At 60.1% G+C, this 55,721-nt stretch carries 55 protein-coding genes and 1 tRNA gene (1 of these 56 running past the window's edge); 15 read left to right on the forward strand and 41 right to left on the reverse strand.

Features of this window, described 5'->3' with window-relative positions; genetic code table 11:
- Positions 1-115: 115 nt before the first annotated feature.
- The 11 genes from C9383_RS04975 to C9383_RS05025 all read right to left on the reverse strand — a co-directional run bounded on the left by C9383_RS04975 (position 116) and on the right by C9383_RS05025 (position 9,435).
- Complete coding sequence (locus tag C9383_RS04975) at positions 116-970, reverse strand: transporter substrate-binding domain-containing protein (RefSeq protein WP_060755565.1); 855 nt, start codon at positions 968-970, stop codon at positions 116-118.
- A complete protein-coding gene (locus C9383_RS04980) occupies positions 967-1,743 on the reverse strand; it encodes an amino acid ABC transporter ATP-binding protein (RefSeq protein WP_060755564.1) in 777 nt (258 codons plus the stop codon). Before C9383_RS04980 ends, C9383_RS04975 begins: the two co-directional genes overlap by 4 nt.
- Positions 1,740-2,399, reverse strand: a complete 660-nt coding sequence (locus tag C9383_RS04985; RefSeq protein ID WP_090367549.1) for an amino acid ABC transporter permease — start codon at positions 2,397-2,399, stop codon at positions 1,740-1,742. Before C9383_RS04985 ends, C9383_RS04980 begins: the two co-directional genes overlap by 4 nt.
- Positions 2,380-3,045, reverse strand: coding sequence for an amino acid ABC transporter permease (locus C9383_RS04990; protein WP_090367551.1), 666 nt, complete (start codon positions 3,043-3,045; stop codon positions 2,380-2,382). The genes C9383_RS04985 and C9383_RS04990 overlap by 20 nt, the downstream gene beginning before the upstream one ends.
- A gap of 519 nt (positions 3,046-3,564) precedes the next feature.
- On the reverse strand, positions 3,565-4,347 hold the full coding sequence (locus C9383_RS04995; RefSeq protein WP_060755561.1) for a MetQ/NlpA family ABC transporter substrate-binding protein: 783 nt from the start codon (positions 4,345-4,347) through the stop codon (positions 3,565-3,567).
- Positions 4,348-4,473: 126 nt separating this feature from the next.
- Positions 4,474-5,397: a sigma 54-interacting transcriptional regulator gene (locus C9383_RS05000; RefSeq protein WP_090367553.1), complete on the reverse strand. Its 924-nt coding sequence runs from the start codon at positions 5,395-5,397 to the stop codon at positions 4,474-4,476.
- Positions 5,398-5,447: 50 nt separating this feature from the next.
- A complete protein-coding gene (locus C9383_RS05005; RefSeq protein ID WP_060755559.1) occupies positions 5,448-6,029 on the reverse strand; it encodes an alpha/beta hydrolase in 582 nt (193 codons plus the stop codon).
- A gap of 314 nt (positions 6,030-6,343) precedes the next feature.
- Positions 6,344-6,745, reverse strand: a complete 402-nt coding sequence (locus C9383_RS05010) for an ExbD/TolR family protein (RefSeq protein ID WP_060755558.1) — start codon at positions 6,743-6,745, stop codon at positions 6,344-6,346.
- Between the two features lies 1 nt (position 6,746).
- Positions 6,747-7,469, reverse strand: coding sequence for a MotA/TolQ/ExbB proton channel family protein (locus C9383_RS05015; protein ID WP_090372279.1), 723 nt, complete (start codon positions 7,467-7,469; stop codon positions 6,747-6,749).
- A 51-nt stretch (positions 7,470-7,520) separates the two neighbouring features.
- Positions 7,521-8,342, reverse strand: a complete 822-nt coding sequence (locus C9383_RS05020) for an energy transducer TonB (protein WP_060755556.1) — start codon at positions 8,340-8,342, stop codon at positions 7,521-7,523.
- A gap of 241 nt (positions 8,343-8,583) precedes the next feature.
- Entirely contained in the window at positions 8,584-9,435 is an 852-nt protein-coding gene (locus C9383_RS05025; protein ID WP_090367555.1) for a LysR family transcriptional regulator, read from the reverse strand.
- 108 nt (positions 9,436-9,543) lie between these two features.
- Here C9383_RS05025 and C9383_RS05030 point away from each other — a divergent pair, with 108 nt between their 5' ends.
- A complete protein-coding gene (locus C9383_RS05030; RefSeq protein ID WP_090367557.1) occupies positions 9,544-10,731 on the forward strand; it encodes a CynX/NimT family MFS transporter in 1,188 nt (395 codons plus the stop codon).
- Here C9383_RS05030 and C9383_RS05035 read toward each other — a convergent pair.
- Positions 10,702-13,017: a TonB-dependent receptor gene (locus C9383_RS05035; protein WP_090367559.1), complete on the reverse strand. Its 2,316-nt coding sequence runs from the start codon at positions 13,015-13,017 to the stop codon at positions 10,702-10,704. The two genes, C9383_RS05030 and C9383_RS05035, sit on opposite strands and share 30 nt — an antisense overlap.
- Positions 13,018-13,171: 154 nt before the next feature.
- On the opposite strand from C9383_RS05035, the gene C9383_RS05040 reads away from it, so the two are divergent.
- From C9383_RS05040 to C9383_RS05050, 3 genes are all read left to right on the forward strand, one after another.
- Positions 13,172-14,116 carry a LysR family transcriptional regulator gene (locus C9383_RS05040; RefSeq protein WP_060755552.1) on the forward strand — a complete coding sequence of 315 codons (945 nt, stop codon included), beginning with the start codon at positions 13,172-13,174 and terminating at the stop codon, positions 14,114-14,116.
- Positions 14,117-14,248: 132 nt separating this feature from the next.
- Complete coding sequence (locus C9383_RS05045; RefSeq protein ID WP_090367561.1) at positions 14,249-14,710, forward strand: HIT family protein; 462 nt, start codon at positions 14,249-14,251, stop codon at positions 14,708-14,710.
- Positions 14,711-14,813: 103 nt separating this feature from the next.
- Positions 14,814-16,421 (forward strand): alkaline phosphatase family protein, encoded by a 1,608-nt coding sequence (locus C9383_RS05050; RefSeq protein WP_090367563.1) that lies wholly within the window; start codon positions 14,814-14,816, stop codon positions 16,419-16,421.
- A 70-nt stretch (positions 16,422-16,491) separates the two neighbouring features.
- Here C9383_RS05050 and C9383_RS05055 read toward each other — a convergent pair whose 3' ends face one another.
- A complete protein-coding gene (locus C9383_RS05055; protein WP_090367565.1) occupies positions 16,492-17,397 on the reverse strand; it encodes a TauD/TfdA dioxygenase family protein in 906 nt (301 codons plus the stop codon).
- Positions 17,398-17,549: 152 nt separating this feature from the next.
- Between C9383_RS05055 and C9383_RS05060 the strand changes: the two genes are divergently transcribed.
- A complete protein-coding gene (locus tag C9383_RS05060; RefSeq protein ID WP_090367567.1) occupies positions 17,550-18,470 on the forward strand; it encodes a LysR family transcriptional regulator in 921 nt (306 codons plus the stop codon).
- Positions 18,471-18,573: 103 nt separating this feature from the next.
- On the opposite strand, the gene C9383_RS05065 is transcribed toward C9383_RS05060, so the two are convergent.
- Complete coding sequence (locus C9383_RS05065; RefSeq protein ID WP_060755547.1) at positions 18,574-19,575, reverse strand: ABC transporter substrate-binding protein; 1,002 nt, start codon at positions 19,573-19,575, stop codon at positions 18,574-18,576.
- A gap of 287 nt (positions 19,576-19,862) precedes the next feature.
- Between C9383_RS05065 and C9383_RS05070 the strand changes: the two genes are divergently transcribed.
- The gene (locus C9383_RS05070; protein WP_060755546.1) at positions 19,863-21,473 is read left to right on the forward strand and encodes an ABC transporter permease; all 1,611 of its coding nucleotides are present in this window, start codon (positions 19,863-19,865) and stop codon (positions 21,471-21,473) included.
- A complete protein-coding gene (locus C9383_RS05075; RefSeq protein ID WP_090367569.1) occupies positions 21,470-22,285 on the forward strand; it encodes an ABC transporter ATP-binding protein in 816 nt (271 codons plus the stop codon). The genes C9383_RS05070 and C9383_RS05075 overlap by 4 nt, the downstream gene beginning before the upstream one ends.
- Here the strand turns inward: C9383_RS05075 and C9383_RS05080 are convergent.
- Positions 22,272-23,342, reverse strand: coding sequence for a fatty acid desaturase (locus C9383_RS05080; protein ID WP_090367571.1), 1,071 nt, complete (start codon positions 23,340-23,342; stop codon positions 22,272-22,274). The genes C9383_RS05075 and C9383_RS05080 overlap by 14 nt on opposite strands.
- A 101-nt stretch (positions 23,343-23,443) precedes the next feature.
- Here C9383_RS05080 and C9383_RS05085 point away from each other — a divergent pair, with 101 nt between their 5' ends.
- From C9383_RS05085 to uraH, 3 genes are all read left to right on the forward strand, one after another.
- Positions 23,444-24,448, forward strand: a complete 1,005-nt coding sequence (locus tag C9383_RS05085) for an AraC family transcriptional regulator (RefSeq protein WP_090367573.1) — start codon at positions 23,444-23,446, stop codon at positions 24,446-24,448.
- A 112-nt stretch (positions 24,449-24,560) separates the two neighbouring features.
- On the forward strand, positions 24,561-25,034 hold the full coding sequence (locus tag C9383_RS05090) for a GlcG/HbpS family heme-binding protein (RefSeq protein ID WP_090367575.1): 474 nt from the start codon (positions 24,561-24,563) through the stop codon (positions 25,032-25,034).
- 25 nt (positions 25,035-25,059) lie between these two features.
- Positions 25,060-25,470, forward strand: a complete 411-nt coding sequence (gene uraH / locus C9383_RS05095; protein WP_090367577.1) for a hydroxyisourate hydrolase — start codon at positions 25,060-25,062, stop codon at positions 25,468-25,470.
- A gap of 8 nt (positions 25,471-25,478) precedes the next feature.
- On the opposite strand, the gene C9383_RS05100 is transcribed toward uraH, so the two are convergent.
- Positions 25,479-26,165 carry a Crp/Fnr family transcriptional regulator gene (locus C9383_RS05100; protein WP_090367579.1) on the reverse strand — a complete coding sequence of 229 codons (687 nt, stop codon included), beginning with the start codon at positions 26,163-26,165 and terminating at the stop codon, positions 25,479-25,481.
- Positions 26,166-26,248: 83 nt separating this feature from the next.
- Between C9383_RS05100 and C9383_RS05105 the strand changes: the two genes are divergently transcribed.
- Positions 26,249-26,776 (forward strand): Mpo1 family 2-hydroxy fatty acid dioxygenase, encoded by a 528-nt coding sequence (locus tag C9383_RS05105; protein WP_090367581.1) that lies wholly within the window; start codon positions 26,249-26,251, stop codon positions 26,774-26,776.
- 154 nt (positions 26,777-26,930) lie between these two features.
- Here C9383_RS05105 and C9383_RS05110 read toward each other — a convergent pair whose 3' ends face one another.
- From C9383_RS05110 to dibA, 6 genes are all read right to left on the reverse strand, one after another.
- A complete protein-coding gene (locus tag C9383_RS05110) occupies positions 26,931-27,911 on the reverse strand; it encodes a sulfate/molybdate ABC transporter ATP-binding protein (protein WP_090367583.1) in 981 nt (326 codons plus the stop codon).
- 3 nt (positions 27,912-27,914) lie between these two features.
- Entirely contained in the window at positions 27,915-28,787 is an 873-nt protein-coding gene (gene cysW, locus C9383_RS05115; protein WP_090367585.1) for a sulfate ABC transporter permease subunit CysW, read from the reverse strand.
- A gap of 13 nt (positions 28,788-28,800) precedes the next feature.
- Positions 28,801-29,619: a sulfate ABC transporter permease subunit CysT gene (gene cysT / locus C9383_RS05120; protein ID WP_090367587.1), complete on the reverse strand. Its 819-nt coding sequence runs from the start codon at positions 29,617-29,619 to the stop codon at positions 28,801-28,803.
- Between the two features lie 188 nt (positions 29,620-29,807).
- Positions 29,808-30,818, reverse strand: a complete 1,011-nt coding sequence (locus C9383_RS05125) for a sulfate ABC transporter substrate-binding protein (protein WP_060755535.1) — start codon at positions 30,816-30,818, stop codon at positions 29,808-29,810.
- Between the two features lie 66 nt (positions 30,819-30,884).
- Positions 30,885-31,067: a sulfur starvation response protein OscA gene (gene oscA, locus C9383_RS05130; RefSeq protein WP_060755534.1), complete on the reverse strand. Its 183-nt coding sequence runs from the start codon at positions 31,065-31,067 to the stop codon at positions 30,885-30,887.
- 299 nt (positions 31,068-31,366) lie between these two features.
- Entirely contained in the window at positions 31,367-33,280 is a 1,914-nt protein-coding gene (dibA, locus tag C9383_RS05135; protein WP_090367589.1) for a phosphodiesterase DibA, read from the reverse strand.
- 166 nt (positions 33,281-33,446) lie between these two features.
- Between dibA and desA the strand changes: the two genes are divergently transcribed.
- Entirely contained in the window at positions 33,447-34,631 is a 1,185-nt protein-coding gene (gene desA / locus C9383_RS05140) for a delta-9 fatty acid desaturase DesA (RefSeq protein WP_060755532.1), read from the forward strand.
- 313 nt (positions 34,632-34,944) lie between these two features.
- On the forward strand, positions 34,945-35,946 hold the full coding sequence (locus C9383_RS05145) for a sensor domain-containing diguanylate cyclase (protein WP_090367590.1): 1,002 nt from the start codon (positions 34,945-34,947) through the stop codon (positions 35,944-35,946).
- 331 nt (positions 35,947-36,277) lie between these two features.
- Here the strand turns inward: C9383_RS05145 and gabT are convergent, their stop codons facing one another.
- The 10 genes from gabT to C9383_RS05195 form a co-directional block, all read right to left on the reverse strand.
- Positions 36,278-37,555 (reverse strand): 4-aminobutyrate--2-oxoglutarate transaminase, encoded by a 1,278-nt coding sequence (gene gabT, locus C9383_RS05150; protein ID WP_090367592.1) that lies wholly within the window; start codon positions 37,553-37,555, stop codon positions 36,278-36,280.
- 179 nt (positions 37,556-37,734) lie between these two features.
- Entirely contained in the window at positions 37,735-39,177 is a 1,443-nt protein-coding gene (gabD, locus tag C9383_RS05155; protein ID WP_090367594.1) for an NADP-dependent succinate-semialdehyde dehydrogenase, read from the reverse strand.
- Positions 39,178-39,473: 296 nt separating this feature from the next.
- Positions 39,474-39,788, reverse strand: coding sequence for a RebB family R body protein (locus C9383_RS05160; RefSeq protein ID WP_090367596.1), 315 nt, complete (start codon positions 39,786-39,788; stop codon positions 39,474-39,476).
- 50 nt (positions 39,789-39,838) lie between these two features.
- On the reverse strand, positions 39,839-40,153 hold the full coding sequence (locus C9383_RS05165; protein ID WP_060755527.1) for a RebB family R body protein: 315 nt from the start codon (positions 40,151-40,153) through the stop codon (positions 39,839-39,841).
- A gap of 82 nt (positions 40,154-40,235) precedes the next feature.
- On the reverse strand, positions 40,236-40,568 hold the full coding sequence (locus C9383_RS05170; RefSeq protein WP_090367598.1) for a hypothetical protein: 333 nt from the start codon (positions 40,566-40,568) through the stop codon (positions 40,236-40,238).
- Positions 40,569-40,608: 40 nt separating this feature from the next.
- Positions 40,609-41,235, reverse strand: a complete 627-nt coding sequence (locus tag C9383_RS05175; RefSeq protein ID WP_090367600.1) for a hypothetical protein — start codon at positions 41,233-41,235, stop codon at positions 40,609-40,611.
- An 81-nt stretch (positions 41,236-41,316) separates the two neighbouring features.
- A complete protein-coding gene (locus C9383_RS05180) occupies positions 41,317-41,889 on the reverse strand; it encodes a hypothetical protein (protein ID WP_090367602.1) in 573 nt (190 codons plus the stop codon).
- A gap of 18 nt (positions 41,890-41,907) precedes the next feature.
- A complete protein-coding gene (locus C9383_RS05185; RefSeq protein ID WP_003187543.1) occupies positions 41,908-42,135 on the reverse strand; it encodes a RebB family R body protein in 228 nt (75 codons plus the stop codon).
- A gap of 94 nt (positions 42,136-42,229) precedes the next feature.
- Positions 42,230-42,772: an RNA polymerase sigma factor gene (locus C9383_RS05190; RefSeq protein ID WP_060755523.1), complete on the reverse strand. Its 543-nt coding sequence runs from the start codon at positions 42,770-42,772 to the stop codon at positions 42,230-42,232.
- Positions 42,773-42,859: 87 nt separating this feature from the next.
- On the reverse strand, positions 42,860-43,576 hold the full coding sequence (locus tag C9383_RS05195; protein WP_090367604.1) for a Crp/Fnr family transcriptional regulator: 717 nt from the start codon (positions 43,574-43,576) through the stop codon (positions 42,860-42,862).
- A gap of 208 nt (positions 43,577-43,784) precedes the next feature.
- On the opposite strand from C9383_RS05195, the gene C9383_RS05200 reads away from it, so the two are divergent.
- Positions 43,785-43,861 (forward strand) — tRNA-Arg (locus tag C9383_RS05200).
- 128 nt (positions 43,862-43,989) lie between these two features.
- On the opposite strand, the gene C9383_RS05205 is transcribed toward C9383_RS05200, so the two are convergent.
- The 7 genes from C9383_RS05205 to C9383_RS05235 all read right to left on the reverse strand — a co-directional run bounded on the left by C9383_RS05205 (position 43,990) and on the right by C9383_RS05235 (position 49,517).
- Positions 43,990-44,613, reverse strand: coding sequence for a LysE family translocator (locus C9383_RS05205; protein WP_090367607.1), 624 nt, complete (start codon positions 44,611-44,613; stop codon positions 43,990-43,992).
- A gap of 137 nt (positions 44,614-44,750) precedes the next feature.
- Positions 44,751-44,951, reverse strand: coding sequence for a SidA/IucD/PvdA family monooxygenase (locus C9383_RS05210; protein ID WP_107338854.1), 201 nt, complete (start codon positions 44,949-44,951; stop codon positions 44,751-44,753).
- A 152-nt stretch (positions 44,952-45,103) separates the two neighbouring features.
- Positions 45,104-45,670 carry a hypothetical protein gene (locus C9383_RS05215; RefSeq protein ID WP_090367609.1) on the reverse strand — a complete coding sequence of 189 codons (567 nt, stop codon included), beginning with the start codon at positions 45,668-45,670 and terminating at the stop codon, positions 45,104-45,106.
- A complete protein-coding gene (locus tag C9383_RS05220) occupies positions 45,667-46,239 on the reverse strand; it encodes an RNA polymerase sigma factor (protein WP_090367611.1) in 573 nt (190 codons plus the stop codon). Before C9383_RS05220 ends, C9383_RS05215 begins: the two co-directional genes overlap by 4 nt.
- Positions 46,240-46,480: 241 nt before the next feature.
- A complete protein-coding gene (locus C9383_RS05225; protein ID WP_090367613.1) occupies positions 46,481-48,121 on the reverse strand; it encodes a vWA domain-containing protein in 1,641 nt (546 codons plus the stop codon).
- Between the two features lie 108 nt (positions 48,122-48,229).
- Positions 48,230-48,922, reverse strand: coding sequence for a hypothetical protein (locus tag C9383_RS05230; protein WP_090367615.1), 693 nt, complete (start codon positions 48,920-48,922; stop codon positions 48,230-48,232).
- A 43-nt stretch (positions 48,923-48,965) separates the two neighbouring features.
- Positions 48,966-49,517, reverse strand: coding sequence for a hypothetical protein (locus C9383_RS05235; RefSeq protein ID WP_090367617.1), 552 nt, complete (start codon positions 49,515-49,517; stop codon positions 48,966-48,968).
- A gap of 499 nt (positions 49,518-50,016) precedes the next feature.
- Here C9383_RS05235 and C9383_RS05240 point away from each other — a divergent pair, with 499 nt between their 5' ends.
- Positions 50,017-50,274 carry a hypothetical protein gene (locus C9383_RS05240; RefSeq protein WP_090367620.1) on the forward strand — a complete coding sequence of 86 codons (258 nt, stop codon included), beginning with the start codon at positions 50,017-50,019 and terminating at the stop codon, positions 50,272-50,274.
- Positions 50,275-51,155: 881 nt separating this feature from the next.
- Here C9383_RS05240 and C9383_RS05250 read toward each other — a convergent pair.
- On the reverse strand, positions 51,156-51,614 hold the full coding sequence (locus C9383_RS05250; RefSeq protein WP_090367621.1) for a DUF6392 family protein: 459 nt from the start codon (positions 51,612-51,614) through the stop codon (positions 51,156-51,158).
- Positions 51,614-55,721, reverse strand: partial view of a two-partner secretion domain-containing protein gene (locus C9383_RS05260; RefSeq protein WP_090367623.1) — the end only. Its footprint extends 5,114 nt past the window's final position; 4,108 of the gene's 9,222 nt are visible here — the last part of the coding sequence; the start codon falls outside the window, past its right edge; it ends in the stop codon at positions 51,614-51,616. Before C9383_RS05260 ends, C9383_RS05250 begins: the two co-directional genes overlap by 1 nt.

A 55,721-nucleotide genomic window follows, 5' to 3' on the forward strand; every position in this document is an offset into this window, starting at 1 on the left:
ACCGTGCGATCGATATGTGTCAGATACACTTCGTCAACCGGTCTGGGAGTGCTTCGCACTCCAGCGGGAGCAAGCTCCCTCGCCACACAAGCTCGCTCCTACAGGGGTAAGGCTATCAGCCCTGCCACTTCCCGCCTTCGACAATCACGCTCTCAGGCGAGGTGTCATCGCTCAGTTCCTTACGCACATACTGGTCATACAGCTTGAGCAAAAACTTCTCTTCGCCCAGCTTTGCCAACTCGGCATTCACCCAATCGCGCAGTTCGGTATTGCCCTTCTTCACCGCCGGTGCAATCGGCGCTTCGTCACCGAGTTTTTCTTGCAGCACACGATAGCCAGGGTTCTGCTTGGCCCAGCTGAACAACACCAGATTGTCCTGGGCATACGCATCGCCCCGGCCGGCCGACAGCGCTTGCAGCGACTCGGAGTTTTTCTCGAACTTGAGCAGTTTCCAATCCGGATGGTTCTTGGTCAGCCAGATATCGGCGGTCGTGCCGGTGGTCACGATGGTGGTGCGGGTCGCCAGGTCATCCAGGCTCTTCACCGCGCTGTCGTTGGGCACCAGGGCCTGTACCGCGACTTTGAGGTTGGGGTTGGTGAAATCCACGGCTTCCTTGCGTTCCGGGGTGACGGTCATGTTGGCGAGGATCAGGTCGACCTTGTCGCTTTGCAGGAACGGAATACGGCTGGCCGGCTCGACGGCAACGAACTCGACCTTGTTCTCGTCGCCCAGCAGGTCCTTGGCAAATTGACGGCCGATGTCGGTATCGAAGCCGACGTAGCGACCCGCCTCATTCACAAAGCCGAACGGCGGCTTGTCGGTAAATACGCCAACAATCAGCTTGTCGCGCGCTTTGATTTTGTCGATGTAGCTCGCGGCGGCGGCCGCAGGTTTGGCAGGCTCTTCGGCCTTTTTATCGCAGCCGGCCAGCAACGCGACGGCAAACAGTGGCAGCAGTAACTTTTTCATATCAGCTCCAGTTCCTTGGTCTTTTTGGGCAGTGTTGAAACAAAGGAGAACTTCTCCAGGAACTGCTGCGCGCGTGCGGTTTGCGGGTTCGTAAAGAATTCTTCGGGGGTGTTGTGTTCGAGGATGCGACCGGCCTCCATGAACACCACGCGGTCGGCGACGGCGCGGGCGAAGGCCATTTCGTGGGTGACGATCAGCAAGGTCATGCCATCGCGGGCCAGGTCCTGGATCACCTCCAGCACTTCCTTGACCATTTCCGGGTCGAGGGCTGCGGTGACCTCATCAAAGAGCATGACCTGTGGGTTCATGCACAACGAACGCACGATGGCGATGCGTTGCTGCTGGCCGCCGGAGAGCTGGCGCGGGAAGGCATCCCGCTTGTCGGCAAGGCCCACGCGTTGCAGTAGTTTTTCCGCCTGCTCGCGAGCTTCACGGGGGTCGCGTTTTTGTACTTTCAATGGGCCGAGCAGGATGTTGTCGAGCACGCTCATATGCGGGAACAGGTGGTAGCTCTGGAACACCATGCCGATGTCCTGGCGTACCTGGCGCCAGTCCGTGGATTTATCCAACAGCTCCCTGCCGGCAAAACGCAGGCTGCCGCTATGCGCAACTTCCAGCCCGTTGAGGCAGCGCAGCAAGGTGCTCTTGCCGCAGCCGCTGGGGCCGAGGATCACCACCACTTCGCTGCTTTGCACACAGAGGTCGATGCCCTTGAGCACCTGCGCCTCGCCAAAGTATTTGTTGAAACCCTGGAACTCGATCAATGCACTCATGCTTGGGCCCAGCGCCGTTCCAGCACCTTGGAGGCGGCCGACAACGGGTAGCAGATAAAGAAGAAAAACAGGAACAGCACGCCGTAGATCAATACCGACTCATAGGTGCGTTCAATGATTTGCTGGCCGACCTTGATCACATCCACGACACCAATCAGCACGGCCAGGGAGCTGGTCTTGATGATCCGCGTGTAGACGTTGATGGTCGGCGGCGTCATGCGTTTGAGAGCCTGGGGCAGCAGCACGTAGCCGTACAGTTGAGGCGTGGACAGGCCAATCGACAAGCCCGCTTCGCGCTGGCCCCGGGGCAACGAATGCAACGCGCCGCGCACCACTTCGCCCACTTCACTGGCGCCCCACAGCGACAGCACCAACACCGCACACCAGAAGTTCGGAATGCTCAGGCCAAAGAAAATCGGCAGGCCGAAAAACAGCAGGTACAGCCACACCAGCACCGGAATCGCCCGGAACAGCTCCAGGTAGACCCGCAGCACCCGGTTGACCGCCCGGTTGTTCAGCATGCGCAACACGCCATACACCACGCCGCCGACGGTGCTGAAGGCGATGCTCAACAAAGATATCGACAGGGTTTGCGCAGCGCCCTTGCCCAGTTGCGGCAACGACACCCACAACAACTCAAGACCCGAACTGGCCATGCTGGAGCCTCCTTTCCAGGCGGCTGAGCAGCAACGACAGCGGCAAGAACAGCAACACACAAATCAGCGTCAGCACGGCAAGCATTTCGTAGGTCTTGTAGTAGAGCGCGATGTAGCTCTTGGTCGTGTAGAGAATCTCCGGCACCGCCACGGCGGACACCACCGTGGTCTCCTTGAGCAGGAAAATGAAATTGGCGAACAGCGCCGGCAGGCTGAGAATGCCGGCCTGAGGCAGGATCACATGGCGCAACAGTTGCCAGTCGGACAGGCCGATGGACTTGCCCGACTCGATCTGCGCCAGTGGCACCGCTTCTACACCGGCGCGCAGCACTTCAGTGAGGTAGGCTCCGCCGAGGAACGTCATGGTGATGATCGCTGCCCAGAACCCGGAGAGATTGAAACCCAGGGCCGGCAAGGCGAAGTACACGAAGAACAGCTGGATCAGCAGCGGCGTGTTACGCGCCAACTCCACATAGAGCGCCACCAGGCGCGACAAATACGGCGTGCGAAACACCAGCAGCGCTGCGTTGACCAGCGCCACCAGCAGTGAGGTGGCGATGGCGATCAGGCCCACTTGCAGCGTCACCCCCACAGCGCGGAGAAACGCCGGCAAGGTGCTGAGGATAAATGCGAAATCGAAGGTCATCGTGAGTCCGTGACGCCGCAGGGTAAGGCGGCGAGTGCAATCCATATCGACGTGGGTAACGTCGGGTAGCACAAACTTTAAAGGTATAAAAAATAAAATTTAAATACCAAAATAGCATATTGATATCACCCAAAAAGATAACCCCCGAACTCGCGGGTTTGGCCAGTGGCAACTATGGTTTTGGGGTCGAAAGATTCGAGGGATCGAACAATGAATGAAGCGAAACCGATGGATCCGCAGGAGCTGGTGAAGTGGTTGGTGGCGTTGCGCCGCGCGATCAACAGCCGCACTCTCTAAAACACTGAAGAATCACTTTGAGAAGGAAATCAAAATGTGGGAGGGGCGGTGCGACGATTCGACTTGCTCCCGATAGCGGTGAATCAGCCAATAAATCTGGTGACTGACACCCTGCTATCGGGAGCAAGCCCCCTCCCACAGTGATAGCGTTAAGCCTTAACTGACTGGCATTAAGGCTTGCCCCCTCCCACAATTCAAACCTTGAAGGGGGTCTGGCTTAGATCAGAACGCAGGCACGACCGCGCCGTTGTACTTCTTCTCGATGAAGGCTTTGACTTCAGGGCTGGTCAGGGCCTTGGACAGTTTCTGGATAGCATCGCTGTCCTTGTTGTCCGGGCGAGCCACCAGGAAGTTCACATACGGCGACTTGGCGTCTTCGATGATCAGCGCGTCCTTGGCTGGGTTCAGGCCAGCCTCCAGGGCGTAGTTGGTGTTGATCAGGTCCAGGTCGACCTGGTCCAGCACGCGTGGCAACAGGGCCGATTCCAGCTCTTTGAATTTCAGGTGCTTGGGGTTGCTGGCGATGTCTTTCGGCGTGGCCAGGGCGTTGCTTGGGTCTTTCAGGGTGATCACACCGGCCTTTTGCAGCAGCAACAGGGCACGGCCGCTGTTGGAGCCTTCGTTTGGAATGGCAACGGTGGCGCCATCTTTGAGCTCGGAAATGTTCTTGATCTTCTTCGAGTAACCGCCGAAAGGTTCAACGTGCACACCGACCACAGTGACCAGGTTGGTGCCCTTGCCCTTGTTGAAGTTTTCCAGGTACGGCAGGGTCTGGAAGTAGTTGGCGTCCAGACGCTTCTCGGCCACCTGCACGTTTGGCTGCACGTAGTCGGTGAAGACTTTGATGTCCAGGTCCACACCTTCTTTGGCCAGGGTCGGCTTGACCAGCTCAAGGATCTCGGCGTGCGGGATCGGGGTCGCGGCGACCACCAGCTTCTCGTTGGCCTGGGCCAGGCTTGCAGTCAGGGCAGCCGCCAGTGCGGTAAACAACAGAACCTTTTTCATGCAGTGTCCTTATCGAAATTCCGGGGCGTCTCTGACGACCGTTTTTAGGTGGGGTGCCAGCGAAGTGCTATCGCGGCGTGGAAGGGACAATACCTAGATTTTTTATTCCCGAACAATATCTTTTATTCACGTTGATATTCCATTTTGTTCATGTAGCCATTTGCGCAAGGTTTCCTGTTCCGCCGGCGTGGCAGTGCTGAACAGGCGCTGCACCTGTTCCAGCGGTGAGCCGGCCACCGGCAGGTTCAAATGCTCGGGCAAAATCTCATCGCCACTGCTGACCAGCAGCGCAAAATGGATCACGTTTTCCAGTTCACGGGTATTGCCCGGCCAACTGTGGCGCTCCAGCACACGCTGGGCGGCGTCGCTGATCAGCGGTACCGGCAGGTCCAGGCGCTGACTGTAGATGCCGAGGAAATATTCGGCCAGGGACAGGATATCGCCGACGCGTTCGCGCAAGGCCGGCAGCTCGAGTTGGCCCTCGCTCAGGTAATGGAACAGGCGCTCATGGAACTTGCCGGCCGCCACGGCCTGGGCCAGGTCGATGCTCGTCGCGGCCACCAGGCGCACATCCACCGGGCTTGGCTGATGGGCGCCGACACGGGTGACTTCGTGGTTCTCCAGGGCGGCGAGCAGCTTCACCTGGATCGGCAGAGGCAAGTCACCGATTTCGTCCAGGTACAAGGTGCCGCCATTGGCCGAGCCAAACCACCCGGCGCGACTACTGGCCGCGCCACTGTGGCTGCCGGCGGCGTATCCGAACAACTCGGCATCGGCATAGGTGGGGCTGATCGCACCGCAATTGACTGACACGAACAGCCCGGTGCGATCACTGCCACGGTGGATCTGCCGCGCCAGCAGCTCTTTACCCGTACCGGTCTCGCCGCGAATCAACACGGGCAGGGCCAGCGGCGCGAGGTTTTCCAGGTCTTCGCGCAGTTGCCGCGAACGCGGGTCGACAAACATCAACGCCTTGGCACGGATGCTCAGCGGGCTTTTTTCAGAATCGGGGAAGGTCAGCAGTGGCTGGCCGTAGGTTTCATGGCTCATGGCAGGCTCCCGCCCCAAATCCGCTCAAGGGACGGGGCGTTGAAAGAATCTCAGGCAGTGCGCCGGGCGTGATGTTCGAGACGGCTTTGCAGGCGATAAAGGTAGGCGAAGCCTTGCTCCCATCGCTGGTGGCCGGACTTCACATTGATATGACCGGCCCCGGACAAAATGCCGGCTTCGGCGCCCCAATGGCGTGCAAGCTCCAAGGCTCTCGCAGCGCTGACGGCACTGTCGTTGTCGGAGCTGACCACTTGGCTGGGAAACGGCAGCAAGTCGGTGGGGATGGGTGCAAAGTTGCGCAAGGCAGGGGCACAGGCCGGGCGCTCGACATCGGCCGGAGCCACCAGCAAAGCGCCGCGCACCTGACGCAAAAACGCCAGCGGTGCCGTGGCCGCCCAATGGGCGACCGTGATGCAGCCCAGGCTGTGGGCGATGAGAATCACCGGCGTACTGTCGGCGGCAATCGCTTCGGCCAGCGCCGCCACCCAGTCTTCGCGACGGGGAGTCAGCCAATCGGCCTGTTCCACGCGCGTACTGTTGGGCAGGCTGTTCTGCCAATGGCTCTGCCAATGATCTTCTGGCGATCCTTGCCAGCCCGGCACGATCAGGTAACGAATCAACTCGCTGTGCATGGGTGTGCCCTCCTGCAGCGTCTAACGTTGCTGAGCAGTATAAGGACAGGGTTTATATTCGTTAAGGAATAAGAAGCTATTTATTAATAACCAAAATCACATAACCCCTAAATATCAAAAGTGGGAGGGGGCTTGCTCCCGATAGCGATCTGTCAGCCACCGATTTATTGGCTGAACCACTGCTATCGGGAGCAAGCCCCCTCCCACCCTGATCGTTTTCCAAACTGAGATTTTTGGTGATGTGTGAATTTCAGGCAAAAAAAAAGGCCGCACCCTGCCAAGGAAACGGCCAAAAAATCGTCGAGGCTTTGCAACTAACGAGCGGTTATCACCGACAGTTTGGTAATCCCCGCGCGCTCGATAGACGCCATGGCTCGCGCCACTTCGCCGTAGTTCACACCATCATCAGCCTGCAGTTGCACCCGCACATCGGGGTCCTTGGCCTTGGCCGCCTGCAGGTTGAACTCCAGCAGGTCCGGCTGGATTTCGTCCTTGTTGATAAACAGTTTGCCGGCACCGTCGATGCTCACCACCAGCGGATCTTTTTGCTCCACCGGCGCCACGGCCTGGGTCTTGGGCAGGTTGATCGGAATCGCGTTGGTCAACAGCGGCGCAGTGACGATAAACACCACCAGCAGCACCAGCATCACGTCCACCAACGGTGTGACGTTGATCTCGCTCAGCACCTCATCGCTGTCTTGCGTGGAGAAGGCCATCTCAGGACGCCTCCTTCACTTTCTGCGGGTTGCCGGCCGCGCTCTTGGTCAGCGAGGGGTGGAGCAGCACGCGGAAGGAATGCTTCTGCGCCAGGCTGTAGAAGTCGTGGGCAAAATCATCCAGATCGGCCGCCGTCAGCTTCAGGCGGCGCAGGAAATAGTTGTAGACCAACACCGCCGGCACGGCCACGGCAATCCCCACGCCCGTGGCGACCAGCGCCGCACCAATCGGGCCGGCCACGGTTTCCAGGCTGGCGGAGCCGGCAGCACTGATGCCCTTGAGCGCTTCCATGATCCCCCACACGGTGCCGAACAGGCCGATGAACGGCGAGGTGCTGCCGATGCTCGCGACCACGGCCAGGCCGGTTTCCAGGGAGCGACGCTCACGCACGATCTGCTGGCGCAGGGCACGTTCGAGACGGTCCTGGTGGTTGATGGCCTGGCTCAAATCCGCTGCATGGGCAGAATCACCCACCTGGATCGCCGCATAACCGGCCTGGGCTACCCGGGCCGCCGCGCCCGGCTGGGTTTCAGCCAGCTCCGCGGCGGAATCGAGGCTGGAGGCCGCCCAGAACCGCTGATGGAACTTGCGGTCCTGGGCCTTGAGGCGACCGAATTGCACGCCCTTCAACAACGCCAGACCCCAGGTGGCGACCGAAAAGGCCACCAACAGCCAGATCACCGCGCTTTCGATGGATTCAAGTGGAGATGCCAATGCCATGATGTTTTTCCTCTTTACAGGTCGCGGCGTGCAAAACACACCGCAGCGCGATAGTTAGTGAATCTTGAAATCGATCGGTACGCTGACCCAGCCGTCCTGGGCAACATCGCCCTGCTTGGCCGGTACAAAACTCCAGCGCTTTACAGCAGCCAGCGCGGCATCATCGAGTTGCTGGCGACCGCTGCTTTTCTGCACCTGGATCTCCCCCGGCTTGCCGCTGGCCAAGACGTGTACCCGCAGCAGTACCGTGCCTTCCCAACCACGACGCTGGGCCAATGACGGGTATTCGGGCGCCGGGTTCTTCAAGTAAGCGGCGTTGGCCGAAGCCGGTGTAACCGGTGCAGGCGCTGCGACGGGCGCTGCCGGAGCGGGCGGCGCAGGCACAGGTGGCGCGGGCGGCTGCTCGACCGCCTTCGGGGCCGGCTCAGGTTTCGGCTTGGGTTTGGGCTGCGGCTTGGGCACAGGTTTCGGGATTGGCTTTGGCGGCGCAGGCTTGGCTGCCAACTCATCCACCACCGGTGGCGGCGGCTCAACCACGGGCGGCGGTGGAGGCGGCGGCACAGGCGGTGGCGGCTCGACCACCGGCGGTGCCGGCTGGGAAAACTCGATGGTCATCGGTGGTATTTCCGGCGGCACAATCGGCAGCACCGGCGTGGGTTTCTGGCTCACCCAGTAAATCAACGCGCCATGCAAGGCCAACACCAGCAGCCCCAGCACAAATCCTTCGCGGCGACTCGAGAAACGCTTCGGCGTCTTCTGCAGCCGCAGTTGCCCCAAGGGCGCACGGTGCGGTCGGCCAAGGTCGACCAACTCACCACCCGGCCCCTGGCGCCACTGCGCCTCATGTGCACTGGCGGCGGTCTGGACATTGCCCATTGATTCACTCCCTACGGTTTTCGTACAAAAAAAACCGACAGGCCAGCCAAAGTGGCCGTCGAGGGCTGAATCATCGGGGTTAGACGCTTATCTCTTAAAGTAATCTTTAAAGTTATACATATACCTAAACCGAATAAAAGAAATATCCTGAATCATCAAACCCCCGCCCACTGCGGCTTTGAGCGAAGACGTTATTTTTCAATGCTTTTCAGGCATACAAAATATTCAGAAAAGGTATGGCTCAGCCTGGGCTGTTTGCACACAAATCGAGCAATTGACGCTGCAGCGTCTGCCCTGGCGCCCCCAAGCCACTACGGCCGTATACAGCCAGCCGCACGCCCTGCACCGTCGGCAAACCACTCTCCTCGCCGAGTACCACATGCCCAGGCTGCAGCACCCGTCGCGGCAACAGGCTGATCCCCAACCCCGCCGACACTGCCGAACACACGCTGGCCAAACTCGCGCTGGAATAACCGATACGCCAGCGCCAGCCGCCCACTTCCAAGTGATGCAACATTTCATTGCGATACAACCCACCCACCGGAAAAGCCACCAGCGGCAGCGGGTCGCGCCCCAGGCACGGGGTGCTGCGGCTGTCGACCCAGCACAACGGTTCCGGCCAGGAAGCCAGGCAGTCATCGCTGTGGCCCATCTGCTTGACCAGCAGCACGTCAAATTCACCGCTGCGGTACTGGCGCTGCAATTCGGGACCGAGGCCGCTGGTGACCTCCAGCCTCACTCGGGGATGGCTCACCACAAAGGCCGAGAGCAATGGCATCAGGCGCTCGGCGGCAAAATCCTCCGGCACCCCAAGGCGCAGCACACCGTCGTTTTGCTGGTTGACCAAAACATCGGCGGCTTCTTCATGCAGCGCGAGGATGCGCCGTGCATAGGCCAGCAACCGTTCACCTTCGGCGGTAGCGACCACCCGGCGCTGGTCGCGGTCGAGCAACTGGCACGCTACCGCGTCTTCCAGGCGCCGGATCTGCTGGCTCACGGTGGATTGGGTCAGGTGCAGGCGCTCGGCGGCGCGGGTGAAATTGGCGCAATCCACCACGGTCACAAAGCTGCGCAATAACACGGGATCGAACATGGGCGTCACCATTGCATTTGCCACTGGTTGGCATGGTTATATTTAATTTCAGAATACCTCGGGTGCTCGCCATACTCACGCCTCGTCGATTGAGCGTAAGGGCACTGCATGAGCCGCCATACATCCCTCGCCGGCTGGGGCCTGCTGGTCGTGCTGGGCCTGAACCTGCGGCCGATCCTCAGCTCCATCAGCCCGTTGCTTGCGGACATTCGCCAGGCTACCGGCTTGAGCTTTCAGAGCAGCGCCCTGCTCACCAGCCTGCCGGTGATTTGCATGGGCCTGGTGGCACTGGTGGGTGTGCGTCTGGAGGCCCGTCTGGGTGAACGACGCGGCATCGCCCTGGGCTTGATAATGATCCTGCTGGCCTGCCTGGCACGCTGGTTGATGGGCCAGGCTTCGGCACTGCTGGCCACGGCGTTGCTGGGCGGTGCCGGCGTGGCGCTGATCCAGGCGCTGGTGCCGGCGATGATCAAGCGCGAATTCCACCACCGCGTGCCGGTGGCGATGGGCGTGTATTCGGCGTCATTGATGGCCGGTGGCGGGCTGGCGGCCCTGCTGAGCCCGGTAGTCGCCACGCATTTTCAGCAATGGCAGGCGGGCCTTGGGGTCTGGCTGCTGCCCGCAATCGCTGCACTGTTGCTGTGGGGGTTTGTACCGCTGGGTGCGGCGAGAAGCGCAACCGTGATCCCCACCTTCAAGAGCCTGCGCAATCGTCGGGCGTGGCTGCTGGCCGTGTATTTCGGCCTGGTCAATTGCGGTTACATGAGCATGGTGGCGTGGCTGCCTGCGTACTATCAGCAACTGGGCTGGGGCGTACTGCCCAGCGGTTCGCTGCTGGCCTTCATGACCCTCTTCCAAGTGAGCGCCGCGCTGCTGATGCCGGTGCTGGCCCAGCGCGGCATCGACCGACGCCCCCTGCTCGGCATCAGTCTGCTGGCGCAGACCGTGGGCTACCTCGGCCTGTTGATGGCACCGCAGCAGTTCCCCCATGTGTGGGTGGCGCTGATCGGCTTCGGCCTGGGCGCCTGCTTCGCCTTGAGTTTGCTGCTGACCCTCGACCACCACCGCGACCCGCGCCAGGCCGGGCAACTGGCGGCCTTCGTGCAAGGCGTGGGCTTTTTGATCAACGCCATTTCGCCATGGCTGACGGGCTGGCTACGTGAACTCACCGGCACTTTTGTCAGCGCCTGGTGGGTACTGGCCGTTACCGTGGTGGCGATGCTGGTGGTGACGCGGGTGTTCAGCCCGGCCACCTATCGCAGCGGCTCAGAAGTCGTAGCGGCCAGTCACGCCTAGGGTACGAGGCGTCCCCAGCAAGCCTTCATAGCCGCCGTTACCGCCTGTCCACAACGTGGTGTAGTAGGTTTTATCGAAGGCATTTTTCAGCCACAACGACACGTCCCACTGCCCCTGCTGGTAGTTGCCGCGCAGGCCGGTAGACAGGTTGACCACGGCATAGGCGGGAATCTGTCCGTAATCGGAGTCTTCCACGGTGCCCACCGCTTTGGAGCGGAACGCATAGCTGGCGGTCACGTAGGGCTCGAAGCCGTTATCCAGGTTCCATTTGTATTCGCCATTGGCGTTGGCGATCCACTTCGACGCGCCGACCACTTGATGCCCCGTGAGGTCGCACGACGCCGGCGCACCGGGGCGCAAGCTGACTTCCGGCGGGCATGGCGCATCCTTGTAAGACAGGTAGCTCACATCATTGAACGAGCCGTTGAGGTTCAGCGTCAGGCCCTTGACCGGCACCAGGGTGCTTTCCACTTCAACGCCACGTGAGCGCACGGAGCCGGCATTGGTCAGGTACTGCACGCGGTTGTCCTGGTCATAGGCGTTCGTCTGGTAGCCGTTGACCTGGGTCCAGAACAGGTTGGCGTTAAGCTGCAGGCGGCGATCCCACAGCGTGCTCTTGAAGCCCAATTCGGCGTTGTTGGCACGCTCGGTGCCGATCAGCAAAGAGTCGGCCCCGGCGGTTGGCGCGGAGCCCACGGCCAAATTGACCCCACCGGATTTTTCGCCATGGGACAGCGTCGCGTAACCCAACAGGTTTTCATTGAAGTGATAGGTGAGGTTGAGCAGCCCCGAGGGCGTGGCGCTGTACTGATTAAGGTCGCCCGAGTCATACGCTCCCGTGCGCCCGCGTCGCGCCGTGGCAGCGGCGCCGGCCACCGCAGCACCACCCAGCGGCGCATTACGCGTGACCCAGGCGCTTTTCTCTTCATAGGTGCCGCGTAGGCCGGAGGTGAAATCCAGACGCTCCGTCAGGTGCCAGGTGCCTTGGGCAAACAACGCAAAACTGTCGGTGCGGATATGCCCGTTGCCGACACTGCTGACATTGTTCAACGCACCGGCAGGTGTGCCGTTCCAGATATCGGCCTTGGGCCCGTAGTAGGCGAAGGACTTGTTATCCAGGTCGGAGCCGAAGTAATACGCGCCCAGCACGTAGTCGAAGAAGCCACCCGTGGGCGAGGCCAGCCGGAACTCCTGGGACCACTGTTTATCTTCCACCGATACGCCGGCGTTGTACGACGCGGGCACGTTGAGTCCGTCATCGTTGCGCGGGGTGAAATTCCACCAGCGATAGGCACTGACCGACGTCAGCGTGAAGTCACTCGGCAACGTCCAGTTGGCCTCCAGCGATGTACCGCCCTGGAACACGGTGACGTGCTGGTCGCTGTCCAGGTTGACCTTGCGATGCGTGCCGTCCACCAGCGTTGCCCCCGCTGCAGCGGCCCGCGACTCATACAGATTGGTGCCATTGATGGTCGGCCCGGTGCTGTACAGCACACGGGTGCCGGCGCTGGAGTCTTCCTCGTTGTAATCGCCAATCCAACGCAGGTTGAACGTCTCGCTGGGCTTGTACAGCAGTTGCCCGCGAAAGCCCTGGCGTGAACCGCCATTGAGGTCGTGGCCGTCGTATTGGTTCTTGATGTCACCGTCGCTGCGCGTGCGGTAAGCCGAGAAACGCCCCGCCAAGTCATCGCTGAGCGGGCCGGAGATCGTGCCCTTGGTCTGGAAGTAACCGTCCTCGCCCAACGACGTCTCGATACTGCGCTCGGGGGTGAAACTCGGTGCGCGGGTGCTGATGTTGATCACCCCCGCCGTGGTGTTCTTGCCGAACAGTGTGCCTTGCGGGCCGCGCAATACTTCAAGCTGCTCGATGTCCATCAAGTCGAACACCGCCATGCCCGGCCGCCCAAGGTACACGTTGTCGATATACAGCCCCACGCTGCCTTCCAGACCGTCACTGGCCGGGTTGTTGCCCAGCCCGCGGATCGACACGCTGGACTGGCGTGCATGCATGTAGGCGACATTGACGCTGGGCACCAGTTGCTGCAGATCCTGAATCCGATACACCCGCTGACTTTCCAGGGCCTGGCCACCGATCACGCTCATCGGCGTCGGCACGTCCTGGGCGCTTTCGGTACGCCGCCTGGCGGTGACCGTGACGGTCTCCAGTTGGCCGCTGGCGTTCTCGCCCTTGCTTGCCGGCACGGGTACTTCGGCGGCCTGGCTCGGCGACCAACTGCTGCTACCGGCCACTAACATGGCCATGGGCAAGGACTTCAACAGACTCATAAGCGGCTCCCCAAGCGGAAATATCCAACAACGCATATTCCCTAAAGTTATTTATTTATGGTTTAACGAACATTTACTGCATAAGAGATTGCCTTTATAAGGAGTCGACCTGATGCATAGCCAATGCATTTCCCGGATATTTTTGATGTGAAAAATGCATATCGACCTGCGCCAGCTTCGCCACTTCATCGCCCTTGCCGAACACCGCAGTTTTGTCGCCGCGGCGTTGGCCGTGAGCCTGTCGCAGTCAGCGTTCAGCCGTAGCATCCAGGCGCTGGAACACAGCGCCGGGTGCCAACTGGTCGATCGTGGGCGCAAGGACCTGGCGCCCACCAAACAGGGCCAGGTCCTGCTGGAACATGCACGCCGCCTGGTCAGCGGCGCACAGCAATTGGCCAACGAGATCAGCCAATTCAATGGCCTGGAGGCCGGTGAACTGCGCTTCGGTTGCGGGCCGGCACCGGCCGGCGGGTTGGTCCCCCGCGCCATCGGCAGTTTTATCGGGCGCTACCCCAAGGCCCGCGTGCAATTCCAGGTGGATGACTGGCAAAGCCTGAGCAAACGCCTGCTCAGCGAAGAGTTCGAGTTCTTCGTCGCCGACACCCGCCACTTCGAAGCCAACCCGGACTACCACACCCACCGCTTGCGCCCACGCCGCTGGTACTTCTGCTGCCGCGCCGGGCACCCGCTGGCCCAGCGCGAGAGCGTGAGCGCCGCCGAGCTGATGAGTTACCCCCTGGCCGTGACCATCCGCCCGCCGAACCTGCGCAAAGTCATCGTCGACCTCAGCGGCCGCCCGGATTACCTGCCCAATGTGGAATGTGAAAACGGCTACAGCCTGATGGGTGTGGTACTGCGCTCGGACGCCATCGGTATCGTCAGTGCCAACAGCGACGTGCTGCACATGGCCCGGGGCGAATTGGTGTGCCTGACCATCGATGGGCTGGCGGAGGACCTGGAGGAGCGTTACACCCGCTACGGCATTGTCAGCCGGGCGGGCTATCGGCTGTCGCCGCTGGCGGAGGCGATGATTGAGCAGATCAAAGAAGTGGATGAACAGGATGAGGATGTCTGTTCATTGGAAAATTTTGCAGTTTGAATCGCCATCGGCTTCATAGATTAATAAATATCTAACATTCTCTTCATACTTGACGGCTATTAAAACAACTCACCTCCTCAAGAATAAATTTATAAAAACCGTCGAGCCTATCTGTAAACAGGAAGTTGTTTAATGGACTGTATCTTCTGCAATATCGCCCAAGGCACCGCTCCTTCTCATGTGCTATGGGAAGACGAAACCCACATGGCCTTTCTCTCCATCTTCCCCAATACCCCAGGTTTTAGTGTCGTCATTCCCAAGGCTCATCACGGCAGTTATGCATTTGCCGAGTCGGACAAAGTGCTTAGTAATCTGATCATCGCGGCCAAAAGGACTGCGCTGCTGCTGGACAGTGCGCTGAAGGGTGTCGCGCGGACCGGCATGATTCTGGAGGGGTATGGCGTTGACCACTTGCACGCCAAACTCTTCCCGATGCATGGGACTGGGGAAGAGAGCACGTTCAAGAAGATCAGCTCAAGCGTAGACAAATTTTTTGATCACTATGAGGGCTATATCTCCTCCCATGACTCAGCCAGGGCTGACGATTCGGTGCTGGCTGAGCTGGCCACGCACATCAGGTCTTTTGCCGATTGAGCACGATGCGTGCGCTGCATAAAAACCATTCGCCAAATGCACTTGCCGATCACCCGACCGAACGGCGAAAACGTAAGCCTTTCCTCCGTTCGGTGCCCTTGCCATGCCTCAGCCAAAACCCCTGCGCAACGTGCTGTACATCATGTGCGACCAACTGCGTCGCGATTACCTGTCGTGCTACGGCCATGCCCACCTGCACACGCCGAATATCGACCGTCTGGCCGCAGCCGGCGTGCGTTTCAGCCGGGCCTATACCCAGGGCACCATCTGTGGGCCGTCGCGGATGTCGGCGTACACCGGGCGCTATGTCAGCAGCCATCAAGTGGCGTGGAACGCCGTGCCGCTGCCCCTGGAAGAACTGACCATCGGCGATTACCTGCGCCCCCACGGCATCCGCACCGCGCTGGTCGGCAAGACCCACGCCACGCCAAACCTGGAAGCCTTGCAGCGCCTGCATATCGACCCCGACAGCGCACAGGCCGAGCCGCTGAATGAGGTCGGCTTCGACGCCTACTTCCGGCACGACGGCATCTACCCCGACAGCCCGTTGTTCGAAGACAAGCGCGAGTCAGCGCCTTACACCCACTACCTGCGCGAAAAAGGCTACGACGGCACCAACCCTTGGCATGAATGGGCTAATGCCGCCGCCGGTGAAAACGGTGAGGTGCTCAGCGGCTGGAAGATGCGCAACGCCGGGCTGCCTGCGCGCGTCGCCGAAGCGCATTCGGAAACGGTCTACACCACCGACCGCGCCATCGACTTCATTCGCGAGCAAGCCGAGCAGCCTTGGTGCCTGCACCTGTCCTACATCAAGCCGCACTGGCCCTATATCGCCCCGGCGCCGTATCACGCGTTGTACGGCGCCGAGCATATCCAGGCGCCGATCCAGCCGGAGCACACCAGCGATCACCCGGTATACCAGGCGTTCCGTCAGCACCAGGAGAGCGTGAATTTTTCCCGTGACGAAGTGCGGCTCACGGTCATTCCAACCTACATGGGCCTGATCAAACAGATCGACGATCAACTCGGCCGGCTGTTCGATTATTTGCAAAGCAACGGCCGCTGGGACGACACCTTGATCGTCTTCACCAGTGACCATGGCGATTTTCTGGGCGATCACTTCCTCGGGGAAAAAGAGTTCCTGCTGGAGCCGGCGGTGGGCGTGCCCTTGATCGTGCGCGACCCACGCGCAAGCGCCGATATCACCCGTGGTTCAGTGGACGAACGCCTGGTGGAGACCATCGACGCGCTCCCCACTTTCCTCGACGCCCTGGGCTTGCCTGCGGCCGACCATCGCCTCGAAGGCCGCTCGCTGATCCCGCTGTTGCACGGCGCCCCCGTGAGCTGGCGCAACTACGCCATCGCCGAATACGACTACGCGTTCCAGGCCCCCGCCCGCGAACGCTTGGCGCAGCCTATCGACCGCTGCCGCATGACCATGGTGCGCAGCGAACGCTGGAAATACCTGGCGTATGACGGCTTTCGCGCACAACTGTTCGACCTGGAAAACGACCCGCAGGAAGTGCACGACCTGGGTGCCGACCCCGCCTATGCGGCGGTGCGCGAAACGCACCTGGGTTATCTGTTCGAGTGGCTGCGCGGCTTGAAGCGGCGCACCACCATCAGCCACACGGAAATCGACGTGCGTGGCCGGCAGTTCAGATACGGTGAGCCGGAGGCGGAAAAAGTGGTTCAAATCGGGGTTTGGTAGGCCTTCGGGAGCAGCTACAAGTAAGAGCCAGGTGGCTTTTACTTGTAGCTTGTCGCTGAAAACTTGCCGCTCAAAGTCCCTTTGTCGTCTGACTGCGCTGCCCCTGCACACTCACCGGCACGTCGCCCTTGAGCGTCACCCGACGCACGATGCGCTCCTGGGTACCGTAGTCATCCACCGCGTAATGCTGGGTGGCGCGGTTGTCCCAGATCGCCACGTCGCCGGTGTTCCAACGCCAGCGCACAGTGTTCTCCAGGCGGGTGACATGGCTTTGCAGCAGGTTGAACAGCTGTGTCGAATCGGCCTGGGAATAACCCTTCAGCCGCTTGACGAAGTGCCCCAACAGCAGGGTTTTCTCACCACTGACCGGATGCACACGCACCACCGGGTGTTCGGTTTCGTACACCGTGGAGGTGAACACCTTGCGGTATTCCTCAAGCTTTTCCACCGACACATCCGGCTTGCGCCCGGCGTAGTCGTATTCGTTGCTGTGCACCGCCCACAGGTTGTCGGCCAGGGCCCGCAGTTCGATGCTGAGGTCGTTGTAGGCGCTGGCCGTATTGGCCCAGACCGTATCGCCACCCGCCTTGGGTGCCAGCACCGAACGCAGGATCGAGGCTTTGGGGTAGGCGTCGACGAAGGTCACGTCGGTGTGCCAGGAGTTGGCGCGCTGGCCGCGCGTGCCGTCCAGCTCCAGCAGAAAGCGCGTGCCGTCGCGGACCGGCACCGTCGGGTGCGCGATCGGTTCGCCGAGCAAGTGGGCGAAGGCTTCCTGGCTCTGGTCATCCAGGTGGGTCTGCTCGCGGAAGAAGATCACCTTGTACTGCACCAGGGCCTGCTGGATGGCCTCGACCGTCGCGGCGTCCAGCTCCCCAGACAGTTTGATGCCACGGATCTCGGCCCCTATACGCCCGGCGACCGGGTGGATGTCCAGTGCCTGGGGCACGTGTTGAACAGCTAATGCGGCGTTGCTCATGGTGACGACCCTCTAGTGCGCTCTATTGATATGCAATTTAGATCTAGCAAATCAACATATGCTTCGTTGACGGAATAAGAGCTTGCATTTAAAACCTCAGCTCCCAGGGTCGCAAATGCCTTCGACCTATTTTTCAGATGCCGGGAAAGCATATGGATCTTCGCCAACTTCGGTACTTCATCGCCCTCAACGAACACCGCAGTTTCGTGCGCGCAGCAGACGCCATGGGTATCACCCAACCGGCGTTCAGCCGCAGCATCCAGGGGCTGGAGCAAGAGTTCGGCTGTGTACTGGTAGACCGTGGCCACAAAGATTTGCGCCCCACTCCGGAAGGCCAGGTGGTGCTGCAACATGCCCTGAGCCTGGTGCATGGCGCCGCCTTGTTGAGCAGTGAAGTGACGCGCATGACCAAGCTTGACGCCGGCGACCTGCGCTTCGGTTGCGGCCCGGCCCCGGCCGTGAAACTGGTACCCGATGCGGTGGCACGCTTTATCACCGACCACCCGAAAATCCGCACGCATTTCCAGGTGGATAACTGGGAAAAACTCAGCCGCGCCCTGAGCCGTGAAGAGATCGAATTCTTCATTGCCGACATTCGTCAGTTCGAAGCCGACCCGAACTTCCAGACCCGCGCACTGACGCCCAAGCGCGGCGTATTTTTCTGCCGCCCGGGCCACCCGCTGCTGGCCAAGGACAGCCTGTCGACCAACGACATGTTCGACTACCCGCTCGCCTCCCCACTGATCTCCCAAGGCATCCGCAAGCTGCTGGCGAACCTCAGTGGGCGTATGGACTTTTCACCGAGTATCCAGACCGAGCATTTCCCGGCGCTGGTGAAGATCGTGCTGCAGTCCAATGCCATAGGGGTGGGCACCGAGGAAGCGTTTGCCGAAGACATCGCCCGGGGCACCCTGGTGCTGCTGCACTGGCGCAATCTGCCGCAAAACATGGAAACCATGAGTGCGCGATGCGGCGTGGTCAGCCGCACCGGCTCGCGGTTGTCGCCGGCGGCGAAGGCAATGATCGAGACATTGGTGGAAGTGGACAGTCAGGCCGTTCGTTTAGCGGTTTGAGGGCCTCATCGGGAGCAAGCCCCCTCCCACAGTTGATCTGTGAATACCTTCAACTGTGGGAGGGGGCTTGCTCCCGATGGCGATAGCCCAGACCCCCAAAACCTCAAAGCCCCGCCGCCGCCAGATTCGGCACCACCCAATCACTCACCTGGAATGGCTTGCGAATCAGCCGCTCCTTCGACGCCAAGTCCACCGCATTCTGTAATTTGCCAAGGAACACCGGGTCCAGGGTCGAAGGGAAAATCTCGCTGAGTTTCTGGTCCTTCAAATCGTTGGTCAGGATCACGGCGGGGTAACTGGCGCGTTCCGACACCAGCTCGATGTAAGCCTGCTTGTGGTTGTCATCGGTCAACCACTGCACGGCCTGCTGCTGGGCCTTGAGCAACTTCGCCACGACCTGCGGGTGCTCGTCGACAAATTTGCCGCTGCCCACCAGCACCGCCTGGACACTGCCCGCGCCGCCCAGGTCCTTGGTGGTCAAGGGGATCTCAGCCAGGCCCTTGGCCTGCAGCGCGCTCAGGCCCGAGCTGCCCCAGGTGGCGTCGATCTGCTTGGCCGCCAGCGCCGCCACGGCGGCATTGAAGTCCAGGTTGATGACCTTCAGGTCTTTCTCGCTCAAGCCTTGGCTGGCCAAGGCAGCGTCGAACGACAACTGGCTGGCCGTGCCCCGGAACACTGCAACGCGCTTGCCCTTGAGGTCTTGCAGGGTCTTGATGCCCGAACCCGGCACCACGCCGAGGTAGTGCTTCACACCTCGCGCCGAGGCACTGAGCAGGCGGGTATCCAGGCCATTGGAACGTCCGATGATCGCCGCCAGGTCGCCCAGGTAAGCCAGATCCACCTGGCCATTGGCAAACGCTTCATTGATCACGGGGCCGGCGCCCTTGAAGTAATTCCACTGGATCGTGATGCCTTGGTCGGCAAAAGCCTTTTCAAAAATCTGCTGGCTGTGCAGCACGTCGGTAATGCCACCGCCACTGTGCTGGCTGCCGGCACTCAGGTCAGGCACGGCGATGCGGATTTCCTTGAGGTCGGCGGCGTGCACCAGGCCGGCCAACGCGGTGCCCGCGAACAGCGTGATCAGTCGTTTGAAAGGCAGTTTCATAAGCTCAGCTCCTGGTGGGCGTAGGTCGCCTGGGGAGCAGAAAGTAGGCATAGGCCGATCAAAACTTTAAATACTATAAATTCACAATTTAATAGCTTTTAGCACTATGCAAGCTAAACCGCTGGCTCCAGAGGGCTATGCATCAACAGCATCGAAAATATTCTTCGAATGCATTGGATGCGTGTCGGACGGAAGCTTTAAATGATTTTCTTATCCCCCAATCATCTTGATTGAGTTTTTGTAAGATCAAAATCACATAAAGCCCTCGGCAACAACGGAGGTCCTCCATGGCCCGGATTTCACTTTTGAGCCTACCGCTCGCGGCCCCCTCCACCGATGCGGCCAAAGGTGCGGCGCGGCGCTGGCCGAACCTTGGCGAACGCCTGTTGCCTTGGCTGCTGCCCCTGACGTTATTCGCACTGTGGTGGTTGGCCAGCCGCAATCACTGGATGAGCGAGCAGATCCTGCCGCCGCCTGCGCTGGTGTGGAGCAGCGCAGTGGAACTGGCTGGAGGCGAGCTGTGGAGCCACCTGGCGATCAGTTTGCAACGCCTGTTCTGGGGGTTGCTGGCCGGTATCGGCACCGGGGCTTTACTGGGCGCGTTGCTGGGGTTCAGTGCACGCGCCGAGCGCCTGGTATTCCCTACCTTCAGTGCGCTGTCACAAGTGCCGACCCTGGCCTGGATTCCGTTGTTCATGGTGTTTTTCGGCATCGGCGAAACCCTGAAACTGGTGGTGCTGGTAAAGGCGATCGTGGTGCCCGTCACCCTGCACACCCTGGTCGGCGTACGCGACGCCCAGCCCACGTTGCGCGAAGCGGCCCGCGTGCTGCGCCTGCCCGCTCACCTGCTGATCCGCCGACTGATCCTGCCCGCCGCGCTGCCGGCGTTCATGGCTGGGGTGCGCCTGGCGCTGGCAGCCGGCTGGACATCGTTGCTGGCGGTGGAACTGCTGGCCTCCAGCGAAGGCATCGGCTACCTGATGGTCTGGGCGCGCCAGTTGTTCATGCTCGATATCGTCTTCGTATGCATCGTGGTCATCGGCGTGCTGGGTGTGGTGATGGATCGTGGCGTCGGCTGGCTGGATCGCCTCTGGGTGCATTGGCCCCACCCGGCCACCGCGCAGATCCGGCGCGGGCCACGCTATACCGGCTGGCAGCGCCTGCAACCGTGGCTGTTGCCGCTCCTGTTATTGGCGTTGTGGCAAGTCGCGACGCAACAGGCGTGGGTAGACCCGAACATTCTGGTCAGCCCGTGGACCGTGCTGCACAGCGCGATCGCCGGCGTGCTGGATGGCAGCTTGAGCAGTGCGTTGGGCAAAAGCCTGGGGCGCACGCTCGCCGGCCTGCTGCTGGGCGGCGGGCTGGGTTTTGCCGTGGGCCTGTGGCTGGGCTTGTCGCGACGCAGTGAGCGGGTGCTCGGCCCATCGTTGGCCGCGTTGCGCCAGATCGCGATTTTCGCCTGGGTGCCGCTGTTGACCGCCTGGTTCGGCCTGGGTGAAGCGGCCAAGTCGGTGTTTATCGCGCTGGCGGCATTTTTCCCGCTGTTTATTGCCACCCAACGCAGCGTCTTGAACCTGTCGCCGCAGCTGCGCGAAGCCGCGCAGGTGCTGCGCCTGAACCTGTTCCAACGCCTGCGCCACCTGGTACTGCCGGGGGCGGCGGCGGGCATTTTCGCCGGCCTGCGCCTGAGCCTGATTTACGCCTGGCTGGGCACCATCGGCGCGGAATACTTCATGCCTTCCAACGGCGGTATCGGCAGCCTGATGATCGGCGCCCAGCAGCTGTTGCGCATGGACCTGATCATGAGCGGCATGCTGCTGGTCGGCCTCACGGGCGCCACTCTCAACCTGATCGGCCAACGCATCGAAACCCGCGCCACCCGCTGGAGACACGTATGAACGCAGCTATCGTCAGCTTCAACCATGTGGGCAAAACCTTTGATGTGGACGGCTTCCCGCTGGAAGCCATCCGCGAATTCAACCTGGACATCGCCGAAGGCGAGTTTGTCGCGATTGTGGGTTCCAGTGGCTGTGGCAAATCCACCCTGCTGCGCCTGCTCGTGGGGCTCGACACGCAGTTTCGCGGCGAGATCCAGGTCGACGGCAAAGCCGTGCGCGGCATCGGCGGGGAGCGCGGCATCGTGTTCCAGGAGCACCGCTTGTTCCCCTGGCTGACGGTGGCGCAAAACATCGGCCTGGGCCTGGTCAACGAAGCGCTGAGCGAAGCCGAACGCGACCGGCGCATCAGCGACTTTATCGCGCTGGTCGGCCTGACTGACTTTACCCGCGCCTATCCTCACCAATTGTCCGGCGGCATGGCGCAACGGGTCGCCATCGCCCGTGGCCTGGTGGCCAGCCCGCGCATCCTGTTGCTGGACGAACCGTTCGGCGCCCTGGATGCACTGACCCGCCAGCAGATGCAGGACGAGTTATTGGCTATCCGCACCCGCGCCAGGATCACCACGGTGCTGGTGACCCACGATGTGGAAGAAGCGATTTTCCTCGCCGACCGCGTGGTGGTGATGGAGCCCCGGCCAGGGCGGATCAAGCAGGTGGTGAACATCGCCTTGCCGCATCCGCGCCAGCGCAGCAGCTTCGAGTTCCACCAGTTGCGCGAAGAGCTGTTGCACGAACTGACCAGTGATGGCCATTACCAGCCGCCCGTGCGCGAGCAGATCCGCGATCTGCCCCTGGCCTTTATTGCTTGCTGAAAGACAGCGCGGCGTCGGGGCGCTCCTGGCGCTCAAAGCGATTGGCACGGGCAAACGTGCCGAAGTCATTGAAGCGCACGCCCATCTCGGCCATGACCTTGTGGGCCACCTTGGCCGTCATCTGGCGAATGTAAAACGGCTCCTTCACCACAAAATGGTGGATGCCATGGGTGCTGCCGAAGTTGAAGCAGAACGCCTGCAACGGCCACAACCACCAGGGGTTCAACACCTGGGTCTGCTGGATCACATTGCCCAGCTCCACATCACCGTAGTAATGCATGTTGGAGCTGACGAAGTGCAGGCAGAAGGTGCGCAGCACGTTGGGGCCGATGATCACCACGGCGGCGATGTCGATCACCTGCATCATCTGCAAAGTACCGTCGGACCAGCCAATCGGCGTGTCCATCAGGCCGGCAATGCCGTTGGCGGCATGGAAGCCCAGAAACACATACCACGCCCCCCAATGCAGTAGCGCCAGCGGTGCGTAGACCAGCAGCGAACGTTTCAGAATCTTCAATTTGTGGTTCCAGGTCTTGGCGCGCAGCATGCGGATAAACGCCGACATCACGTTGTCGCCCACCATCAGCAATCGCGCAAACCCCCAGGGTTCACCATTGGTGATGGCGCGCTCTTCCATATCGCTTTCGGTACCGGAGACCTTGTGGTGATTGAGGTGCAGATGCCGGCGTATCCAGGGGTTGATCGTGCTCGGCCGCGCCAGCCACACCAGGCCCATCATCAGGTTGTGGGGCAGGCGCTGCTTGCGAAAGTACATGCTGTGGATCAGGTCGTGCTCCAACTCATGGGTCAATGAGGCCAGAAAAGCATTGAGCAGCAGGCACACCCACCAGGCTAGGTGCCCGCTGATGTAGAGCGCAGCCGAGCCCAGCATGCCGACCAGCGCAAACGCCAGGATGCCCGCGCCCAGTGCATCCTGATGCAGCAACCAGGGGTGGCGCCGGCGCAGCCGCAGCCCTTCGGCCAGCACCACGTCACGGATGTGCGCCGAGCGTTGTTGTGCGTTCATCTGTTGGGGACTTGCAGAAGTACCGTCCATGCTTCCATCCTCTTGTCTATGGATAGGTGCATCCTGGCCCAAGCGGTGCGCCAGGGCATCAGCCCCACACGCCAACCTGTTGACCGCAAGCGCCAATCGCCATGACTGAACCCACCTCCCTCGCCAGCTGGACCCGCGCCTTGCGCAAACAGCTCGACGCCCTGGACCTCGACAGTGCCGCGTTGTGCGCGGAGGCCGGCCTCGACCCACAGCAGATGGACGACCCGAATGCGCGCTATCCACTGTCGGCGACCACGCGCCTGTGGCAACTGGCGGTACAGGCCAGCGGCGATCCGGCGATTGGCCTGCGGGTGTCGCGGTTCGTCAGTCCCACCACCTTTCATGCACTGGGTTATGCCTTGGTGGCCAGCGGCAGCTTGCGCGAGGTGTTCGAGCGCATCGTGCGTTATCACCAGGTGGTCAGCGATGCCTTGACCCTGGAGTTGAGCGGCGATGGCGAGCGCTACCGCTTCCGTCTGTTACAACCGCCAGGCAGCCCGGCACCGGCGCTCGAAGCCATTGACGCGTTTGCGGCGATTTATGTGCGCACCTGCCGCAATCGCCTGGGCCGTGACTACGCTCCCTTGGCGGTGTACTTGCGGCGGCCCGAACCGGCCGACCCCAAGCCGTGGCACACGGTGTTTCGCGCGCCGCTGTTTTTCGGCGCCGCAGAAGACCGCCTGGAATTCGCCGCCCACGATTTCGATAGCCACTTGGACGATGCCAACCCCGAATTGGCCGAACACAACGAAACCGTGCTCAAACGCACCCTCGCCCAATTGCAACCGCTGACCTGGGAGCGCAAGGTGCGGGCCTCTATCGAGGCACAGTTGCCCGACGGTGAGCCGAGTGCCGAACGGATCGCCCAGGCACTGCACTTGAGCCTGCGCAGCTTGCAACGCCATCTAGCGGATGAAGGCTGCCGCTTCGATACCTTGCTCAACGACTGCCGGGAAAACCTGGCGTTGTTGCACCTGCGCGACCCGCACTCTTCACTGGCTGAAATCAGCCACCTGCTGGGGTTTGCCGATACCAGCAGTTTCAACCGGGCGTTCAAACGCTGGACGGGGATGACACCGGGGCAGTTTCGCGAGGGGTTGCGCTAGAGGATGCCGTGCTGGTTGCGGCCGGGTTTGATTACAAACCTGTCATTAAATTGTGCGGTTTCTGACCCTGTTCACCGCCTAGAGTGGCGACCTGTTTTCCGGAGTCGTCCTTATGCCTCGCCATGCCTTGTTCTTGAGCCTTGCCGTCTGCACCGGGGTGTTGGCCGCCCCGCCGTTGCCCCGCCATGCCGATCTTGATCTGCATACTGCACGCCAACTGGCCGACGCCGGCCTTGAGCACTGCAACGCCGCGCTGACCATAGTGGACCGCGGCGGCAACCTGCTGCTGAGCCTGCGCGCCGACGGCGTCGGCCCGCATAATAGCCTCGCCAGCCAGCGCAAAGCGTACACGGCGCTCTCGACCAAAACCCCGACCCGGTTGTTCGCCGAACGGGCGCGCAACAACCCCGAGGCCGCCAACCTCAATAGCTTGCCCGAGCTGCTGTTGCTCGGTGGTGGCGTGCCGCTGTTTGCCGATGCACAACTGGTCGGTGCGCTGGGCGTTGCCGGGGCCGGTGGCGCAGCGCAAGACGAAACCTGCGCCGTGCAGGCCGCCCAACAACTGGGCTTGAGCATTTCCCTCTGATTTTTCCCCTGACAAGGAGTTCTCGATGAAAACCCTCAGCATCACCCTCGCCGCCCTCAGCCTCAGTGGCTTGTGCAACCTGGCCCTGGCCGATGGCAACCCGTTGAGCGTGCATGTACTCAACCTGGAAAATGGGCTGCCATCCGCCGGCGTCAGCGTGACCCTGGAGCAGCAGGTCGGCAATCAGTGGCAGCCACTGTCCGAAGGTGTCACCAACCAGCAGGGCCGTATCGCCGAACTATTCCCCGCCAACCGCAGCATGACGCCGGGTGAGTATCGCGTGGTGTTCAAGACCGGCGACTATTACAAGAAGGCCAACCGCGAGACATTCTTCCCCGAGGTACCGGTGATTTTCCAGGTCAAGCAGGCCGACCAGCATTACCACATCCCGCTGCTGCTCAGCCCTTACGGGTTCTCCACCTATCGCGGCTCGTAGTTCCTCACTCAGGTGCCTGCGGCGCGCCGCAGGCCCTGCAAATCCAGGACTTCAATCGCGCCGTAACTCAGGCCGATGGTCCCCTGCTGTTCCAGGGCCTTGAGCAGACTGTTGGTGGTCTGGCGTGACAGGCCCAGCATCGCCGCAAGATCCTCCTGGGGCAGTTGCAGGGTGCGCCGCACCTGGTCGGTTTCACCGTAGCCCTCGGCGATCATCAGCAGCCGGTGGGCCAGGCGTGCGGACGCGGGCATCAGGCTCATCTGTTCGATATTGATCAACGACAGGCGCAGCTTGTGGCTCATCAACAAGGCCAGGTCGCGCCAATACGCCGGATGGTGTTCGAGGACGCCAAGCAGCGCCACCTGTGGCACCTGCAACAGCGTGCAGGCGCCCATGGCCAGGGCATCGTGGGTGCGCGGCAGGTTATCGAACAGGCAGATTTCGCCGAACCAGTAAGGCGTTTCAACCAGGCTCAATACCGCTTCCTTGCCTTGGGCATTCACCGCGCTGATGCGTACCGCGCCGTCCAGCACCGCATACAGGCCGCAAGGCGGGTCGCCACGCTTGAACAGGTATTGCCCGGCCTCCAGCTGCCGCAACCGGGCATGGGCCAGCAGGCTATGCTGAAAAGGCTCAGGCAAATGGCTGAACCAATGCCCGGCGGCCAGCCGTGAGTGCCATTGCTCTGTGTCCATGAGAACTCCGAAGATTGTCGGCCAGTTGACAGTCAGTCGCTGGCTGACAGGGCATGATCAAACATCCTACAGGAGGAACAACAATGAAAAGCCTCGTCGACCACCTCAGTCAATATGCCGCCTACCATCGCGACCCGCGCAATATCGCCAGCCACTTTATCGGCATCCCACTCATCGTAGTGGCAGTTGCCGTGCTGCTGTCACGCCCCGAGTGGGCGGTAGGCGGGCTGTGGTTATCACCCGCGGTGTTGCTGGCGTTGTTTTCGGCGTGGTTTTACCTGCGCCTGGAGCTGGCGCTGGGCGTGTTGATGACGGTATTGATGGGTTTGTCGGTGTGGGCCGGGCACGCACTCGCAGCGCAGAACACGACAGTGTGGCTGAGCAGTGGCATCGGTCTGTTTGTGGTGGGCTGGGTGATTCAGTTTGTCGGGCATTACTACGAAGGCCGCAAGCCTGCGTTTGTGGATGATGTGTCGGGGCTGATCGTCGGGCCGTTGTTTGTGGTGGCGGAGTTGGCGTTTTTGCTGGGGTTGCGCCATGGCCTGAAAGAGCAGATCGAACAGCGCTCAGGCCCTGTGGCACGCCGCGATCTGAAACCGAGGGAAGTCTAAAAGTGGGAGGGGGCTTGCTCCCGATGGCGGTGGATCAGCCAGCTTATCTGCCGCTGCCCCGCCGCTATCGGGAGCAAGCCCCCTCCCACATTGGCCCCATTTCAGATTGGTCCTATCTCAGATTGGCCCCATTCAGATTGGGTTTGCGAGCCTGTCAGGCTTTTTGCCAGACCTTGGGTTTGAAGAACAGCGTTTCGCCCCGCGCCAGGCCGATCAGGCTGTCGTGATCCTTCACCACTTCGGCCTCGATCAGCTCGCTCTGGCCTTCGACCTTCAGGGTTACCCGTGTGGTGGCCCCCAATGGACGGATATCGCGCACCTCAGCCGCGTGGTGGTCTTCCAGCTCATGCCGTGACAGCGACACTTCGTGCGGCCGGAACAGCACGTGCTGGTCCTCGCCCAGATGCAGACGGTTGGAGTCACCGAGGAAGTGGTACACAAAGTCACTGGCCGGGTTTTCATAGACGTCGCCCGGTGAGCCGATCTGCTCGATCACGCCTTTGTTCATCACCACAATACGGTCGGCGACTTCCATGGCCTCTTCCTGGTCATGGGTCACGAATACCGAGGTCAGGTTGATGTCTTCGTGCAGGCGCGCCAGCCAGCGGCGCAGCTCCTTGCGCACCTTGGCGTCAAGGGCACCGAACGGCTCATCCAGCAGCAGCACCTTGGGCTCCACCGCCAGGGCACGGGCCAGGGCGATACGCTGGCGCTGGCCACCGGAGAGTTGTTCCGGGTAGCGATCGGACAGCCAATCGAGCTGCACCATGTTCAGCAGCTCGTGTACCTTGCCCGCGATCTGGCTTTCGCTCGGGCGTTGGTTTTTCGGCTTCATGCGCAGGCCGAAGGCGACGTTATCGAACACGGTCATGTGGCGAAACAACGCGTAGTGCTGGAACACGAAGCCGACGTTGCGATCACGCACGTCGTGACCGGACACATCTTCACCGTGGAACACGATATTGCCGGCGTCCGGGGTCTCAAGGCCCGCGATGATGCGCAACAAGGTGGTCTTGCCGCAGCCGGACGGGCCGAGCAACGCCACCAGCTCGCCACTCTGGATGTCCAGATTGATGCTGTTCAGGGCCTTGAAGGCGTTGAAGTTCTTGCTGACATTACGGACTTCGATCGACATGACTTATTCCTCACCGGCGCTTTTGCGCAGGCGGTTGATACGGTTCTCGCTCCACTGCTTGAGCAGCAGGATGAAGAGCGCCAGGATCAGCAACAGGCTGGCCACCGCAAACGCGGCAACGTGGTTGTATTCGTTGTAGAGAATCTCGACATGCAGCGGCAGGGTGTTGGTCACGCCACGAATGTGGCCGGACACGACCGACACCGCGCCGAACTCGCCCATGGCCCGGGCGGTGCACAGCACCACGCCGTAGATCAGGCCCCATTTGATGTTCGGCACGGTCACATGCCAGAACATCTGCCAGCCATTGGCGCCGAGCAGGCGCGCTGCCTCTTCTTCCTGAGTGCCCTGCTCCTGCATCAGCGGGATCAACTCACGCGCCACGAAAGGCACGGTGACGAAGATGGTGGCAAGCACAATGCCGGGCAAGGCGAATACGATCTGGATGTCATGCGCTTGCAGCCATGGGCCAAAGAACCCCTGGGCCCCGAACATCAGTACATAGACCAGGCCCGCGATCACCGGTGAAACCGAAAACGGCAGGTCGATCAGCGTCACCAGGATGCTTTTGCCACGGAACGAATATTTGCTTACGCACCATGCCGCGCTGACGCCGAACACCAGGTTGAGCGGCACCGAAATCACTACCGCGATCACCGTGAGCTTCAGCGCCGACAGCGCGTCGGGTTCGAGGATCGCGGTGAAGAACGCACCGAGACCGTTCTTCAAGCCCTGGGACACCACGATAAACAGCGGCAGCAGCAGGAACAGTGCAAACACCAGCCAGCCGAGGCCGATCAGGATACGTCGCGATACGGCACTGCCACGCCGGGCAGCGTTGGCCGAGGACGCGGCGGAAATAGACGATTGGGACATGTTCCGCGCCTCCTTATGGACGTTCGATGCGCCGCTGCAACAAGTTGATCAGCAGCAGCAAGACAAAGGAAACCACCAGCATCAACACGCCGATGGAAGTGGCGCCGCGGTAGTCGTACTGATCGAGCTTGACCATGATCAGCAACGGCAGGATCTCGGTTTTCATCGGCATGTTGCCGGCGATGAAAATCACCGAACCGTATTCACCCACGCCTCGGGCAAATGCCAGAGCGAAGCCGGTCAGCCAGGCAGGCAACAACGCAGGCACTAGGATGTAGCGGAAAACCTGCAGCGGCTTGGCGCCCAGGCAGGCGGCGGCCTCTTCAACTTCCCGGGGGATATCGGCGAGCACCGGCTGCACCGTACGCACCACGAATGGCAACGTGACGAAGGTCAGCGCCAGGGTGATACCCAACGGGGTGTAGGCGATCTTGAAGCCCAGGTCCGCAGCGAACTGGCCAACCAGGCCATTAGGCGTGTACAGCGCAGTCAGCGCGATACCGGCCACGGCGGTGGGCAGGGCAAACGGCAGGTCGATCATCGCATCGATGATCTTGCGTCCGGGGAAGGTGTAGCGCACCAGCACCCAGGCCAGCAGCGTGCCGATCACGCCGTTGATCAGGGCGGCATACAGCGCGGTGCTGAAGCTGAGTTTCAACGCCGCCACCACCCGTGGTGCGCTGATGATGTTCCAGAACTGATCCCAGGTGAGTTGAGCGGCGTGTACAAACATCGCCGCCAGGGGGATGAGTACGATCAGGCTGAGGTACACCACGGTGTAGCCCAGCGTCAGCCCGAAGCCGGGTATGACGGGGGAAATACGACGCGACATAAGAGTCCTTGGTTAGCGGTGACATACCACTGCGGTAGCGAACCTATCGTGGCGAGGGAGCTTGCTCCCGCTGGGCTGCGCAGCAGCCCCAAAACCAGGCGACTGCGTTGCCGGTTTGGGAGCGCTTCGCGCTCCAGCGGGAGCAAGCTCCCTCGCCACGGAAAGCGGGCTCCAACAGATAATTTGGCTTATTGCGCCGTGTAGATCTGGTCGAACACACCACCGTCATTGAAGAATTTCGGTTGGGCAGTTTTCCAGCCGCCGAAGTCTTTGTCGATAGTCACCAGGTCCAGTTTCGGGAACTGCTGGGCGTATTTTGCAGCGACTTTCTCATCGCGTGGGCGGTAGAAGTTCTTCGCCGCAATCTCCTGGCCAGCCGGGCTGTACAGGTGTTTCAGGTACTCGGTAGCGATCTCGGTGTTGCCCTTTTTCTCGGCGTTCTTGTCGACTACGGCCACCGGCGGCTCCGCGAGGATCGACAGGGACGGTACGACGATATCGAACTTATCGGCGCCGCCGTCTTCTTTCAACGCCAGGAACGCCTCGTTTTCCCAGGCCAGCAACACGTCACCCTGACCGTTGTTGACGAAGGTGATGGTCGAGCCGCGGGCGCCGGTGTCCAGCACAGGGACGTGCTTGAATAGCTCTTTCACGTATTCCTGGGCCTTGGCTTCGCTACCACCAGCCTTCAGGCCGTAGGCCCAGGCGGCGAGGAAGTTCCAACGAGCACCGCCGGAGGTTTTCGGGTTCGGAGTAATCACCGAAACGTCTTTCTTGATCAGGTCGCCCCAATCCTTGATGCCTTTGGGGTTGCCCTTGCGCACCAGGAACACGATGGTCGAGGTGTACGGGGTGCTGGCGTCCGGCAGGCGGGTTTGCCAGTTTTCCGGCAGGGTCTTGCCCAGCTTGGCGATTTCGTCGATGTCGCCGGCCAGCGCCAGCGTCACAACGTCAGCGCGCAGGCCGTCGATCACCGCCCGGCCCTGCTTGCCCGAACCGCCATGGGATTGCTGGATCTTGACGTTGTCATCCGGGTGGGACTGTTTCCAGAATTGGGTGAACTCAGCGTTGTAGTCCTGGTACAGCTCACGAGTCGGGTCGTACGAGACGTTGAGCAACTCGTAGTCCTTGGCAACGGCGGAACCGGCAAACACGGCACTGGCCAGGGCGGCCAAGGCATAACGGCGAATCGACGACATAGAAGGCTCCTGAAATTCGGGGTGTTGGCTTTTTCTTATAGTTGCGGGGTCTATCGCCGTAGTTGCTTAGTTCGGTTTGTTACCCGGGTTCTGCAAACGGAATTTTTCCTTGCGTTCGATCTGTACCACTTGAGCGTTGTGCACAGTGATTTCCACCGCGCCAAACCGCAGATCGCGCAAGGCGCTCTGGATCTCACGCAAAATGGCTGCTTCGTCCTGGCCGTCGACGCTACGTAGAGATGCGCTCATGGTCTCGCTCCTGAAATGAATAGTGCCTCGCAGTGGCGGCACTGCTTGCGGCGTGAGAGCGATAGTAGATAAGCGCGGATATTCTTAAAAATACTATTTAAGAATGTTTATATAACCAGAAAGAATTTTCTGGCAAGACTTGGAGTTGCAAAGGTTTTTTATCTTCATTCGCTGAAATCAAGCCCAGTGACGTTCCACATGTGGGAGGGGGCTTGCTCCCGATAGCGGTGGGTCAGCCAAGAGTTTCCAACCTGACCCATCGCTATCGGGAGCAAGCCCCCTCCCACACTTGGCCATCTTCAAGGGCGGATCGCAGGCGCCCGGGACCAGTCGATTTCCGCCGCCGGCATGGGCCGCCCAAACCAATACCCCTGGCCCATATCGCATTCCTGCTCCAACAGAAACCTTGCCTGCTCCACCTGCTCAATCCCTTCGGCATGCACTTGCATGCCCATGCTTTTCGCCAGGGCGATCACCACGCGCACAATGGCCGCATCGTCTTCATCCCACGGCAACCCGGCGACAAAGCCCTGGTCGATCTTGAGCTTCTGCACCGGCAGGCGCTTGAGGCGCAGCAGCGAGGAATAGCCGGTGCCAAAATCATCGATGGCCAGGCGCAAGCCCAGTTCACGCAGGCGGTGCAGTTGCTCCAGGGCGACCTCAGGGTCATCCATCACCGCACTTTCCGTGACTTCCAACTCCAGGAACGCCGGCGCCAGGCCAGTGCTGTGCAAGACCTGGGCAACTTGTTCGTACAGTTCGCGTCGGGCGAACAAACGGCTGGACACGTTGACCGCGATAAAACTCAGCGGCGCGCCTTCAGCCAGCCATTGGCACATCTGGCGACAGGCTTCGTGCATCACCCAGGCATCAATGTCGGCAATCAGCCCGGTGCGCTCGGCGATCGGGATAAATTCACCCGGCGGCACCAGGCCACGCTCCGGATGCTGCCAGCGCACCAAGGCTTCGACGCCGATCAGGCGGCTGTCTTGCAGGTCATGCACGGGTTGGTAGTAGACACGCAGCTCTTGCTGCTCAAGGGCGCGGCGCAATTCACCGGCGATTTCCACCCGATGCTGGGCATGGGCGGTGAGTTCTTCGGTGTACAGCGCGTAACCTTCGCGCCCGGCGCTCTTGGCCTTGAACAAGGCCGAGTCGGCATTGCGCAGCAGCTGTTCGGCGCTGAGGGCATCGCTGGGAAACAGGCTGATACCGATGCTGGCACTGATAAACAGCTGGTTGCCGTCAAACACGAACGGCTCTTGCATCGCATCGAGCATTCTCTGGGCCAATGCAGCCGCCTGAACCACCTGTGGACAACTTTCCACCAACACGGCGAACTCGTCCCCACCCAGGCGCGCCAGCGTGACGCCGGGGCCGAACAGGCCTTTCAAGCGCTCCCCCACCGCCTTGAGCAACTGGTCGCCGGTGGTGTGGCCGAGGCTGTCGTTGATGATCTTGAAGTGGTCCAGGTCCATCAACAGCAACGCACAGCCACGTTTATGCACTTGCGCCGAGGTCAATGCCTGGTGGGCACGGTCGCTGAAGAGCAGGCGGTTGGGCAAGTCGGTCAGCGGGTCATGATGGGCCAGGCGGGCCAGTTCGTGCTCGGAATCCTTGATGGCGCTGATATCGGAAAAGACCGCCACGTAGTGAGTGGCCTTGCCTTGGTCATCGCGGATCACGCGGATGGTTTGCCACTGTGGATAAATCTCGCCGCTTTTACGCCGGTTCCAGATTTCACCGCTCCATTCGTCGGTGCGCTCCAGGGTCTGGAACATCTGCTGGTAGAAATTCGACGAGTGGCGCCCCGATTTGAACAGGCTCGGCCGCTTGCCCATGACGTCTTCGCCGCTGTAGCCGGTGATCGCCATGAAGGCGCGGTTGACGTGCACGATCACCCCCCGAGCGTCGGTAACCAGCACCCCTTCGCGGGTGCAATCGAACACTGCGGCAGCCTGTTGCAGGCGCTCGCGATTCTCCTTCAAGGGCTGCTGCACCTGGTGTGTACGCGCAAAGCGCGCACAGATCAGGTAGATCACCAGCGCACTGAGGCCCACCCACACGTAGCCGCGCGCCTGCAGCCAGCGTCCCAACTCCGACGGGTTATCGAGAAAGTTGATCAATAGGTGGTTGCTGAGCTGGAGCCACACAACGGAAACCAGCAGGTACACCAGCCCTACGCGTAGGGCTCCTCGGTATGAATACAGCATATCTTCAGTAATCCTTACCAAAAAAACAGAATCGCCCTACAAAGGCTGAGGATTATAGAATAAGAAACATCCAGTCACTCCTATCTGAAACGGTGGCTGGTTTTCTCTGTTGGCTTAGTGATAATGCGTGAGCTGTCTTTTTCTTTATCTGAGGGCCATACAGCCTATGTGGTACAACGGTTTTCTTGACCTGTCAGCCTGGCAACTGGTGGCAGTCACGCTGTTGATGACCCACGTGACCATTGTCGGGGTCACCGTCTATCTGCACCGTTATTCGGCCCATCGCTCCCTGGAGCTCAATGCCGGCCTGAAACACTTCTTCCGCTTCTGGCTGTGGCTGACCACGGCGCAGAACACCCGCGAGTGGACGGCCATCCACCGTAAACACCACGCCAAATGCGAAACCGTCGACGACCCGCACAGCCCGGTCATCAAAGGTTTGTCCACAGTGCTGCGCAAAGGTGCCGAGCTGTATCGGGCCGAGGCTGAAAACCCCGAGACCCTGCGCATCTACGGCAAGAACTGCCCGGACGACTGGATCGAACGCAAAATCTACACGCCCTACCCGTTGCTGGGCGTGGCGATCATGGGCGTGATCGACCTGCTGCTGTTCGGCACTATCGGCATCACCATCTGGGCGATCCAGATGATGTGGATTCCGTTCTGGGCCGCCGGTGTGATCAACGGCCTGGGGCATGCCGTGGGCTACCGCAATTTCGAATGCCGAGACGCGGCCACCAACCTGGTGCCCTGGGGCATCATCGTCGGCGGCGAAGAGCTGCACAACAACCACCATACCTACCCCAACTCGGCCAAGCTGTCGGTCAAGAAGTGGGAGTTCGACCTGGGCTGGGCGTGGATCAAGGTATTCAGCTTCCTGCGCTTGGCCAAGGTGCAGCGCGTTGCGCCTATCGCGCACCGCGTCGAGGGCAAGGGCCACCTGGACATGGACACCGCCATGGCGATCCTCAACAACCGCTTCCAGATCATGGCGCAGTACCGCAAGCTGGTGATCGGGCCGCTGGTCAAGCAGGAGCTGGAGAAAGTCGATCACTCGGTGCGTCACCAGTTCCACCGTGCCAAGCGCCTGCTCTCGCGGGAAACCAGCCTGCTGGATGACCGTCACCACCTGCGCATCCAGAACATGCTGGAGCACAGCCACGCGCTGACCGTGATCTACGAGAAGCGCCTGGCGCTGCAGCAGATCTGGGTGAAGACCAGCTCCAATGGCCACGACATGCTGGCGGCGATCAAGGAATGGGTGCACGAGGCCGAGGCCAGCGGCATCCAATCCCTGCGCGATTTTGCTCACCAGCTCAAGACCTATTCGCTGCGCCCTGCAGCGGCCTGACTGGTACTCAAAGCCCTCCTATGGTGAGGGCGCTTGCTCCCGCTGGGCCGCAAAGCGGCCCCAGCCTTTGGTTTGGCTGGGACTGCTGCGCAGTCCAACCCGAGCAAGCTCGATCGCCCAAGGTAGAGCGCTCGCCTTGACTTGACAGCACGCTGAGTTTGGCTTGCCACCGGTTTCTGACGTCATTTCTTAGTCAACCGGATCATGGAACTTCACCGCAAATCCCCTCTCTCAATCAACACTTCGCCATCATGGTGGCCCTTGTAGTGACCGCTGCCCGATGCCGGCAGCGTGCCCAGAGAGAGTTGTGCCGATGGTTCACGAAAAGCCCTTTGCACCCAATACCCCGACGGCCGAACACCCCCGCCCGGCTGCGGCATCAACCCTGTTGGCGTTGATGCATGCCCAAGGAGAGGTCGAGCGGCTGAGTGAGCGCGAACAGCTGCTCAGCTCGCTGCTGGTCAGCGTGAATGCCGTGCTGTGGTCCATCGATTGGGAAACCCGCCGCGTGCTTTACGTGAGCCCGGCCTATGAACGGATATTTGGTCGCTCCGCCAGCCTGCTGCTGGCCGACCACCGTGAATGGCGCAACAGCGTCCACCCCGAAGACCTCGACTACGCCGAACAAAGCCTGGCCCGCGTGCTCGAACAAGGCGCCGTGGAAGACCGCGAGTACCGCATCATCACCGCCGACGGTCACATCCGCTGGCTGAGCGACAAGTGCTATATCAACCAACAGGTCGAGCCGGGCAAGCCGGTGATCGTGGTCGGCATAGCCGAGGACATCACCGAAAAAAAGCAGCTGGAGCTTGAGCTGCATCGCTTGGCCACCACCGACGTGCTGACCCAGAGCAGCAATCGCCGGCACTTCTTCGAGTGCGCCAACCAGGCGTTCGACAGCGCCTGTGCCCAAGGCACCCCGCTGGCTTTCCTGTTGCTGGACATTGACGATTTCAAGGACATCAACGACTCCTACGGCCATCTGGAGGGCGATCAGGTACTGCGGCGCATCGCCGAAAGCGGTCGAGGGGTATTGCGCCGTGGCGATCTGTTCGGACGCATTGGCGGCGAAGAGTTCGCCGCGGTGTTGCCCGGTTGTGCGCCCGAGATGGCATTGCAGGTCGCCGAGCGGCTGGGCAAGGAAATCCAGGCGTTGGGTTTCAGCTATGAGGGCCGTGAGTTCACCGTGACCATCAGCCAGGGCCTGGCCGGCCTGCGCGAAGACGACTCGACCCTGGACAGCCTGTTTGCCCGGGCCGACGCCGCGATGTACGAAGCCAAACGCCAGGGCAAGAACCGCGTGGTAGCGGGCTGAAGCCCGGCGGAGGGCGTGCCAGGCACCAGATGATTAGCTAACACGACGCTATCGGGGCAAGCCCTAATGCCAGTCAGTTAAGCGATAAAGCGGACGATGAATAAATTGTGGGAGGGGGCTTGCTTCCGATGGCGGTGTGTCAGGTTCAGAAACCGTAACTGACACACCGCCATCGGGAGCAAGCCCCCTCCCACAGTGACCGCGTTAATCCTTAACTGACTGATATTAGGGCAAGCCCCCCTCCCACATTTCAACTCGGGCGTCCGTTAGGTAACCGGCGTAAAAAAACCCGCCGAAGCGGGTTTTTTCCGTCAAACAGTTCAGCGTCCGCTTACAGCTCGGAGAAGCACTCTTCGATGATTGCCAAGCCTTTGTCCAACTGCTCGTCCGGCGAGGTCAGCGGCACCAGTACGCGCAACACGTTGCCGTAGGTACCGCAGGACAGCAGGATCAAGCCCTTGTCACGCGCCTTGGCCACCACGGAAGCCACAGCGGCGGCGTTCGGCTTGTGGCTGTCGCCATCTTCGAACAGCTCGACCGCAATCATCGCACCCAGAGCACGCACGTCGCCAATCACCGGGTACTTGGCTTGAATCGCCTTCAGGCCAGTCACCAGGCGCTCGCCCACGGCCTTGCAGCGGTCCAGCAGGTGCTCTTCTTCGAACACATCCATCACGGCCAGGGCCGCGGCGCAAGCGATCGGGCTACCGGCATAGGTGCCGCCCAGGCCACCTGGAGCGATGGCGTCCATGTATTCGGCCTTGCCGCACACACCGGCCAGCGGGAAGCCGCCGGCGATGGATTTGGCGAAGGTGGTCAGGTCGGCAGCGACGCCCATCTGCTCCATGGCGAAGAAAGTGCCCGTACGGCCAGCACCGGTTTGCACTTCATCGGCGATCAGCAGGATGCCGTGCTTGTCGCACAGTTCGCGCAGGCGCTTCATGAAGGCTTTCGGCGCGACATAGAAGCCGCCCTCGCCCTGCACCGGCTCAATGATGATGGCCGCGATATCACGGGGCTCGGCGTCGTTCTTGAAGATGCGTTCGATGCTGGCGATCGAATCATCGATGCTCACACCGTGCAGCTCATTGGGGTACAACGCACGGAAGATGCCGCCTGGCATCAGGCCCATACCGGCCGAGTAAGGCACCACTTTGCCGGTCAGGCCCAGGGTCATCATGGTGCGGCCGTGGTAAGCGCCAGTGAACGCGATCACTCCGGCACGGCCGGTGGCAGCACGGGCGATTTTCACGGCGTTCTCGACGGCTTCGGAACCGGTGGTGACCAGCAGGGTTTTCTTGGCGAAATCACCTGGCACCTTGGCGTTCACCTTTTCGCACAGTTCTACGTAAGGTTCGTAGGCCAGAACCTGGAAGCAGGTGTGGGTCAGCTTGTTCAGTTGCTCGGTCACGGCCGCGATGATTTTCGGGTGCACGTGGCCGGTGTTCAGCACGGCGATACCGCCAGCGAAGTCGATAAACTCGCGACCTTCAACGTCGGTCACGCTGGCGTTCTTCGCGGATTCGGCGAAGATCGGGTGAATCTGGCCGACACCGCGGGGTACAGCGGCTTCGCGGCGTTTCATCAGGGATGCGTTGGTCTTGCTCATAAAGTCCTCATTCGCCACTCATCGGGTGGCGTGGTCCAAGGCATACGTGGCGGGAGGCAACTACGGCAGCATGCGATGATCGACTGCCACAGCTTTCCCGGCCACTACGAATAACGGGGTGAAACACGCAAAGGGTCAGCGCTCTCGTGCCCTCTGCGTTTACCGCATGCTCCTGCCGGTCAGATGCCCAGGCAGAGGTATTTGATTTCCAGGTAATCCTCGATCCCGTACTTGGACCCTTCACGGCCCAGGCCCGACGCCTTGATGCCGCCGAACGGTGCCACTTCATTGGAGATCAACCCGGTGTTGACGCCCACCATGCCGTACTCCAGGGCCTCGGCCACACGGAACACACGGCCCAGGTCGCGAGCATAGAAGTAGGAGGCCAGGCCGAACTCGGTGTCGTTGGACATGGCGATGACTTCGGCTTCGTCCTTGAAGCGGAACAGCGGCGCCAGCGGGCCGAAGGTCTCTTCCTTGGCGACGGCGGCGTCTTTCGGCACATCGACCAGGATGGTCGGCTCGAAGAAGTTGCCTTCCATCACCTTGCCACCGGCCAGCAGCTTGGCGCCTTTGCCGAGGGCATCGGCAATGTGCTCCTGGACCTTGGCCACGGCTTTTTCGTCAATCAGCGGACCGGTGGTGGTGCCCTCTTCGAGACCGTTGCCGATCTTGAGCTTGGTCACGGCCACCTTGAGTTTTTCCGCAAACGCGTCGTACACCGAATCCTGGATGTACAAGCGGTTGGCGCAGACGCAGGTCTGGCCGTTGTTGCGGTACTTGGAGATGATCGCGCCTTCGACGGCCTTATCCAGGTCGGCGTCGTCAAACACGATGAACGGCGCGTTGCCGCCCAGCTCCAGGGAGACTTTCTTGATGTCCTTGGCGCATTCGGCCATCAACTGGCGACCGATTTCGGTGGAGCCGGTGAAGGACAATTTACGCACGATCGGGTTGCTGGTCAGCTCGCCGCCGATATCGCCGGCGCTGCCGGTCACCACGCTCAGCACGCCTTTGGGGATACCGGCACGGTGCGCCAGCTCAACCAGGGCCAGGGCCGAGAACGGGGTTTGCGAAGCGGGCTTGATCACCATGGTGCAGCCGGCGGCCAGGGCCGGGCCGGCTTTACGGGTGATCATGGCGGCCGGGAAGTTCCACGGGGTGATCACAGCGGTCACGCCGATCGGCTGCTTGATCACGATCAGGCGCTTGTCGGGCTGGTGGCCGGGAATCACGTCACCGTAGATGCGCTTGGCTTCTTCGGCGAACCACTCGATAAAGGATGCGGCGTAGGCGATTTCGCCCTTGGCTTCGGCCAGCGGCTTGCCTTGTTCGAGGGTCATCAGGCGGCCGAGGTCGTCCTGGTTTTCGATCAGCAGTTCGAACCAACGGCGCAGCTTGTTGGCGCGCTCCTTGGCCGTCAGCGCACGCCAGGCCGGCAGGGCCTTGTCGGCGGCTTCGATGGCGCGGCGGGTTTCCGCAGCGCCCATCTTCGGCACGGTGCCGAGGATTTCGCCCGTGGCCGGGTTGTTGACCTTGATGGTTTGACCGTTGTCCGCATCGACCCAAGCGCCATCGATAAAGGCTTGCTGGCGAAACAACTGGGTATCTTTGAGCTGCATGTCGGCTTTCCTTAACAGCACCGCGCGCACGCGGAGCGAATTAGAGTTGTTGAAAGGCGCCTTGTGGGCTGCCGTCAGGGAAATCAGCCCCAGCGCGCACGATGATCAGAAAGCGCACGGGAGACAGAGCGTTTGAAATCTCAAACGAATCCTAGGATCAATGGGGGGGCAGGGCAATAGTCTGTTCGAAAAAAAGAACGAAAACCGCGCATTTGCCGCACCTTTCGGATCAAGCGTGCAAACGACAACACCCCCGCCGCCTGTTGGGCGACGGGGGTGCCTGGGGCGGTTGTGATTTAAGGCTGGAACGATTTGAGGATGGTCAACAGGCTGGTCAGGTTGTCGGCCACGCCGCCCTGGGCGACTTTCTCGGTGGCGGCAGCGCCTGCGGTGGTGTCGACGCTGTAGATCTGCATCACGCCCTGGTTGGTGGCGGCCTGGGCCAGGGTGTTTTGCTGCTGCTGGGCCGAGACCGAGTTCTGGAACAGGATCGCCGTGGCCTGGCCCATCGATTGGTAGATCGTGCTCATGGCCATCGCCGGTGCCTCGGCAACGACCTTGACGTTGGTCTGGGTAACGGCATCGGTGATTTGCGGGCTGACAGTACTCATGGGTGAAACTCCTTTGTTAAGAAAGAACAACATCCGTTATCGCTCAGTGCTTAAGACTGGAAAGACTTGAGCACGGTCAACAGGCTGGTGAGGTTATCCGACACGCCGCCCTGGGCGACTTTCTCGGTAGCCGCCGCACCCGCCGTGGTGTCGACGCTGTAGATCTGCATCACGCCCTGGTTGGTGGCAGCCTGGGCCAGGGTGTTTTGCTGCTGCTGCGCGGACACGGCGTTCTGGAACAGAATCGCCGTGGCCTGCGCCATCGATTGATAAATGGTGCTCATCGCCATCGCCGGCGACTCGGCCACGACCTTGACGTTGGTCTGGGTGACCGCGTCGGTAATTTGTTCGTTAACAAATGCCATGATTAACTTCCTTATTGAGTACACGGTGCATTCCGTGTTCATGAATGAACGTTGCGCAACAGGCGCTGTGAAGTGTGCGGTTTCAGGAGCCGGCAGCCTTGGCCAGGGCGGCCTCGATCTGCGCGATCAACTTCTGGATCTCAGCGTTCACTTCACGCTTGAGCTGCGCCCGACCGGCGCTGTCCTCAGGCGTGCTGTTCAACGCTTGGCGTACCGCCTCTTCACTCTGCTCGGCGGCCTTGCGGATCGCCTGTTCGTTGACTCTCGATTGCTCAAGTACTTGGGTAGCGCGCTTGAGGGTTTCGTCGACGATGGCTTGGGGCGTTCCGGCGAACATCTGCGGGTTGCGCAGCATCGCTTCCAGCCGTTGACGGTCATCGCTCGATAGCACTGAGGGGATGGATGGGTGGGCCATGTCGATCTCCTTGGGCAATGTAGGGCTGGCGGGAGGCCCGCTAAAGCCGCACCTCCTGACCGTCTTCCCAGAAGCCCGCAAAGTAGAACCGCGGCGACGCATCACAGAACGTCGCAAGTTCCGCGGGCGTAATCGCCGAAGGCCGCCGATTGAAAATGGCAGGCGGTGGTGGCACCAGGTTAGCCGCGTTGTAGAGGTTGCCCACCTCATAAGCGTTGGCCGCGAATTGTGAGCAAAAGGAACTGCTGCCAATGGCTACCGACTCATTGATTCGATCCTGCAGGGAAGTGTCGGACTCCCAAGCCTTGAACGCCGAAAGCATCGCGTTCCACATGCTGTAGCGACCGTCAATTTCGCCACCGAGCTTGTCGAAGTAGAACTGTTTGGCCGCTACCGCCGCCGCAAACCCCAGTTCAGTGTCACGGCAGGAAAACACCATGGCGGTGCGAGGTGGTTTTTCCAGGCTCACGTCAGTCAAGGCCAAGCCACTGCCAACGCTTTCGATCACCATCGTCTTGCTCACCGCAATCGCCGGGTGAACCACATTCAGATACGTCGTGTCCTGGGAGAACACTTTGGCTTTGACCAACTGACCGGCCTTGATAAATGCCCGCGTCGTACTGTCGTCTTCTTGCTTCACCGAAAAAATAAGATCTCCAACGTCCATGATGTCGCTCCTCACTCAAGAAAAGTTACTTTCAAGTTGCTGTTGCACCGTTCCAGCAGAACGCCGGAACGCTGTGCTCGGTCAGGCCGCCGGCGCTGCCCGGTTGGCCAAGGTGTCGGCGTACTTGGCGATGCTCTGGTCGATCTTGTCGATGGCCACGCTGGCGGCCTCCGCCTCCATCGCACCGGCTGCGGCAGCCACGGCGGCGGCCGCGCCCACCAGCAGGTCGGTGGCCAATGCGCCCAGGGCGTCTTCGGCGGCGGCCGGCAGGTTGTCCTTGACGATGTTCTCGGTCATTTGCTGCAACAGCACAGCCTGGGCCGCCAAGGCGATCTTGCTGACCCCATCGAAATAGCCCGCCGCCGATTGCGCGACCAACCCCGCCGCCTGGCTGATCATCATGTCGGCCGGCACGGCGATCTGCGCCGGCGCATAGGCGAAATTCTGCGCATTGGTGAACTGCACCGCCTGGACGATCTGGCTGTTGAGCGCGGCGGTGCTGTCAGATGAGGGCGTGCTCGCCTGGTTGAGCAAATGCTCGTTCATGCGCGCCATGATCGAGCGCGTGGGTGGCGCTGCCGGGGCGGACGCCGGAGGTTGCGCGGCGGATGTTTCAGGCGCCGGGCTGGGCTTCTTTTTGCTGAACCATGACATGGCAAGTCTCCCCAGGGTTTAACCCTTCTCGCCAATCTGCATGATCAACGCAACGGCCTTGGAGATCACCGCGTTGGAAATCTGGTTCATCGCCTGCTGGCTGTTGACGGCGTTCTGCAACGACAAGCCTGCCGCACTGCTAGCCACCTGATACAACGACGCAATGGCCTGCGCCGGCGCCTCCGCGACCACCTTGACGTTGGTTTGGGTCACCGCGTCGGTGATCTGGCTATTGACCTCTGTCATACATCTCTCCTTGATGGAATTCACCCGATCGGGTGGGGGTGGCGTGACGCGCTCCTAAACTAGAACGCCTCACGCCGATGTCTGTGAACGGTATTCAGCGCAAAGCGCTGCGCAGCAATTGCACCCGCTTGCGCACCAATGGCAGCTTGACCTGCAGTTCAGCGGCGATCTGGGGGTAAGGCAGGTCATCGACAAAGCGCATCTCGAACAACCGCTGCTGTGCGACAGGCAAGCGCGCCACATGCGCCGTCACTTGCTCCAGGCGCTCATAACGCTCCACCCACTCCAGCACCGAGGCGCAGGGGGCGGCGAGCGCGGCCAGGTGATCGTGCTCAAGATCGACCGAGTCATCGAACAGTTGCCCCTCACGCTTGCCACGCCGCAGGCTGTCGAGAAACACATGGTCGAGCACGAGAAACAGAAACCCCTGAGGGTCGCGAATACGCTCGGGCGAACGCCGAAAAAACAGCAGGGCCTTGATCGCCGTTGCCGACAACCACTCCTGGCCCTGATCCCGGTTACCCTTGGCACGCCGCAGCGCACGCCGCTTCAACTCGCCCTGGACGGCGCGCCAACTCGCTTCAAACAAGCGGTCATCCGCCACCCATTGATCCTTGAACGGAACAGTCATCCCCATCGCAAGCACTCCTGTGCATCCTTGATGAAGGGCCAGTGTGCGAGGCACAAACAGGCGCGCGCTGTTACCTGGGGAACACCGCGAGGGCTAATTCAAGGCAGATGCCTTGCGCCGCAAATGCTCCAGGTCGTTGATCACCATCCGCTCCAGGCTGCCGCTGATCAGGCCACTGCGGCGCCACAATTGCAGTTGCACATTGAGCTTGGGGCGACTGGTATTGAGCATGGCCGCCAACACCCCTTGGTTGGCGGGCAATGACACGCTGGGCATGGCCAGAGCCAGATCGATCTCACCCATATTGGCCAAAAGGAACCGCGCCAGCCGCGACTCCAGCCGATGCAGGCAGACCAACTCGAGTAGTTCGATGGCATGCAGCAGGCGCACCATCATCAGCATCAACAGGCGCCGCAGAAACACCGGTTCCTCAAACAGCGGGGCAAAATGTCGACGCCCCAGTTGCAGCAAGCGCGTCGGGCCGCCGGCAAAGGTCGAAGACTCACGACCATGGTCATTGATCAACGCCGTCTCGCCCACGACCTGCCCGGCGCCCATGCTGCCGATGATCTGCTCGCGCCCATCCGGCCCGTGAACCACCGAATAGATCCGGCCCTCCACCACCAACGCAATAAATTCGAGAGCGTCATCCTTGAAATAAAGCAGCTCACGATCAACCAGCGTGCGCTCCACCATATGGGTGGCGACGTAGCACAAGAGCGGCTCCGGCAGCCCACGGAATAAATCGGAGCGGGCGAGCAAGGTCAGTCTCAGCGGGAGATCGAGCATCACGGTTCCTTTGGAATGCATGCGTTCACCTGGCCAGGGGGGAGGGAATTGCGGCGCCACAGCGGTGCTGGAGCCACAAGAGCAAAGCAAACAAAGGGACGTACGGTAGGAGGAGTTGTGAAAGATAATGGCAAATAGCCGCTTTTGGCCCTGAGACTGCCTACGATCGCCAGTGAAAACACCGGCATGGACGCATCTGGCCGACATGGGTATGATGTCGCCCGCACAAGCATCCGTAGCTCAGCTGGATAGAGTACTGCCCTCCGAAGGCAGGGGTCGTGGGTTCGAATCCCGCCGGGTGCACCAGATATGCATGAAAAAGCCCCAGGTCGAAAGACCTGGGGCTTTTTTGTGGGCGCTCAGCACGCCCATCGAAAATCCTGGAAGTGCGCCCCCACGTCCCTGAGTACTTCGTTCCACTGCATGACAAAGCCTCATCGACTGGCAATCAGTACAGGGATGGCGTTGTTCAGTGAAAACGCGACGAGGAAGACCGCCAGCCCGACGTCGATCTGCCGCGTGTACTTGAGGAACAGTGCCTTGATCGGGCCTTGGCCAAACAGCAGCGCCACCAGTGAGTACCAGATGATTTCCAGGCTCGAACACAGCATGACGACCAGGACTTTATCCAGGTCCGAACGCGGTGAAGAGAGAAAGCCTGCATAGATACTGATCATGAAGGCGATGGTTTTCATATTGCTGATGTTGGTGATAACGCCCACCCGATAAGCCTTGGCAAAACGGGTCACCCCCGGCACCGGGCTGTCGGCGGTGCCGGTGTTTTTCGCCAGCACACTTTTGATGATGCTGTAGGCGATGTACAGCAGGTACGCCGAACCGCACAGCGTGGCCACTTTGGAAAACGCCGGATACCGATGCAGCAACGCCGCCAGGCCGAGCAGGGAAACGGTCGAGAAGAACACGCCGACGGTACAGATGCCCAAGGTTGCGCCGATGCCGGTGGAGACGGACCCCAGCGACGAAAACCGGCTGACGATGATGAAGTTGGGGCCGGGGCTGATCACCGCCAGGATGTAGATCAATGCCGCTGTAAACATGAGAACTCCTTGTAAGCAGCAGCCGGGAGGCGCCTATGGACACCTGCTCGATGGCAACATCGTTGAGAATGTGTATGCGCTGTTTCCCCTGCAGTTTTTCTTCATGAATGCGCACAGACAGCGCGTTGATCTCACCCTCATCGGCCGATGAACTCAGGGAAATACACCTTATCGCTGAACGGGCTGGTGCCCTTGGGACGGATGCTGAAGCTGCGGTGCAACGAATAGATGTCCTTGTCTGGAAGCCTGGCGATCAGGTCGAGCGCAACTTCCACCGTGTTCTGGTTGGAGCCGACCACGCCGATGCATTGCGCAGTCAGGGCATGGCATGAACACACTCAAGGTAATTGGGGGCTGGCAAGCACAACGACGTCTTTCGCTGATTAAACTAGCAGCAATTGTAAGCGCCGCGACTAATTATAAATTCATATGCTTATGACCCGTTGCCCAGAGGCTGGCGATGGCAGCGGAAGATGCCATCGCCACAGGCTCATCGAGGCTGCAACGCCTTTAGCTGCTCCTCGATATCTTGCGAGGGAAAGCGTTGCTTCAACTCGGCCAGTTTTGCCGTCGCAGCCGCTTCGTCCCCTGCCGCACGCAAGCGCAATACTTCCAGCAGCCCCTGCTCCAGCGGCTGCGGCGCGGTTCGTTTGGCCAGTTTGCCTTGGGGCAACGCCTCACTGCGCTGCGGGGCACTGTAAGACTCGGCCTGGGGCGGTGCACTCATAGGCGCAGGCGCAGACAGCGCCGCCGGCGCCGCCAGGCGCCCCTGTGGGCCCTGTGGCCCCTGTGTATCTAGGTCGAGCTCGGTGGTACGCATCACCACGCCGAGCATCAATGCCACGCCGGCAACCGTGGCGAACGCCATTTGCCAACGCGGCTGACGGCAGGCACGGCTCCAGCGCTGCCACAGGCTGAGCTTGGGCGCCGGCACCTCGCGGCGCGCGGTGGCCAGGATGAAGGCATCCAGCGACGCAGGCGGCTCGCCAATGCTGTGTTGACGCACATGCTGGATCAGCAGGTCGTCGGAATCCGGGGTCTGTCGGGAGTCGGTCATACAGGTATCTCCTCGGCCAGCAGGCGGCGCAGTTTCTGCTGGGCGTAACGCAGGCGGCTTTTTACGGTTTCCAGCGGGGCGCCGGTGAGGGCGGCAATTTGCGGCACTTCAAGGTCGCCGTGCAGGCGCAGCAGGAAGACTTCGCGCTGGTCTTCGGGCAGGTCTTGCAACGCGGCGTCGAGGCGCGCCTGGTCGCGGCTCAGGCTCAGTTGCTGCTCGGGGCCGGCGCTGTCGTCGGCCTGGGCGTGCAGCTGTTCATCGTAACTGTCGTGCAACGGGTTGTGGATGCCGTGCTTGCGCCAATGGTCGATCAGGCGGTTACGGGCGATCTGAAACAACCACGTACGAAAACTTGCCCGGCCCTGGGGTTGGGTGGTGCTGCGGATCAGGCTGAGCCAGGTGTCCTGATAGATTTCTTCGGCCAGTTCAGCCTTGTTGCTCAGGGACACGAGGAACCGGTACAGGCCCTGGCGGTGCCGCGCATAGAGCCCTTCAAAGGCGGCGGCATCACCGGCGCGGTAACGGGCCAGCAGCGATTCGTCGCTGGGTGAGTCGTGTGGAACGGCCATGGGGTGGGCGAACTCCTTTCTGTCGGTCGAAGCTGATCTAACGGTAGGCCAGTTGCAGAACACATCATCTGTAGTGAGCGGGCTTGCCCCGCGCCGGGTGGCGCAGCCGCCCCAAACCCAGGCACCTCGGTCCTTCTGAAATACCGCGGCGTCCCTGTTGGGGCGGCTGCGCCACCCAGCGCGGGGCAAGCCCGCTCACTACAGGTTAGGGCATGCCGCCCAGATTTGGACGGGGTCGAGATCAGGGTTTGAGGTTCTGGGCCAACTCCACCAGTTGCACGAACTCATTGCGCAGGCCGAAAGGGTCATCGCCGCGAGCCGAGCGGGCCAGTTTGGCGGTGTCCTGCAAACTCATGCTGCCAGTGTAGCGGCCATCGCCCTTGAGCTGTTGGGCGAAAGCGGCCACGGCAGCCGAGAAGCGCAGGTCGTCGCTGGCCGGGGTGGGCTGGTTGGCGATAGGGCGTTCGATCAACTGGCTGTTGCCGCCCGCAGCAGGCTTGTAGCGCACCCGTAACATCGCCAGCTCGGCGGACTGACCGTCGGCCGCAGGCGCAGCGGCGTATCGCAACGGCTCCAGCCAGCCCTTCTCGCCCCTGGGGACGATTTCGTACAGCGCGGTCACCGTGTGCCCTGCGCCAATTTCACCGGCATCGACCTTGTCGTTGTTGAAATCCTCACGCTTGAGGGTGCGGTTTTCATAGCCCAGCAGGCGGTATTCGCTGACCTGGGCGGGGTTGAATTCCACCTGCAATTTCACATCCCGTGCCACCACGGCCAGGGTCGAGCTGAGTTGCTCGACCAACACTTTGCGCGCTTCGCGCAGGTTGTCGATGTAGGCGTAGTTACCGTCGCCCGCGTCGGCCAGTTGCTCCATCAGGTGTTCGTTGTAGTTGTCTACACCGAAGCCGAGGGTGGTGAGGGATACGCCGCTTTTGCGCTGCTCGACCGCCATTTGCTTGAGGCTGTCGAAGTCGCTGACGCCCACGTTGAAGTCGCCGTCGGTGGCCAGCAGGATGCGGTTGATGCCCTTGTCGATAAAACCTTCGCGGGCCATCTGGTAGGCCATTTCAATACCGGAGGCACCGGCCGTGGAGCCGCCGGCGGTGAGCTGGTCGATGGCGTTGCGGATCTTCACCTTGTCACGGCCCGACGTCGGTTGGAGCACCACGCGGGATTCACCGGCGTAGACCACTAGCGACACGCGGTCCTGCTCGCGCAACTGATCCACCAGCAATTTCAGCGTGCTTTTCACCAACGGCAAGCCTTCGCGGCGGTCCATGGAGCCGGACACATCCACCAGGAACACCAGGTTGGCGGGCGCCAGTTCCGCTACGGCTTTATCGGACGCCTTGATGCCAATGCGCAGCAGCTGGGTATGCGGGTTCCACGGCGTGGCGGCGACTTCGGTGGTCACACCAAAGGGCGAGCCGTCGGTGGGCAGTGCGTAGCTGTAAGGGAAGTAATTGAGCATTTCCTCCAGTCGCACGGCGCCTTCGGGCGGCAGGCGGCCTTGGTTGAGGAAGCGTCGTACGTTGGCGTAGCTGCCGGTATCGACATCCACGCTGAAGGTGGAGACCGGGGTTTCGGCGACGCGATGCACCGGGTTCTGCGGCAGGTTTTCGTATTGCTCGCGGGGTTCGCTGCGATAGTCCACCGCCGCTGATTCCGGCATCTGCAAGCGCGCAGTCATCGGTGCGGGCGTTATCGCGGCTTTCGCCAAAGCCCCTTGGGGCGCCACGCTTTGCAACTCGGAAATGGGCGCCGACTCATCCGGCGTGGCCACTTGGGTGGACGACGGGCCCCCACAGCCGGCCAGCGCTACCAGCATGGTAACGGCAAAACCTTGGGCGGTAGGACGCAAGAAGAGCAGAGGATGGGACATGGGCTGAACCTCGTGAGTGAATGATCCGTTCACAAGGTCAGACGCAAGTTAATAAGGGTTCGGGTTAATCCGCATGCGCTGGCACAACAGCGTGTCTCGAACAAAAAACTACTTAAGCTCTTTGACCAGGTACTCGCCGGATATCCGGGTGATGCCGGTCAACGCCCGGCGCACGGCTTCAGGGTCGGTGCGGTAGGTCAGCGGGGTGTAGCCATAGACATTCTGACCATTGAACGGGGTGATCGCCTCACTGGTGCGCCAGATCATCTTGTCACCGCGATCCATCTGCGCCACCACGTTGAGGGTGGGGTAAATCACGCTGCTGAAACCCTGGGTGAGGCGAAAGCCCCACTCGGCCACGGTCAGCTGGATCTGTGCATCGGCAGGCTCATCGTCGCCTACGACCTTGAGGGTAGAAGTCTTGCCCAACGCATCGATAAAGCCTTGCTTGAGCAATACACCTAAATCGATTTTTTCGGCATCCATCACCGTCAGGATTGCCACCGGTGTCGGCATCTCGGCCAGTTGCCCAAGCTTCATACCCGCCGCAAACCCGGCGCCGCTCAATGCGGCAGTGCCCACCTTGGACGCCCCACTGGCCATGCCAACACCCGCGCCAAGCCCGGCGCCCAACGCCGCGCCCCAGGCTTGTTCACGACCGAAATACACCATGTTCTTTTCCCACTTCACGGGCAGGACTTTCACGGTCTTGATCTGCGCGCGGTCTTCGGGAGTCATGGGATGGCTGACGCAGCCGCCGAGGATGAAAGCGGTGAGCAATATGAGCAAGAGGTGTTTCATATCAGTCCTTGAATATTTGCGCTGTAGAGGCGGCTGCATCGGTTTATTTTGGAATGATGATCGGAATAAACATCGGCGCAGGTGCAGGCGGCGGACTAATCTGGCCTTCACTCTTTACCACCGTGATTCCTTTGCTTTTCAGGGTTTCGAACAACCGCTCGGTCCCAGCTGCATCGTCGTACCCGCCATCATCAATCGTTACGCTCAGGCCCAGCAGCCGCTGGCCTTCCGTCAACTGCAATTGCCGGGCACGGAAGAAGGACCAGATAGAGATCTTTTTGAGGGCCGACAATTTTACGTTCGCCAGTTCTTCATACTTCATGGTTTTGCCGTTCCAGCCCATCACGAACAAATCATTGGACGTCAGCGCAAAAGTGCAGAAGTAGTAAGTGCCTGTATTCGAGTTGGGCGTAGTGATGATCAGTGAGCAACGGCCATGTTGAATAATCGGGTCGCTGATATCCGGAAAGCTTTTGACCAGATCGGAAGGGTACTGCGCGCGGTCGTAGTAAACCGTCGCTCTATCGTAAGGAGTGGTGTTACAGCCGGTAAGTGACAGTGCTATGCCCAGCAAAACCCATACAGCAAAACGCATTGAATACTCCCTATCGCAGCCTATTTCATTCGAAACGGCGCGTTGTCCATGCAGATGATGGGTTTAGGTTCAGGCTTAAAAGCCAGCAACGACCCGCCAACCTAATAATATCACAAGGCCACCACCAAAGAAAAATAGGGCTCAGACAGCCATGCGAAAAAAACTTGGTCGACTCCTTATTTCACAAAATAAAGATGATGCCGGGAAGCGCCGAGCGCAAGGCTTGCGCGGGTTTGGGTGAGGGGCTTATAGTCCGGCCGTCGCCCAACAGGGCGATCGGGTTTGGCGATCCGTTGACCGTATGCGAAAGCTTTCTGCTTGCTTGCAGGAGTTTTCGTACCCGCATCGCTGCTTTCATGGCGGCTGTGCGCGGGAGACCTTCGGGTCTGCCGGAACTCGGTCCCGGTTCGCCAACCTGCGTACAGCTGTCACCCAATCGTTTGGCGACGACAGGTGACAGCCTCACATACTGACCGAGGTTGTACCCATGAATCGATACATGCCCCTAACCGGCCACGATTGCACCGTCCCAGCTCTAATGATCGACACCCAGGCACCCCTCGACATCCTTCACGACGCCGCCGTGCACCGCATTCGGGCTGTCACCCAATTGCTGGAAAACCTGGCCTTCCGAGAACAACTCAGCAGCGATGCCGTAGTACTTTCAGACTTCGCCCACTTGCTGGCCATTCCGCTACGCGACGGGTGTGATTTGCTGGATGTCATCAGTCGTAGGCTTAATGCTGATCCGCCATGAGTGAAAATCGGGCGGCCGCAGTGTCGCCCGCTTTGGCTTTGTGCGCGGATGGAAAGGCATTTAAAAGAGCAACTCTGCTGACCTTCAAAAAAAGTAAAACCGTGGTCCCACCCTTATTTTTATCTATCAAGTATCTTTTGACGGAACTATCGAAGAAGCCGAAAGAAAAACTTCAATAATTTTTCGATCTGCATCATTCTTCGCAAAACGCTTAAGCACAGGGATAAGATGATAAAACAATAACTCCATCCTGCTAGGATCTTTGGGCAATGCATCGTTAATACATGCAACCATTAACTTAATTGACATGATTGACGCGAACACTTCATACCCTCTAGCGCTAGAGAACGGAATCTTCTTGAAATAATAGTCCGCTAAACGTTTCTGCTCTGGTCTTTTCCAAGATCTATGAGGAAGAAGCAATAAAGCCTAACCCCAATTATCTGAAGAAAGAGGGTACCGGCTCAATATCCAAGCTGCCGCCTGATCAGAAGTCATTTTCGCCAGCTCTTTACGGAGTGAGATTAATTTAGAATCCATACCAAGCTATCTCCTTGGACTAAATGATTTTTTCGGCAACCCAGAGTTAGCCTTTAGGGTAGCAGGAGGAAATAGGGGGCAGACCACTATTCTTCTCTAATTATATAAGAGCTTACAGCTTAGCCGCCCATCACCAGGCCAACAAAATCGAATAATTACGAAAAACAAAATACATTTTAAAAGAGCAATTCTTCTGACCTCAAAAAACATAAAACCGTGGTCTGACCCCTATTCCTTTGGATCAATAGATGGTTTACCGCCACTGAAACCACTAGAACCGGCACCTTTTGAACCATCTAAAAATCACACAACTATCTAATCCATTACTACACGTAAAGCAATTAATTTGACATTAGCGTCGCTTTCCACAAGCGTCCATCTTTCGAAAATTCCATGCGTAGAGCGTACGTATTAAACTCATATTTCAGCCACTGCTGTACATAGCCGATTAACATATCCACTCTACCTGGCGCCTCTTTGCTAGGCGAGCCTAGCTCTGCAATAACATCTTCAACACGCCATGCTTGAGCTATACGACCAAGCGCATCTTCCTTATATGCCGAATAACCTTCATGAGGTTGCACAAAAAAATGAATGTGACTTAATTTTTCCGAACGAAACCCAATCTCTATGCCAGATTTAATAAACTTATAAAATCTTGTCTTACCTTCCGGGTCATTATAGTTATCCGGGGTTTCCGAAACGGCTGGCAATTCTCCGACTCTTCGACATAAGTCGGTGACTATTTCCCCGCTTTCATTTTGACCAAGAGCCCGAACAAAATCTGACCAAGTGTTCATTATTTAATAACCCCCGTCTTGCGATTTCTTTCCACTATTTTTTGAACAGTTTCATCTACTAACTTCGAATCATAACCTCTACTGTTCAGATTTTCCCGCAAAGCTTCTGTGTCACGACAAACTGCACCGCACAGATCTGCAGCATCTTGCTGAATCTGAGCAGGAGTATTTTTCCCGCCATACGTCGGACCTGCAATATGTACATCTCGTGGAACCTCTACAGCAGTAGAGTTTTGGTAGAGAGTCTTTGTCTCCAACTCAGTAAGGGGGCGGCCCAACTCTGCTTCCTTTGCTGTGCGCAACGCAGCAAATGAAGGGATATGGTCGTGTTCTAGACCATCTCCAACAACCTCTCTTGCCTTAAGGTTTTTATAGGCGTCGACCTCAAGTTCTTGAACCGCCGTTTTCGAAGGCACGGATCCTTTTAAACCGAAGTAATCCGACGGCAACGCACACGGCCCGGTATTGTGCACCCACGTTTTCAAATCCCCAACGTAGAACGTGTGTCCCACGTCTACCGTTAGGTTGAAGGTCTCGCCCACTGGCAAGTAAAGCTCCAGCGACTCCACCTCAGACGAGGTGTTGTTCGTCTCGCCATCCGCCAGGGACTGCAGCAGATCGCCCGGTTTCAGATCGATGACAGAAATAAAGTCGCGTTTAGCCGGAACATAGAACGGGTGACCCGGCGTGACTAACAGGGTTTCGCCCTTAGCTTCACCGTCTGCCCTAACGCTTTTCAGTTTAAGGCGGTAAATCGGTTGGTCGGAGCGCTGATGGGTCGCCAGAATCTTCGCGGCGAAAGGTTTGCCGCCCCTTTCCGGCTTGCTCCAGACCACGTCCCCGACCCGAAGTGATTCAATGGCGCGGTCGCCGTTCGGAGTTGAGACTTTAGTACCTGCCGCGAAGCAGCAAGGCTCTTTGTATTTCGTCAGCACGACTTCATTGCTTCTGGCAGCAAGTAAGTCATCGGCTCTAACGTAGCTGCCTAAATCACCAGTAAGGGCAGTCGGTTGATAGGCGCTGATGGATGTGGTCGGTGTACGAGCGCCTGAGCGCTCAAACTGTAAAGTAGTGTCAAAGCTATTGGGGCTCAGACCATAGGTTGGGATGTCATCCGCCAATCGAGTCGTCAGCCCCGCAGCGGCTTCACTTCTCGCCGCTAGAGCTCCGTCGGCCCTGATAAATGCTGAGGCTTCGCTAGCCTTGGAAATTTGCCCAAATCTGGCTGCAGAAGAACCTGGGGCGGCCATGGTTGCAGCGTCAGTGACTAACTCTGAAACTTGCGCAGCTGATTCATAGCTGTTGCCTTGAAACTTCGAAACGAGTGCCCTACCCGTTTGCCGGGTAGTCATTTGACCAACCGGGTCTAGAGACGGATCTGCGACCGGTCCCAGGAAATCGTTGGCGACGCCCAGTGCGTTTCCGCCTAAAAGCTCACCACCGAGCTTGGCAGTGGAAGCAACTAGCCCCCAGGCACTGCGACCGATACCAGCCACCCCGCCTTTGAAGCTTTCCAAGTAGTCCGTCGGCTTATCGCTGTAGTTCAAGTTGGACTGATAGAAATCCACTGTCCCTTGGCTGTTGTGCCCTTCAGGGTCGCCCAGGTAGTCGACATTTCTAGTGCTGTCTTTGTAGGCAGATGGGCGGGTGTCCTTGAAATCGAGAATCAACGCCGCCGTCTCGTTGCCACTGTACCCACGCTGGTTTCCGTCTGTGGACGCGTCGGTTCGGGCGTAGTTATCCGCAATGGGTGCCAAAGCGATACCTAAGTGCTGCATGGTCGCTGTATCAATATTGCTTACATCATCTGCCGGGATTGATTTGCTCCAGCCTTCATCGGTGTAATACGCCAGCGCAACCGCCATGCGCCGTGAGGCCTCTTCCTGGCTGATATTCAGGTCCGCTGCCATTTTTGGCGCTTGTTCTTTGATCAGGTCTGCGGCTCGTGGGTGCAGTTGCTCGTTGTAGCGCTCAACATTGCCCGCCACCCAAGCGGCGTCATTCGGATTGCCGTTTACCAGAGACCCGGCCGCAATACCGATGATTTGCGCGGTTGCGACTTTGAATTGATCATCCTTCGCAAAACGATCATCCAGGTATTTACCCAAGTTCTCGGTCGCAATTGCTGTCAGCCCTTCAGCCGCACCAGCGGCAATGGCGCCGGTCTTGAAGTCACCACCTCGAGCAGCTGAAAGTGCGCCGCCCAGGATGGCGTGCATCAAGACCTTCTCCGCTGAGCCGGGGCTCAGATTAAGGTCGTTCGCCAGATTACCAAGGCCCTTGTTGCCGGCAGCAGCGGCAAGGTCGAAACCTTGCGACACCAAGGCGGAGCCTAGATTGTCCTTCAGACTGCCGCCGTTGATGGCAGTGGAAATGCCACTTTCGATGACGGCATGGGTGCCACCGCGTAGGACTGCATCCTGCGCTTTCGGCCAACTGAGCCAATCACTGGAATAGCCCGGGTTCTGCACCGGCCCTGCCGTTGTGACTTTCGCGCCCGCTCCGTCGGCCGGGCTTGCGCCCTTGAACCAATTACTGTCTGCGTAGTTCAACGCCCCGGTTGCCAGCCCAGCGATGGCGGCGTTTTTCAGACTGCTGCTGCTGAAGGTGTCCTTGAGCGCAATGCCGATGTTGCCTTTGTTGTTAATTGTACTCACGGCACCGGTACTGGCTAGAGAGGTCAGTGCGGCGGTGGCCATCATGTTACCTAGCCCGGCACTCGTGGCTGCAACCGCCGCCGAAGTACTGGTCGCCGCAACCGCAGCAGTGCCGGCGGCCATGGTTGAACCGGCCGATGCTCCTGCGCCCACCAGCGCACTCGCACCACCTGCCGTGACAATGGTGACGATAATGATGACCGCCAACATGGCACCCTGGCCCATACCAGAGTTGCTGTACTTAAAGGAGTCATGCAGCTCTTTTATCTGGCGCCAATCCACGTCGCCGCGTTTCTCGGCGTCCTTGAGCCAGGCCAATTGCGGGTCGGCCTTGACCATGGTGTCGATGGTCTGGCTGACGGTTTGCTGGTCGACTTGTTTAACGTCAATCTTCAGACCGTTAACGGCTTCGATGACAGTCTGCCCCTTGGCAACCAGTTCGCTCTGACGCAAGGTCTCATCGGTTTTGCCTTTGCCCTTCATCGAGAACCAAGCCATGTTGCTCTTGCTCTTGGTATGGCTCTCGTCGTGATAGTCCTTCACACCTTCAAACGCCACGGCGCCGCCGCTTTTCAGAATCAGGTCGTTACCGCTATTGAGCTTTGCGACTTGGTAACGCTGGTCGCCATTGCTGACCAGCGTCAGGTTACCTACGGTTTTGATTTCGGTACCGACGTTGGTGGTGTGGGTGACTTCATCGCGCTTGGCTTTTTTCGCGCCCCAGCCGCCGTTCTCTTTCATGTCATACAACGTATGCGTGCTGTCCTGCGCCGCCAACAAACTCAACTTATCCCCGCTATACAGATAAGCCTCATTCCCCGCGCTGATCCTGCTCGCCACGATCGTGGTGTCACGCCCAGCCTGGCTGACAAAATCGCCACCCGCCGTCAGTACGCTCGCTACTTGAGTGGTCTGGTCGTCCGAGGTCTTGATGCGTTTTTTGCCGTCCTTTTCCTTGCCTTCGACGTTATGCATGTCGCTGACCGACGCGACGTTGAAGTCGCGGCCGGCGACGATGTTGAGGTCTTTGCCGGCGGTGGCGGTACTGCCGATGATGTTGACGTCTTGCCCGGCCTGCATATTCAGGTTGCCGCCCGCCGTGACGCTGGCGGCGAGATTTTTGACGTCGGTGGCGATGCTGGATTTATGCCCGCCGTCGCTGAATGCGTGCTTCACGCGGGTGTCGCTGGCGGCGACTAGGTTGAGGTCACGGCCGGCGGTGAGGTTGGCGTCGTTGCCTGCAACCAGTGCGCCTCGGTTGGTGAGGTCGCGGCCGGCATCGATGGCGAGGTTTTCGCGGGCGACGATGGTGCCGGCGCTGGTGTCGGTGAGGGTGCGCATACCGGCGCCGTCACGCACCTGGATGGCGGTGTTGTCGTTGGTGACGTCGCCTTTGAGCGCCGTGAGGCTGACTTGTTTGCCGCGTATTTCGCCGGCCATGGCGTTGCGG

The organism is Pseudomonas palleroniana (assembly GCF_003031675.1).
GTDB classification, from domain to species: domain Bacteria; phylum Pseudomonadota; class Gammaproteobacteria; order Pseudomonadales; family Pseudomonadaceae; genus Aquipseudomonas; species Aquipseudomonas palleroniana.

What these genes read in the sequence shown, in the direction of transcription:
- C9383_RS05220 (WP_090367611.1), bottom strand. Translation starts at nt 46,239, where the DNA reads ATGGCCGTTCCACACGACTCACCCAGCGACGAATCGCTGCTGGCCCGT.
- gabT (WP_090367592.1), bottom strand. Translation starts at nt 37,555, where the DNA reads ATGAGCAAGACCAACGCATCCCTGATGAAACGCCGCGAAGCCGCTGTA.
- C9383_RS05250 (WP_090367621.1), bottom strand. Translation starts at nt 51,614, where the DNA reads ATGAACACTTGGTCAGATTTTGTTCGGGCTCTTGGTCAAAATGAAAGC.
- C9383_RS05110 (WP_090367583.1), bottom strand. Translation starts at nt 27,911, where the DNA reads ATGTCGATCGAAGTCCGTAATGTCAGCAAGAACTTCAACGCCTTCAAG.
- C9383_RS05225 (WP_090367613.1), bottom strand. Translation starts at nt 48,121, where the DNA reads ATGTCCCATCCTCTGCTCTTCTTGCGTCCTACCGCCCAAGGTTTTGCC.
- C9383_RS05125 (WP_060755535.1), bottom strand. Translation starts at nt 30,818, where the DNA reads ATGTCGTCGATTCGCCGTTATGCCTTGGCCGCCCTGGCCAGTGCCGTG.
- C9383_RS05240 (WP_090367620.1), top strand. Translation starts at nt 50,017, where the DNA reads ATGCCCCTAACCGGCCACGATTGCACCGTCCCAGCTCTAATGATCGAC.
- C9383_RS05035 (WP_090367559.1), bottom strand. Translation starts at nt 13,017, where the DNA reads ATGAGTCTGTTGAAGTCCTTGCCCATGGCCATGTTAGTGGCCGGTAGC.
- C9383_RS05075 (WP_090367569.1), top strand. Translation starts at nt 21,470, where the DNA reads ATGAACGCAGCTATCGTCAGCTTCAACCATGTGGGCAAAACCTTTGAT.
- C9383_RS05065 (WP_060755547.1), bottom strand. Translation starts at nt 19,575, where the DNA reads ATGAAACTGCCTTTCAAACGACTGATCACGCTGTTCGCGGGCACCGCG.
- desA (WP_060755532.1), top strand. Translation starts at nt 33,447, where the DNA reads ATGTGGTACAACGGTTTTCTTGACCTGTCAGCCTGGCAACTGGTGGCA.
- C9383_RS05090 (WP_090367575.1), top strand. Translation starts at nt 24,561, where the DNA reads ATGCCTCGCCATGCCTTGTTCTTGAGCCTTGCCGTCTGCACCGGGGTG.
- C9383_RS05235 (WP_090367617.1), bottom strand. Translation starts at nt 49,517, where the DNA reads ATGCGTTTTGCTGTATGGGTTTTGCTGGGCATAGCACTGTCACTTACC.
- C9383_RS05145 (WP_090367590.1), top strand. Translation starts at nt 34,945, where the DNA reads ATGGTTCACGAAAAGCCCTTTGCACCCAATACCCCGACGGCCGAACAC.
- C9383_RS05055 (WP_090367565.1), bottom strand. Translation starts at nt 17,397, where the DNA reads ATGAGCAACGCCGCATTAGCTGTTCAACACGTGCCCCAGGCACTGGAC.
- C9383_RS05005 (WP_060755559.1), bottom strand. Translation starts at nt 6,029, where the DNA reads ATGCACAGCGAGTTGATTCGTTACCTGATCGTGCCGGGCTGGCAAGGA.
- C9383_RS05000 (WP_090367553.1), bottom strand. Translation starts at nt 5,397, where the DNA reads ATGAGCCATGAAACCTACGGCCAGCCACTGCTGACCTTCCCCGATTCT.
- C9383_RS05205 (WP_090367607.1), bottom strand. Translation starts at nt 44,613, where the DNA reads ATGTTTACAGCGGCATTGATCTACATCCTGGCGGTGATCAGCCCCGGC.
- oscA (WP_060755534.1), bottom strand. Translation starts at nt 31,067, where the DNA reads ATGAGCGCATCTCTACGTAGCGTCGACGGCCAGGACGAAGCAGCCATT.
- C9383_RS05170 (WP_090367598.1), bottom strand. Translation starts at nt 40,568, where the DNA reads ATGGCCCACCCATCCATCCCCTCAGTGCTATCGAGCGATGACCGTCAA.
- cysT (WP_090367587.1), bottom strand. Translation starts at nt 29,619, where the DNA reads ATGTCGCGTCGTATTTCCCCCGTCATACCCGGCTTCGGGCTGACGCTG.
- C9383_RS05180 (WP_090367602.1), bottom strand. Translation starts at nt 41,889, where the DNA reads ATGTCATGGTTCAGCAAAAAGAAGCCCAGCCCGGCGCCTGAAACATCC.
- C9383_RS05040 (WP_060755552.1), top strand. Translation starts at nt 13,172, where the DNA reads ATGCATATCGACCTGCGCCAGCTTCGCCACTTCATCGCCCTTGCCGAA.
- C9383_RS05060 (WP_090367567.1), top strand. Translation starts at nt 17,550, where the DNA reads ATGGATCTTCGCCAACTTCGGTACTTCATCGCCCTCAACGAACACCGC.
- C9383_RS05215 (WP_090367609.1), bottom strand. Translation starts at nt 45,670, where the DNA reads ATGACCGACTCCCGACAGACCCCGGATTCCGACGACCTGCTGATCCAG.
- C9383_RS05030 (WP_090367557.1), top strand. Translation starts at nt 9,544, where the DNA reads ATGAGCCGCCATACATCCCTCGCCGGCTGGGGCCTGCTGGTCGTGCTG.
- C9383_RS05020 (WP_060755556.1), bottom strand. Translation starts at nt 8,342, where the DNA reads ATGGGCAATGTCCAGACCGCCGCCAGTGCACATGAGGCGCAGTGGCGC.
- C9383_RS05195 (WP_090367604.1), bottom strand. Translation starts at nt 43,576, where the DNA reads ATGCATTCCAAAGGAACCGTGATGCTCGATCTCCCGCTGAGACTGACC.
- dibA (WP_090367589.1), bottom strand. Translation starts at nt 33,280, where the DNA reads ATGCTGTATTCATACCGAGGAGCCCTACGCGTAGGGCTGGTGTACCTG.
- C9383_RS05025 (WP_090367555.1), bottom strand. Translation starts at nt 9,435, where the DNA reads ATGTTCGATCCCGTGTTATTGCGCAGCTTTGTGACCGTGGTGGATTGC.
- C9383_RS05230 (WP_090367615.1), bottom strand. Translation starts at nt 48,922, where the DNA reads ATGAAACACCTCTTGCTCATATTGCTCACCGCTTTCATCCTCGGCGGC.
- C9383_RS05165 (WP_060755527.1), bottom strand. Translation starts at nt 40,153, where the DNA reads ATGGCATTTGTTAACGAACAAATTACCGACGCGGTCACCCAGACCAAC.
- C9383_RS04980 (WP_060755564.1), bottom strand. Translation starts at nt 1,743, where the DNA reads ATGAGTGCATTGATCGAGTTCCAGGGTTTCAACAAATACTTTGGCGAG.
- C9383_RS05100 (WP_090367579.1), bottom strand. Translation starts at nt 26,165, where the DNA reads ATGGACACAGAGCAATGGCACTCACGGCTGGCCGCCGGGCATTGGTTC.
- C9383_RS05105 (WP_090367581.1), top strand. Translation starts at nt 26,249, where the DNA reads ATGAAAAGCCTCGTCGACCACCTCAGTCAATATGCCGCCTACCATCGC.
- C9383_RS04985 (WP_090367549.1), bottom strand. Translation starts at nt 2,399, where the DNA reads ATGGCCAGTTCGGGTCTTGAGTTGTTGTGGGTGTCGTTGCCGCAACTG.
- C9383_RS05080 (WP_090367571.1), bottom strand. Translation starts at nt 23,342, where the DNA reads ATGGACGGTACTTCTGCAAGTCCCCAACAGATGAACGCACAACAACGC.
- C9383_RS04975 (WP_060755565.1), bottom strand. Translation starts at nt 970, where the DNA reads ATGAAAAAGTTACTGCTGCCACTGTTTGCCGTCGCGTTGCTGGCCGGC.
- C9383_RS05010 (WP_060755558.1), bottom strand. Translation starts at nt 6,745, where the DNA reads ATGGCCTTCTCCACGCAAGACAGCGATGAGGTGCTGAGCGAGATCAAC.
- C9383_RS04995 (WP_060755561.1), bottom strand. Translation starts at nt 4,347, where the DNA reads ATGAAAAAGGTTCTGTTGTTTACCGCACTGGCGGCTGCCCTGACTGCA.
- C9383_RS04990 (WP_090367551.1), bottom strand. Translation starts at nt 3,045, where the DNA reads ATGACCTTCGATTTCGCATTTATCCTCAGCACCTTGCCGGCGTTTCTC.
- gabD (WP_090367594.1), bottom strand. Translation starts at nt 39,177, where the DNA reads ATGCAGCTCAAAGATACCCAGTTGTTTCGCCAGCAAGCCTTTATCGAT.
- C9383_RS05175 (WP_090367600.1), bottom strand. Translation starts at nt 41,235, where the DNA reads ATGGACGTTGGAGATCTTATTTTTTCGGTGAAGCAAGAAGACGACAGT.
- C9383_RS05050 (WP_090367563.1), top strand. Translation starts at nt 14,814, where the DNA reads ATGCCTCAGCCAAAACCCCTGCGCAACGTGCTGTACATCATGTGCGAC.
- C9383_RS05190 (WP_060755523.1), bottom strand. Translation starts at nt 42,772, where the DNA reads ATGGGGATGACTGTTCCGTTCAAGGATCAATGGGTGGCGGATGACCGC.
- C9383_RS05070 (WP_060755546.1), top strand. Translation starts at nt 19,863, where the DNA reads ATGGCCCGGATTTCACTTTTGAGCCTACCGCTCGCGGCCCCCTCCACC.
- cysW (WP_090367585.1), bottom strand. Translation starts at nt 28,787, where the DNA reads ATGTCCCAATCGTCTATTTCCGCCGCGTCCTCGGCCAACGCTGCCCGG.
- C9383_RS05085 (WP_090367573.1), top strand. Translation starts at nt 23,444, where the DNA reads ATGACTGAACCCACCTCCCTCGCCAGCTGGACCCGCGCCTTGCGCAAA.
- C9383_RS05185 (WP_003187543.1), bottom strand. Translation starts at nt 42,135, where the DNA reads ATGACAGAGGTCAATAGCCAGATCACCGACGCGGTGACCCAAACCAAC.
- uraH (WP_090367577.1), top strand. Translation starts at nt 25,060, where the DNA reads ATGAAAACCCTCAGCATCACCCTCGCCGCCCTCAGCCTCAGTGGCTTG.
- C9383_RS05160 (WP_090367596.1), bottom strand. Translation starts at nt 39,788, where the DNA reads ATGAGTACTGTCAGCCCGCAAATCACCGATGCCGTTACCCAGACCAAC.
- C9383_RS05045 (WP_090367561.1), top strand. Translation starts at nt 14,249, where the DNA reads ATGGACTGTATCTTCTGCAATATCGCCCAAGGCACCGCTCCTTCTCAT.